Here is a 54,486-nt window from a genome sequence, read left to right as displayed (position 1 = left end):
ACGCCCAGGTGCCCGGCCTCAAGGTCATCGCGCCGTATGACGCCGCCGACGCCAAGGGTCTGATGAAGTCGGCGATCCGCGATCCCAACCCCGTCGTCTTCCTCGAGCATGAGATGATGTACGGGCTGGAGTTCGACGTGCCCGAGGTCGACGACTGGCTGGTGCCGATCGGCAAGGCCAGGGTCCGCCGCGAGGGAACCGACGTGACCATCACCGCCCATAGCCGCATGGTCGGCTTCGCCCTGCAGGCCGCCGAGACGCTGGCCGGGGAGGGGATCAGCTGCGAGGTCGTCGACCTGCGCACCCTGCGTCCGCTCGACCACGAGACCATCGTCGAAAGCGTGAAGAAGACCAGCCGCCTGGTCTCGGCCGAGGAGGGCTGGGGTCCGATGGGCGTCGGCGCCGAGGTCGTGGCCCGGGTCATCGAACACGCGTTTGACTATCTGGATGCGCCGCCGCTGCGGGTGCATCAGGAGGACGTGCCGCTGCCCTACGCCGCCAATCTGGAAGCCCTGTCGCTGCCGGGCGCGGACAAGATCATCGCCGCCGTGAAACGGGTGATGGCATGAGCGAGAACCCCGAGTTCCAGCTGACGACGCCCGACAGCGTCGCGGCCGACGCCGAAGCTGTCGAAATCCTGCGCATGTGGTGGTCGAAGGGCGAGCCGGTCATGTCGATCAAGCCAGCCTTCAACGACCCGCTGCAGTTCGGCCAGATGCTGGCCCATGCGGCCAAACACATGGCCCACGGCTATGCCGTCCGGCACGGCCACAACGAACGTGAGGCCTATCAGCGGATTCTGACGGGGCTGTCCGAGGTCATCAAGGCGGACAACGTCCAGACCATGGCCGAGCCGACCTCCAGGCCCGGGAGCGTGCGATGACCGACATTCTCATGCCGGCGCTGTCGCCCACCATGGAAGAGGGCGTGCTGGCCAAATGGCACGTCAAGGTCGGCGACACGGTCAAGGCCGGCGACGTCATCGCCGAGATCGAAACCGACAAGGCGACCATGGAGGTCGAGGCCGTCGACGAGGGCGAAGTCACTGACATCCTCGTGGCCGAAGGCACGGAAGGCGTGAAGGTCAATACGCCGATCGCCCGTCTGAAGGACGAGGGAGGCGCGGCCGCTCCGGCGCCCAAGGCTGCCTCCGCTCCGGTTGCTGATGCCTCCAAGGTTGAACCGGCCAAGGCCGAGGCCGCCGCCGCGCCCACCGCCGCTCCGAAATCCGCGCCGGCGAGAGCCGACGGCGCCCGCGTCTTCGCCTCGCCGCTGGCGCGCCGAATCGCGACGCAGAACGGCGTCGATCTGAAATCGATCAAGGGCACCGGCCCCCACGGCCGCATCGTCAAACGCGACGTTGAAGGCGCCAGGGGCGGAACGCAGGCTCCGGCCGCGTCGGGCGCTTCGGCTCCGGCCGGCGAGGTCCGCAAGGTCCAGTCCCTGGCCCAGATGGGCATACCGGACGGCAGCTATGACCTGATCCCGCTGGACGGCATGCGCAAGGCCATCGCCCGCCGCCTGACCGACAGCTTCCGCGACGTGCCACATTTCCCGCTGAACATCGACTGCGAGATCGACGGACTGCTGGCCTCGCGCGCCAGGGTCAATGCGATGCTCGAGAAGTCGGGCGTGAAGGTCTCGGTCAACGACTTCGTCATCAAGGCCTCGGCCATGGCGCTGAAGGCGGTGCCGGAAGCCAACGCCAGCTATTCCCCCGAGGGCATCGCCATGCACCATCACGCCGACGTGGCGATGGCGGTGGCCATCGACGGCGGCCTGATCACGCCGATCATCCGCGCCGCCGAAACCAAGTCCCTGTCGCAGATCGCGACAGAGTCCAGGGACCTCGCCAAACGCGCCCGCGACCGCAAGCTGAAGCCTGAGGAATTCCAGGGCGGCACCTTCTCGGTGTCCAACCTGGGCATGTTCGGCATCCAGTCGTTCGCCTCGATCATCAACGAGCCCCAGGGCGCGATCATGAGCGTGGGCGCCGGCGGGCCGCGGGCCGTGGTCAAGGATGGCCAGCTGGCCATCGCCACGGTGATGACGGTCACCCTGACCTGCGATCATCGCGTGGTCGACGGCGCCATCGGCGCCCGGTTCCTGCAGGCCTTCAAGGCGATGATCGAAGATCCCGTGACGATGCTGGCCTAGGCGGAGACAGGGCGTGACCACGGTCTATGACTTCAGCGCCACGGCCATCGACGGCGCCGAGCAGGCGCTGGAGCAATACCGTGGCCAGGCCCTGCTGATCGTCAACACGGCCTCCAAATGCGGCTTCACCGGCCAGTACGCCGGGCTGGAAGAGCTGCATCGTCAGTATGCGGACAAACCGTTCGAGGTGCTGGGTTTCCCCTGCAACCAGTTCGGACAGCAGGAGCCGGGCCGAGCCGCAGAGATCGCCAGCTTCTGCTCCGCGACCTATGGCGTCGATTTTCCGATGTTCGACAAGATCGAGGTCAACGGTCCCAACCGGCATCCGCTCTACGCCTGGCTGACCAGTCAGAGGAAGGGCTTCCTCGGCAGCCGTGACATCAAGTGGAATTTCACCAAATTCCTGACCGACCGCGAGGGCCGGGTGGTCGCGCGCTATGCGCCGCAGGTCGAACCCGAGGCGATCAAGGCCGATATCGACAGGCTGATCTGACAGGACCGCCCTGCGAGACCTCGCCATAGCCCTGGAAGATCGGCCCGACGGCCCCGCCGCCCGCGCGGCGCTGGAAGCCGCAGACCATACGGGTCGTCGCCGAACGCGAGGTGCTGTACAGCGACCATGATCATCAGATGATCCTGGTGGTCGACGACATGGCGCGGGCACGCGCCGTCTCCGAGGCGTGGACTCGCGAGACCGGCCCCGGCTAGGCTCCCGTCCGGGGGGCGGCGTGGCGGAACATCGGGAACCATCAGCAGCCTGTCCGGCGTGCGGCGTCGCTCTTCTCGGCCGCTATTGCCATGGCTGCGGGCAGGACACCGAGGCCCGGCCGCGTCCGCTGCGGGAATGGGCGGCGGAGGCATTCTCCGAATCCAGTCTGGTCGACGGCCGAACCGCGCGCACGCTCGCGGCTCTGGCGACCAGGCCGAACCGTCTGCTCGAAGCTTATCGGGATGGCGCGGGCGGTCGCTACCAATCGCCCACCAAGATCTTCGTGGTGGTCACGGCGCTCTTTTTGCTGATCCTGAATTTCAGCGGCGTCGTGATCTATCAGTATGTCGCCAGGGTGATCGATCCGACGGCGCCCGTCACCGCGCGCGCCGATCCGGACGGGGTCACGGTGCACCTGACGAATGTGGACCAGGGCGAGTGGTGGATGCAACGTCGCGTCGAGCCTCCCGTCGATCCGGCCGTCACGGTCGCGGTCGCGGCGGCGGCGGCGGCGGCGGCCAACGAACGCGACCGTCAGAACCTCCTGTACGAGAACCAGTCAAATCGCGAGCAGGTCGTGATCAGCGAACGCCTCGCTGCCTGGCTTCCGAACGCCATCTGGCTTCTGATGCCCCTGTTCGCGCTGCTTCTGGCCCCTCTGTTCGGGCGGCGTCGCCTGTTGATGGAGCACCTGGTGTTCGCCATGTGGGCTCATTTCATGGCGTTCGGCCTGCTGATCCTTCTCGCCCTGGCCAACAAGGCAGGCGCTGCCTGGCCGGCGTGGCCCGTGATGTTTCCGTATCTGGGATATTTCGTCGCCGCCGCCCGCCACTACTACGGCCTGTCCTGGTGGTCGGCCCTGTGGCGCGGAGGGGCGCACCTGTTGCTGTACGTGTTTCTCGTGCTGACGCCCGCCACCTTCGTCGTGGCCGCCACGGCCCTGGATATGGACGCGCTGGGCGCCTTCCTCCGCGCGGGCTGACATTTGGTTTCGGACCGGGGTCGCCGGGGTGGCGTCGGCGCGCCGGGACACGCTAAGACCCGGGGGACAAGGAGATGTCCGATGGCAGAGTTCGACCTTATCGTGATCGGTTCCGGCCCGGGCGGCTATGTGGCCGCCATCCGCGCCAGCCAGCTGGGCCAGAAGGTCGCCATCGTCGAGCGCGAAAGCCTGGGCGGCATCTGCCTGAACTGGGGCTGCATCCCCACCAAGGCCCTGCTCAAGTCCGGCGAGAAGTACGAGAGCCTGTCGCACCTCAAGGACTACGGCCTGTCCGCCGACAACGCCGGCTTCGACTTCGACGCCATCATCCAGCGTTCACGGGGCGTCGCCGCCACCATGAACAAGGGCGTCGCCTATCTGATGAAGAAGAACAAGATCGAGGTGATCGAGGGCACGGCGAAGCTGGAGAAGGGCCCAAGTGGCGCCTCTGGGGCGCCCAAGGTCGTCATCGCCCTGAAGGCCGGCGGGTCTCGCACGGTGGAGGCGAAGACGGTCATGCTGGCCGTCGGCGCGCGCGCCAGAGCCATTCCGCAGATCGGCCTGGAGGCCGACGGCGACCGCATCTGGGCCTATCGCGAGGCCATGGCGCCGAAGACAATGCCCGCCTCCATCGTCGTCATCGGCTCGGGGGCCATCGGGGTCGAGTTCGGCAGCTTCTACCGCGCCCTGGGCGCCGAGGTGACGGTGGTCGAGGCCGTCGACCGCATCATGCCCGTCGAGGACGAGGAGGTGTCCAAGGCGGCGCAGAAGGCCTTCGAGAAGCGCGGCATGAAGTTCCGCACCGGCTGCAAGGTGACGAAGGTGTCCAGGGGCGGCAAGGGCGTGCAGGTGGCCATCGAGGCCGGCGGCAAGGCTGAAACGCTTGAGGCCGAGGTCTGTATTTCGGCGGTCGGCATCACCGCCAACACGGACGGCATCGGTCTGGAGGCGCTGGGCGTCAACATGGACCGCGGCCACATCACCATCGACAGCCACTGCCAGACGAACGTGAAGGGGCTGTACGCCATCGGCGACTGCGCCGGCGCGCCCTGGCTGGCGCACAAGGCTTCGCACGAGGGCATCCACGCAGCCGAACACATCGCCGGTTACAGGACGCCCAACGTGAACTCGCCGATCGCCGGCTGCACCTATGCCCAGCCGCAGGTGGCCTCGGTCGGGATCACCGAACAGGGCGCGCGCGAGGCGAAACGCGAGGTCAAGGTCGGCCGCTTCCCCTTCCGCGTGAACGGCAAGGCCGTCGCAGCCGGCGAGATCGAGGGCTTCGTCAAGGTGATCTTCGACGCGAAGACCGGCGCCCTGATCGGCGCCCATATGCTCGGCGCCGAGGTGACCGAGATGATCCAGGGCTTCGTCACCGCCATCGCCATGGAGGCGACGGAAGAGGACATCCACGGCATCGTCTATCCCCACCCGACCATGTCCGAGGCCATGCACGAGGCGGCGCTGGACGCCTATGGGCGGGTGCTGCACATCTAGTCCCGCACCTCTCCCTCCCCTTTATGGGGAGGGTGACCGAGCGTAGCGAGGTCGGGTGGGGTCCGATTGCGACATCCCGGAAGCGCCGCCAAGCACTGCCGTACCCCACCCGTCGGCTTCGCCGACACCCTCCCCATGAAGGGGAGGGAGAGCGTCCGGCTCAGCCCCCCAGCACGTCCACGCTCATCCGTTCCAGCAGCGCCCCGCCCTGACCCACGGCGGCCAGCCGGCTGGAGGCGTGGCCCAGCACATTGGCGGCATAGACCTCGTACAGGGTGATCTTGCCTTCCAGCCAGGCCGGGTCGCCCTGGCCGCCGTCCAGCTGGTCGCGGGCGTACAGCGCGCCCTGGGCCAGCATCCAGCCGCCCGTCACGTCGCCCAGCAGCTTCAGATAGGCGTCGGCGGCGGCCAGCACGTCCGCGGCCCCGTCGGCGGCGGCCTTGCGGTCCAGCAGCCAGACCGTCGCGTCCTCCACCGCCTCGACCGCCGCCGCGAAGCGTTCGACCGGCTTGCCCGAGTACAGGCGCGGCAGGTGGGCGAGGGTGACCTTCATGTCGGCGATCAGGTCGCGGGCGGACTGGCCGCCGTCCATCGACAGCTTGCGGCCGACCAGGTCCATGGCCTGGATGCCGTTGGTGCCCTCGTAGATCGGGGCGATGCGGGCGTCGCGATAGTATTGCGCCGCGCCGGTCTCCTCGATGAAACCCATGCCGCCGTGAATCTGAACGCCCATGGAGGCGACCTCGCAGCCGACGTCGGTGGACCAGGCCTTGGCGATCGGAGTGAACAGGTCCTCGCGGCCCTTCCAGCGCCGCCGGTCCTCTTCCGTCGCCGCGTGTTTCGCCAGATCGGCCGCCACGCCCGTGGACAGGCAGATGGCCCGTGCCGCCGCGACCCTGGCCTTCATCACCGACAGGGTGCGGCGCACGTCCGGATGGTCGATGATCGGGGCGTTGGCCTCGCCGGTCCACACCGAACGGCCCTGACGCCGCTCGCGGGCGTAGGCGAGGGCGTGCTGATAGGCCCGTTCGGCGATGCCGACGCCCTCGACGCCGACGGCGAGGCGGGCGGCGTTCATCATGACGAACATATGGGCCAGGCCCTGGTTGGGCTGGCCGACCAGTTCGGCCGTCGCGCCCTCATAGGCCATGACGCAGGTGGGCGAGGCGTGGATGCCCAGCTTGTGCTCGACACCCACGGGCCGGAAGCCGTTGCGGTCGCCCAAGGTCCCGTCGTCCTTGACGAGGAATTTCGAGGCGAGGAACAGGCTGATGCCCTTGGGCCCGGCCGGAGCGTCGGGCAGGCGGGCCAGCACCATGTGGACGATATTGTCCGTGGCGTCATGGTCGCCCCAGGTGATGAATATCTTCTGGCCGTTCAGCGCATAGGTCCCGTCGCCGTTCGGCGTCGCCGTGGCCGTCAGGGCGCCGAGGTCGGAACCCGCCTGCGGCTCGGTCAGGACCATGGCCCCGGTCCATTCGCCGGAGACCAGTTTCGACAGATAGATGTCCTTCTGCGACGGCGTGCCGTGGGCCTCCAGCGCCTCGATCGCCGCCAGCGACAGCATGGGGCACAGGCCGAAGGCCATGTTGGCCGCATGCACGGTCTCATAGGCCGCCAGCTCCAGCGCCTTTGGCAATTGCTGGCCGCCGGCGTGGGCGGGGGCGGACAGGCCGGTCCAGCCGCCCTCGGCGAACTGGCGATAGGCGTCGGCGAAGCCCGGGGCGGCGGTCACCGAACCATTGGCGTATGTCGAGCCCTTCTGGTCGCCGATGCGGTTCAGCGGCGCGAGGACGCCTTCCGAGAACTGGGCCGCGGCCTCCAGCACCGCGCCCAGAACGTCCGTGTCATAGTCGGGGAAGGCGCCGGTGGCGGCGACCTGGTCTATCCCGGCAACGGCCTGCAGGGCGAAGGCGATGTCGCGGACGGGCGCGCGGTAGGTCATGGTGGTGAATCCAGGTTCGAAACGTCCCGCGTTCATGCCGTCTTGCCGCCGGGGCATGCAAGCGGCGGCTTGGCGAAGAGGCCCGGGCGGGTCAGAGTGGCGCATCCGAAGGGAGCTCGTCGTGGCTGAACCGCGCAACCGCTATTCCACCGTCTCATTGACCCTTCACTGGCTGATCGCAGCCCTGGTTGTGACCCAGGTGCTGCTGATCGCCGCGTACGAGTGGACCGAGGGACCGCTGTCACGCGAGTTCGTGCAGAGTCACAAGTCCGTGGGTCTGGGCATCCTCATCCTGACCCTGGGCCGGATCGGCTGGCGGATCGCCAATCCCGCCATTCCGCTGCCGGCTGAGATGCCGCGATGGCAGCAGCGGCTGGCGCGGGCCACCCAAGTCCTCTTCTACGTCTTCCTGATCGCCATGCCGCTGGTCGGGTGGGCGGCGTCCTCGGCGGGCGGACGCGAAATCCACTGGTTCGGCCTGTTCGAATGGCCGCTTCTCCCCATAGGCGGCGGTCGGGAGATGGCGGACCAGCTGATGGACCTGCACGAGGCGGCGGCGAAGGGTCTGTACCTCCTGATCGCCCTGCATGTGATCGGGGCGCTGAAACACCAGTTCGTCGACCGGGACAACGTGCTGCACCGGATGATCCCGTGGATTCCGCGCCGTCCATGAGGCTGCTCGCGATCCTGCTTCTCGCGCTGCTGGCCCCCCTGCTGGCCGGCGCGGCGCCGGGGCCCTGGGGCTTCGAGCGGGACGCATCGAGCATCGAAATGTCCGTCCGGGCCTTTGGTGGATCGCGCACGGGACGATTCGAGGACTGGCGGGGCTCCATCGTTCTGGACCCGGCGCGCCCGGAGAGCGCACGCGCCTCGGTGACGGTTCAGGCGGCGTCCCTGAGGATGTCCCCGGCGGTCGCGACCCGGCGGGCCATCGGGCCGGGGTTCCTCGACGCCGCGCGCTATCCGGTGATCCGCTTCGATCTGAAGTCGCTTCGGCCGATGGGCGGGGACCGGTATACGGCCAACGCCGACATCACGATGAAGGGGCGCACCCGCGCGGTCACCTTCCCGCTGGACTTGCGCATCAACGGTGACCGGGCGCATCTGGCCGGCGCGCTGACGCTGGATCGCGCGGACTTTGGAATAGGAACATCGGGGCCGTGGAACGGGCTGGTCGGACGGCAGGTGACGGTGCGGGTGATGCTTCAGGCGCGTCCCGCCTGAGCGCGTCAGACGCCGACGCCGTGGCGGTCCTGAACGCCGGCGGCCTGGTCATATTGCCGACGGAAACGGTGTACGGCCTGGCCGCCGACGCCGGAAACGCCCGGGCCGTCGCCGCCATTTTCGAGGCCAAGGGTCGTCCCCGGTTCAACCCCCTGATCGCCCATGTCGCCGACGCGGTTCAGGCCGAGGCGGTCGCGGTGTTCGATCGCCGGGCCCGGGCGCTGGCCGAGGCCTTCTGGCCCGGGCCGCTGACGATTGTGGCCCCCATCCGCGACCGGACGAGCGTATGCGATCTCGCCCGGGCGGGGCTGGACAGCGTCGCCGTCCGCGTGCCGGGCCACGCCCGCGCCCGCGCCCTGATCGCGGCTTTCGGGCGGCCGGTGGTGGCGCCGTCGGCCAATCGCTCGGGGCGGCCCAGCCCGACCACCTTCGCCGACGCGGTGGAGGAGACCGGTTTCGCCGCCGGCGCCGCCATCGACGGCGGACCCTGCGCCGTGGGGGTCGAGAGCACGGTCGTCTCGGTGCTGAACGGACATATGGCCCTGCTGCGTCCAGGTTCGGTCACGCGGGACGAGCTGGAGGCTGTCGTCGGGTCGCTCGACCGGGGCGGGGAGGGGCATCGCTCACCCGGCCGGCTGGCGCTCCACTATGCACCCGACGCACCGGTGCGGATCGAGGCGGAAACGGCGAGGGATGGCGAAATCCTGCTGGGATTCGGTCCCGGTGTCGGCGATCCGCGCTGGAGCCTGAGCCCCACCGCCGATCTGCGCGAGGCGGCGGCCAACCTGTTCCGGCGCCTGCGGGAGGCTGACCGGGAAAAACCCACGGGAATCGCGGTCTCCCCGATCCCGGCGGACGGCCTCGGCGAAGCCATCAACGACCGGTTGCGGCGCGCGGCTGGGTTTGTCGGCTAGGCCAGGAAGCGGGCCTTGATGTCGATGCTGGAACGCTCGCCGACATGGTCGATGCAGTGCTCCAGCCATTCCTCCGCAGCCTCGCGGCCGCGGGCCTTCAGGTCGTTGAGGAAGGTCCATTCGGTATTGAATTTCGAGCTCAACGACAGGGCACCCAGCCACGGGCCCGGTTCGATGGCGTGCAGCATCAGGCTGCGATAGCGGTCCTCGCCGGTCCGCTTCAACCGCCCGTCCTCGATCATGTCCTGGACGAAGGCGACGGCCCTCAGTTCGGCGACGAGGGGCGCGTTGAAGACGATTTCGTTCAGCCGGTCCATGATGTCCCCGGCCACGCGCGGCGCCTCCTCGCGCACGAACGGGTTCAGGGGCAGCAGCAGGATGTCGTCGGGGGTGTCGGCGTAGAACAGTGGCCACAAGGCCGGATTGGCCAGATAGCCGCCGTCCCAGTAGGGCTCGCCGTCGATCTCGACCGCCTGAAAGAGGTGCGGCAGGCAGGCCGAGGCCAGCAGGACCTGGTCGGTGATCTCGGGGTTCTCGAACAGTCGGGCCCGACCCTGTTTCACCGCCGTAGCGGCGACGAACAGCTTGATCGGAGAGGCGCGCACGGCCTCGAAATCGATCGCATTATCCAGAACGCGTTTGAGAGGATTCAGGTTGAATGGATTGAATTGATACGGACTCATCGACATGGCTGCGGTCTCGGCCGACCGCCACAGGCTGCTGTCCTTCAACCAGCCCGGCGTCATGGCGGCGCTCCAGATCGAGGAGTCGCCGAACACGTTGCGTCCGCCCGACCGGTTCACCTCGCGCCACAGAAGGTCGAGCTGACTTCGGCCGCCTTCGGCCCCGCCGGTATGCAGGCCGCTGATCAGGGCCGCAGCATTCATGGCGCCGGCGGATGAGGCGGTCACCGCGCGGATGTCGAGCCGGTCGTCCTCCAGAAGACGATCCAGCACGCCCCACTGGAACGCCCCGTGCGAGCCTCCGCCCTGCAGGGCCAGGCTGACGGGATGGCGCTTCGGGGTGGCCGGCTTTCGCTTCAACACCCGATCGCGTCCTTGCCTATTGGGCGGTCCAGCCGCCGTCGATGGAGAAGCTGGCCCCGTTGGCCGAAGCCCCGAGGTCCGACGCCAGATACAGCATCATGCCGGTCAGTTCGTCGGTGGTGACGAACCGCTTGGTCGGCTGCGAGCCCAGGATCACGTCCTTGAGCACCGCCTCTTTCGACATGCCGCGCGTCCGGGCCTGATCGGCGATCTGCTTTTCCACGATCGGCGTCTCGACGAACCCGGGGCAGATGGCGTTGCAGGTGATGTTATCCTGGGCGACCTCGAGCGCCACGGTCTTGGTGAAGCCGAGGACGCCGTGCTTGGCGGCGACATAGGCCGACTTGAACGGGCTGGCGACCAGGCCATGGGCCGAGGCGATGTTGATGATCCGGCCTCGCCCCTGCGCCTTCATGATCGGGATCGCCGCGCGGGTGGCGTAGAAGGTCGAGGACAGGTTGATGGCGATGATCTGTTCCCATTTGTCGGCCGGGAATTTCTCCACCGCCTCGACGTGCTGGACGCCGGCGTTGTTGATCAGGATGTCGAGCCGGCCAAGCTGATGCTTGCCGTAGGCCACCATGTCGGCGACCTCGTCGCCGCGCAGCATATTGGCGGCGTGATAGCGGACCCGAACGCCGCAACTGGCCTCCAGCTCGGCCCGGGTGCGCTCGATTTCGGAGGGGTCGCCCAGACCGTTCAGGACCACGTCTCCGCCGCGCGAGGCGATGGCGCGGGCGAAGGCCAGGCCGATGCCGGACGTCGAACCCGAGATCACCGCCACCTGACCTTTCAGGTCGCCGATGTCGCGGAAGGGTTCGCGCGTCGCCTCGGAGCCGTCACCGCGTTTGGGCCATTGGAACATGAGTGTCTCGTCCGTCCGTCAGTCTCGTCAGCCTAGCCGTTCGCGGTTGCGAAGGCGACAGTCGGGTTTAATTTCCCGATCTGGTGAATATCCACTCTGTGTCGTTCGAGGCCGCCTTGTCAAAGCGGTAACCGTCGCGATCGAACCCCTTGAGGTCCTGGGCCCGCTCGATCCGCTCGTCGATGGCGAAACGCGCCATGCCGCCCCGCGCCTTCTTGGCGAAGAAGGAGATGATGCGGCTCTCCCCGTCCCGCGACTCGCGGAAGTGCGGCGTCACGACCGGCAGTTTCAGCGCCCTGGCGTCGACCGCGCCGAAATACTCCTGGCTGGCCAGGTTGATCAGGGTCGGATCCGCCTGTCCCTCGGCGTCGGCGTTCAGCTGTTTCGAAAGCCGGTCGCCCCAGAAGTCGTACAGGCTGGAACCCCGCCGCGTCTTCAGCCGGGTCCCCATCTCAAGGCGATAGGGCTGGATACGGTCCAGAGGCCGCAACAGGCCGTAGAAGCCCGACAGGATGCGCAGGTGATCCTGCGCCCAGGCCAGGGACTGCCGATCCAGCTCCCGCGCCTTCAGACCTTCGTAGACGTCGCCGGCGAAGGCGAAGGCGGCCTGGACCCCGTCGGTCGAGGCGGCGTCGAAGGCCTGGAAGCGCTCGCGGTTCAGGCGGGCCAGGTCATCGGAAATGCTCATCAACCGGCGCAGCTCGGCCACCGTCCGCGCCCGCGCCGTCCGGGACAGGTTGGCGGTGTCGTCCTGAAAGCGCCGCTCCGAGGCGGGCGCGTCGGCATGGGCTTCAGTGAAATCCAGCCGCTTGGCCGGGGACAGGACGATCAGCAAGGGAACAGGCTCCGGCGGCGGCGCCCTGCAGATAGGCCGGTTCGATGACGAATTGAACCGGAACCCCTCCGGACTGCTCAGCGGTCCTGTGAATAGAGGGCGGCCAGAACCCGCGGCAGCTGTTCGGGCAGGTCTTCGGCGATCAGGCCGGGACCGAAGGCCCGCGCGGCCTCGGCATGGATCCAGACGGCCGCCCGCGCGGCGTCGAAACTGTCCATCCGCTGCGCCATCAGGCCGCCGATCATGCCCGCCAGCACGTCGCCGGTCCCCGCCGTCGCCAGCCATGGGACGCCGTTGCCGTTGACCGCCAGCCGCCCGTCCGGCGCGGCGATGATCGTGGCCGGGCCCTTGAGGACGATCACTGCGCCGGCGCGCTTCGCCGCCTCGCGCGCCGCGGCCTCCCGGCCCTTGTCGAGCAAACCGGGGAACAGGCGTTTGAACTCGCCCTCGTGCGGGGTCAGCACGTCGTCGCGGTCCAGAACGGCGAACAAATCGTCGGGCCAGCTTTCGAATACAGTCAGGCCGTCGGCGTCGACGACCAGCGCCGCGCCTGTCCCGGCCAATGCGCGCACATTGGCCCGGGTCGCATCGTTCACTCCGGCGGCGGGGCCGATGACGACGGCGTCCATTCCTTCCACCGCTTCGGCCAAAGCCTCGGCCGAACCGAAAGGCGTCAGCATGACGGCCTCGATGGCGGGCGCGATGACGGCGGTCGCATCGGGCGGACAGAGGATGCGCACCACGCCCGCGCCGATCCGCAGCCCGGCCCGCGCCGCCAGACGCGCCGCGCCGGTCTGGCTGGCCTTGCCCGAGACGACGCCCAGCCGTCCGCGCGCGTGCTTGTGCGCGTCCCCGGCCGGCCAGGGCAGGGCGGCGCGCCAGTCCGACATGGGCGCCCCGGTCATCGCGCCGGTCCTCCGTTCACGGATGGCGACCAGGAGCGAAAAACGCTTGCCTTATTGTGCAATGCAATGTCCCTTTACCTCCCGTGCGCGCGGCATGATAACGCCCGCCTGGGATCGCCAATGAAAAAGATCGAAGCCGTCATCAAGCCGTTCAAGCTGGATGAAGTGAAGGAAGCGCTGCAAGACGCGGGCGTGCAAGGCATGACCGTGCTGGAGGCCAAGGGATATGGCCGCCAGAAGGGCCATTCCGAGCTGTATCGCGGCGCCGAATACGTCATCGACTTCCTGCCCAAGATCAAGATCGAGGTGGTGGTGTCCGACGACATGGTCAACTCCGTCGTGGACGCGATCCAGGCGGCGGCCCGCACCGGCAAGATCGGCGACGGCAAGATTTTCGTCACCGACGTTCTCGACGTCATCCGCATTCGCACAGGCGAGACGGGCGCCCAGGCCGTCTGACCTTTCCGCCGGCCGTCCTTCGGGGCGGCCGCTTCTTTTAACCTCCCCGAGCCACAGGACGTCGAACACCATGAGCGCCAGCAAGATCCTAAAGGAGATCAAGGAGAAGGACGTCAAATACGTCGACCTCCGGTTCACCGACACCAAGGGGCGGATGCAGCACGTCACCTTCGACATCGACCTGGTGGACGAGGAATTCCTGGAAGAGGGGACGATGTTCGACGGCTCCTCGATCGCCGGCTGGAAGGCGATCAATGAGTCCGACATGCTGCTGAAGCCGGATCTGGCCACGTCCTGGATCGATCCCTTCTACCAGCAGACCACCCTGTTCCTGTTCTGCGACGTGCTGAACCCCGACACGGGCGAGCCGTACAATCGCGACAGCCGCTCGATGGCCAAGAAGGCGCTGGCCTATGTCCAGTCCTCGGGCGTGGGCGACACCGTTTTCTTCGGTCCGGAAGCCGAGTTCTTCATCTTCGACGACGTGCGCTGGTCCACCCAGCCGCACGACACCGGCTACGCCTATGACTCGATCGAGCTGCCCGCCAACACCGGCGCCGAATATTCTGAAGGCAACATGGGCCACCGCCCGACGCACAAGGGCGGTTATTTCCCGGTCAATCCGACCGACAGCGCCCAGGACCTGCGGGGCGAGATGCTGGGCGTCATGCGCGACCTGGGCATGCAGCCCGAGAAGCATCACCACGAGGTCGCCCCGGCCCAGCACGAACTGGGCCTCAAGTTCAGCGACCTGCTGACCATGGCCGACCGCCTGCAGCTCTACAAATACGTCATCCACAATGTGGCGGCGGCCTACGGCAAGTCGGCGACCTTCATGGCCAAGCCGACGTTTGGCGACAACGGCTCGGGCATGCATGTGCACCAGTCGATCTGGCGCGACGGCAAGCCGCTGTTCGCCGGCGACAAATACGCGGGCCTGTCGGACATGTGCCTCTGGTACATCGGCGGCATCATCAAACACGCCAAGGCCATCAACGCCTTCGCCAACTCGACCACCAACTCCTACAAGCGTCTGGTCCCGGGCTACGAAGCCCCGGTGAAACTGGCCTATTCGTCGCGCAACCGTTCGGCCTCGATCCGCATTCCGTTCGTCAATTCGCCCAAGGCCAAGCGGATCGAAGCCCGTTTCCCCGATCCGATGGGCAACCCCTATCTGACCTTCGTCGCCCTGCTGATGGCCGGTCTGGATGGCATCGAGAACCGGATCGATCCGGGCGCGCCCGCCGACAAGAACCTTTACGACCTGCCGCCGGAAGAGCGGGGCAACATCCCCGAGGTCTGCGGCAGCCTGAAGGAAGCCCTCGACAATCTCGACAAGGACCGCGCCTTCCTCAAGAAGGGCGGCGTCATGGATGACGACTTCATCGACAGCTACATCGAGCTGAAGATGGAAGAAGTGATGCGTCTGCAACTGCACCCGCACCCCGTCGAATTCGACATGTACTACAGCTGCTGATCCACGGCCGAGGCCGGACGATCAAAGGGCGCCGGAGGCAACTCCGGCGCCCTTCTTCGTTGGTTCGGGCGGAAGTCAGTTGCGGCGGGTCGTCTCGACCTCGATGCCGTTCTCACCGGCGCGAACGGTCGTGCTGTCCGCGGGGCGGTCGTCACGGCGTTCGATGACGACGGTGGGCGGGCTGGCGGGCACGGGTACGGCGACCTCACGGGTCTCGATGATGGTGCGGGTCTCAGGCGCGGGCGCGGGCGCGGCCGGTGCGGGTTCCTGTTGCGTGCAGGCCGCGGCGGCCACGGTCAGGGTGGCGAGGGCGGCGAAACGGAAGGCTGTCATGGACCGGTCTCCTGATGGTCGGTCCAGTCCAAACACCGGCGCTTCACGCCGGTTCCGGTCAAGCTGGCCGTCAGTGCAGGCTGACGGCCACGGGTTCCCAGGTCTGGACAGGCTGGATCGCCGCCGGGAAACGGATGCGCACCCCGCAGCCCGTGGCGCCCCGCGTGATCAGAAGCTCGCCGCCCAACTGCTCGGACACCGCCTCGAACAGGGGAATGTCCCGCGGCGGCATGACATCGCGGTCGCCCGTGGCCACCATGTTCAGCGTCCGCTGATCGCCTTCGTCCGCGAGGACGACGGCGAGTCCGGTGGCCGAAGGGCAGGCCTTGAGCGTGGTCAGATACTCCAGCAACACCAGACCCAGCGCCGTCGCATGCTCCAGCGGCACGTCCAGGTCGGCGCCGGCGATCCTCACCTTTTCCGCCGCCAGGCCGCCGCGCGAGGCCGAGGCCTTGACCAGCTTGCGGGCAAAGGCGGCGAAGGGAATCCGCCTGTCGGGATTGCCGGTGAACTCGCGGTGGGCGCGGGAGATCAGCAGGGTGCGCGACGCGGCGTTGGTCAGCACGCGCGAAACCAGCGGATCGGCTTCCTCGCGCGCCCGAAGCTGCAGGATGGCCGAGATCAGCTGGAGATGATCAGTCGTTCGCTGGGCGTGCTCGTGGAACAGTTCGGCCTGACCGGCGGCCAGGGCCTCGACGCGCGCGTGTGTGGCGGCCAGCAGGGTGAACCGGGCCCGGATCGTGCTCAGGATATGGATCAGCAGCACCGATGACAGCAGGAAGAAGGTCAGCGCCACCAGACCGCGTCCATCCACATTCCAGTGCAATGGAACGGGTCCAAGGAAGGCATAGACGATCGCCGTCGACAGGCCCGTGGCCATCAGGGCGGGGCGGGCTCCCAGCCAGTAGGCCGCCAGGATCACCGCCGGATAGAAGCAGGTGTAGCCGTAGCCGTTGCCCATGGCCGACGACAGCGTCAGTCGGACGGCCAGCGCCAGCATGACCAGGATGCCCGCGGCCCAGTAGCGGGCGCCGGGAATCGCCTGCAGACGCGCCAGCAAGACGGCGGGCCGTGGCGTCAACGAAAAGACCGATGCATTCATGACGTCATTTCAGCGCCGGTGCTCAGGCCGCGGCGTCCGCGGTCTTGCGGCGCATCTCGATCAGACGCACGCACCAGATGGAGATTTCATACAGCAGAACCAGCGGCACGGCGAGCATCAGCTGGCTGATGGGGTCGGGCGGGGTCACGATGGCGGCGACCACGACGACGGCGACGATGGCGTAGCGACGGCCCTCGGTCATGAGCTTCGAATTGACGATGCCGGCCATTCCCAGCAGGGTCATGATCACGGGCAGCTGGAAGCACAGGCCGAACGCCAGGATCAGCGCCGTGGCCAGGCTCATGTATTCGGACACCTTGGGCAGCAGGGCGGCCGTGACGCCCTCGGCCACAATGCCCTGATTGAGCGAGAACAGCATCACGATGGGCAGCATGACGTAATAGACCAGCGCGGCGCCGGCGATGAACAGGACCGGAGCCGCGACGAGGAACGGCAGGAAGGCGCCTCGCTCGTTGCGATACAGGCCGGGCGCCACGAATCGGTAAAGCTGAAAGGCGAGTATCGGGAAGGAGGCGACGACAGCGCCCAGCCCGGCCAGTTTCATCTTCACGAACAGGATTTCCAGCGGCGCCGTGTAAATCAGCTGCGCGGCCTGATGCTGGCCGTCGGCCAGGGGCTTCAGCCCGATCATGGTCGAGATCAGGTCCAGCATCGACACGTTGTGACCGTCGGCGGCCTGCAAGGCGCTGGCCACCACATAAGGTTTGACCAGGAAGACGTAGAGCGGGCTCGCGAAATAGAAGCAGACCAGGAAGGCGATGACGAAGGCGACGACGCAGATCAGCAGCCGGCCGCGCAGCTCGATCAGGTGGTCCATCAGCGGCGCGCGTGACGCCTCGATCTCGTCGTCGTCGCGGTCAACGGCGCTCATGACGTCGGCGCCTTCTTGCGCGAGGCCCGCGGCTTGGTGGCCGGCGCCGCGGTCGCGGACCTGGCCGCTGCGGGTTTGGTCGCAGGTTTGGCGGGCGCCCGTCGGGCAGGAGACGCCTTCGCCTTCGCGGGAGCCGGATCCGGCGCGGGGACCGGCGGCTCGAGCGGCGCCATGACCGGCGGGCTGTCGGGCCATTCGTCGGGGGCGGTCAGCATCGGCGGGTCCAGCGGCCTGTTCAGGTCGTCGCGAATTTCGCGGAACGCCGCATCGGCATCGGCGCCGAGGGCGCGGATGCCCTGACCGGTGCGCAGCGCCTCGACCTCCTTGCGCAGATCGTCCAGTTCGGACTGGCGCGCCATCTCGTCGAAGCTGGAGCGGAACTCATTGGCCATGCCGCGCGCCTTGGCGACGATCTTGCCCAGCTTGCGCAGAAGCAGCGGCAGGCGCTCGGGCCCCACCACCAGCAGGGCCACGACCGCGATCACCAGATATTCGCCGCCCCCGATTCCGGGACCCAGGCCACCCATGCGTCAGGTCTCCGCCGTCTACAGCGGCCCTAGGACTTCAGGTCTTCTTTTTCGGCGTCGGTGCGGGGCAGGGCGCCCGCGCGCTCGTCACGCGGCTTGTCGTCGTCGCTGTCCTTCAGGCCGTCCTTGAAGGCTTTCACGCCCTTGGCGGCGTCGCCCATCATGGCCGACAGCTTGCCGCGCCCGCCGAACAGCAGAAGCACGATGATGGCGACGATGGCCCAGTGCCAGATGCTGAATGAACCCACGGACTACTCTCCTCAGTCAGGCCGGGCCGGCCCGGTCGAAATCTCTCGCCGCATATAGGCCGTTCAGTGGCGCGACGCCAAGCGAACCTGTTAGGACGCGCCCATGAGCCACGTCATCATCCACACCGACGGCGCCTGCAAGGGCAATCCGGGCCCCGGCGGCTGGGGCGCCGTTCTTCAGACCGGCGGCGGTCACGAGAAGGAGTTGTGGGGCGGCGAGCCGCTGACGACCAACAACCGCATGGAGCTGATGGCGGCGATTCGCGCCCTCGAGGCCCTGTCCCGGCCCTGCCGCGTCGATCTGCATACCGACAGCAAATACGTCATGACCGGCATCACCGAATGGATCCGCGGCTGGAAGGCGCGCGGCTGGAAAACCGCCGACAGGAAGCCGGTCAAGAACGAGGATCTGTGGCGGCGGCTCGACGAGGCCCGCGCCCGGCACGACGTCAAATGGCATTGGGTCAAGGGCCACGCCGGGCATGAGCTGAACGAGCGAGCCGACGGCCTGGCGAATCGCGGGATCACGGACTTGCCGCGTTAGGCCAGACGGACTCTCAGCTTCGATCCGTCGACACGGTCCACGATCACGCTTTCGCCGATCAACGGTCCCGCGCCGTCGATTTCGGCCACCCATTCGGCGCCCGAGACGAACACCCGGCCGCGGCCGTCCACGAAGGGCTGGACGACCTGCGCCCGCTGGCCGACGAGACGGTTGTCGCGGGCGTTGATATCGGGGCTGTCGCTGGGGTTCACGCGCTGGATCAGGCGGCGTGACAGCAGGGTCATCGCCACGGTCAGGGCCGCGAACAGGGCGACCTCGCCCAGGAAACTCAACGGCAGGCCCAGGGCGGTGACCACGGCCACCATGCCCGCCGATACCGCCGGCCACAGCAGCCATTCGGTCGAGAAGGCGGCCTCGACCGCCAGCAGGATCACGCCCAGAGCCAGCCAGATCCAGAACGGCTGGGCGGCGTGCAGGTCGATCAGGGCGTCCATGGCCTACTCCGATCCGGGGACCGACCCGCGCGGGGGCCGCGGCGGGCGGGGCGGCGAGGACGGAGCGGCGCGCGGAGGAGCCGGCGGCGCATCACGCCGCACGTCGCTGCGGCCTTGCTGCTGTTCCCTGGCCAGACCGACCAGTTCGCCCAGGCCGGCGATGGTGCCGACCAGGCCGGACATCTCGGCCGGGACGATGACCGTCTTGGCGGTCGGATTGCGGGCCAGTTCGGCGAAGGCCTCGACGTATTTCTGGGCGACGAAGTAGTTGATGGCGTTGACGTCGCCGGCCGCGATGGCCTGGGACACCATGGCCGTCGCCTTGGCCTCGGCCTCGGCCTCGCGCTCGCGGGCCTCGGCGTCGCGGAAGGCGGCCTCGCGGCGGCCCTCGGCCTCGAGGATGGCGGCCTGTTTGGCCCCCTCGGCGCGGGCGATGGCGGCCTGTTTCTCGCCGTCGGCCTCGGTGATGACGGCGCGGCGCTCGCGCTCGGCCTTCATCTGGCGGGCCATGGCGTTGGTGATGTCGGCCGGCGGGGTCAGGTCCTTGATCTCGATGCGGTTGACCTTGACGCCCCACGGCTCGGTCGCCGCGTCGATCACGGTCAGCAGCCGGGAGTTGATCGAGTCACGCTGGAACAGAACCTCGTCCAGCTCCATGGAGCCGACCACGGTGCGCAGATTGGTCGAGCATAGCTGGGTGATGGCGTAGGGCAGGTTCTCGATCCGGTAGGCGGCGGCCGAGGCCTCCATCACCTGGATGAAGACGATGGCGTCGACCTTCACCATGGCGTTGTCCTTGGTGATGACCTCCTGCTGGGGCACGTCCAGAACCTGCTCCATCATGTTCATGCGCCGCCCGACGCGCTCGACGAACGGCGTCAGGATGCTGATGCCGGGCGCCAGGGTGCGGGTGTATTTTCCGAACCGTTCGACAGTGAATTCGCGCCCTTGCGGGACGATCTTGACGACGCTGAACAGCAGAACGAAGGCCAGCGCGACCAGAGCAATGGTGAAGAGAACAGACGCGTCCATGAAGCCTCCCAATCCCGCTCAGGTTAGCACCCTGTGGCCCGGACGCCACAGAAACCGGACAGCGCGAAGATGACAACCGCGTAATGAAAAGGGCGGCTCCCCGATGGGAACCGCCCTCCGGCCGGCATTTGCGTGCGGACTGTTACTCGTTGATGGTCAGTTCCTCGCCGTCCAGCTCGCAGAAATTGACCTCCGCGACCTGCACGGAATCGCCGTCCGAGAAATCGGCGCGGATATCGTAGACGCATTCGGGCAGGCCATCGTCGATCGAGATGTCCATGCTCTCGCCGGAGCCCAGCACGTCGGCGCCGAAGATGTCCTCTTCCCACTCGTCGGTCGACGGCAGGGAGATGAACAGGGCCGTCAGCACATGTTCGGTGTTGTTGGTCAGGGTGAAGTCGATCGACTCTGTCTGGGCCATGGCGGCCGGCGCGAGCAGAACCGAGGCGGCGAGCGCCGCCACGAGATTACGAAAACGCATGATGAAATTCCCCATCCGGCCCACTGCCGGAACCGGGGTATGTCATGCAGACACTGGTCCGTCGCGTCCCAAATCGTGGGACGCCGCGGCCAGGGCGATGATCCGCCGCGTCTCGGGCCAGTCGACCAGGGCGGCGACCTGGTCCAGCGCCACGAACCGCGCCTCCATCGCGTCGTCGCCCGCGACCGGTTCGCCCGATATCCAGCGGGCGGCGTAGTCGATCAGGACGTAGTGGCGACCGGCTTCGGGGAAGACGCCGTCGACCACGTCGATCAGGCCGGTGATCCTGGCCTTTACCCCCGTCTCTTCGCGCAGTTCGCGCAACGCCGCGTCGATGGCCCGCTCGCCGGGCTCGATCCGGCCACCGGGCAGGCTCCATTCGCCCTTCCGCGGCGGCGTTCCGCGCCGGATCAGCAGGACTTCCCCGCCGCGCAGACAGACGACGCCGACGGCGGGAACGGGCGAGGGAAGGGCGGTCGTCATCGCGACAGCGTGGCTTGGCCCTTTCGCCGCGTCCACGACTTTGAGACAAGGGCGCATGACCCCGCCCTCCGCCGCCGCCCTCGAAGCCCTGAAATCCGCGGCCGGCCCGGGCGGCTGGACCGACGATCCCGCCGAGATCGCGCCCTGGCTGACCGAATGGCGCAACCGCTGGCACGGTCATACGCCGCTGATGCTGACCCCGCGGTCGACGGAGGAGACGGCCCGGCTGGTGGCGATCTGCGCAGAACATCGCGTCGCCATCACCCCCCAGGGCGGCGACACCGGCCTCGTCGGCGGCCAGATCCCCTATGGCGAGGTGCTGCTGTCGACGCGCAGGCTGCGCGCGATCCGCGACGTCACCCCGCTGGACGACGCCATGACGGTCGAGGCCGGGGTGACCTTGCTGGAGGCCCAGCAGGCCGCCGCCGCCGCCGATCGGCTGTTCCCGCTCAGCCTCGCGGCCGAGGGCACGGCCACCATCGGCGGCGTGGTGTCGACCAACGCCGGCGGCACCGCCGTCATCCGCTACGGCGTCATGCGCGACCTGGTGCTGGGGCTCGAAGCCGTCCTGCCCGACGGCCGCATCTTCCACGGCCTCAAGCGGCTGCGGAAGGACAACACCGGCTATGACCTCAAACAGCTTCTGATCGGCGCCGAAGGCACCCTCGGCGTCGTCACCGCAGCGACGCTGAAGCTGTTTCCGGTCATGCGCAGCCGGGCCACCGCCATGGTCGGTCTCGACAGCCCCGCCGCCGCCATCGACCTGCTGGCACGGGCCAAGTCCGAGACCGGCGGCGGCGTCGAGGCCTTCGAGCTGATGAAGCGGATCGGCATGGGCTTCGTCCTCGCCAACATCCCCGATACGCGCGAGCCGCTGGACAGCACGCCACCTTGGTACATCCTGATCGAACTCGTTTCGGGCGAGCCCGGCGGGGCCGATTCCGCCATGGAGCGGCTGCTGACCCATGCCTTCGAGACCGGTCTGATCACCGACGCCTCCATCGCCCAGAACGACGCCCAGCGCGCCGCCTTCTGGAAGGTGCGCGAGGAGCAGTCCGCGGCCCAGAAGCCCGAGGGCGGCGGCTGGAAGCACGACGTCTCCGTCCCCGTTTCCCGCATCGCCGACTTCCTCGAGGAGGCCACCGCCGCCGTCGAACGCTTCCATCCCGGGGCCCGGGTCAGCGCCTTCGGCCACGTCGGCGACGGTAATATGCATTACGACGTTCTGTGCCCGCCGGGGGGCGATCTGAAGGCCTTCCTCGCCCGCTGGGCCGAGGGTTCAGAGGTCGTGCACGACATCGTCGCCCGCTATGACGGTTCCATCTCGGCGGAGCATGGCCTCGGCCGCCTGAAGACGGACGAGGCCCGCCGCTACAAGTCGCCGCTCGAAATCGCCGCGATGAAGAGCATCCGCGAAGCCCTCGATCCGCAGCGGATCATGAATCCGGCTGTGCTGTTCTAGGTGAAGCCCGACGCTAGCCGGGCATGCGCTCGAAGGTCCTGAGCTCGGGATCCACCGTGTCCCATGGCAAGGCGCGAACGCCATAGGTGACCATCTGCGGCTTGAACTGACCCGGGTCGTCCAGGCTGGCCGCGTGGATCGTGAACAGGTCCGGCATGGCCGCGAAGGTCAGATAGACGGGCGTTCCGCAGGTCGGGCAGAAGGCGTGGATCTTGTCCGCGCCGCTGTCGCCCGCCACCCGCCAGGTCTTCGCTCCGCCGGTGACGGTCACGTCCTCCCGGCGGGGGAAGGTCAGGTAGGACCCATGCCCCGTGCCGCTTCGCTTCTGGCAATCACGGCACTGGCAGTGGTTTTCGGCCAGGGGTTCGGCGCTGATTTCGTAGCGGACAGCGCCGCATGCGCAGCCGCCGGCATAGGATTTGGTCATGGGGGTTCCTTTTGGAGGGCGGGGGTTCGGTTTGAGGAAGGCGGAACCTTCCGTCGCCGGGCCCCACTCCCGATTTCAGAGGGGGTTGAACGAACGGTTCAGCGCGATGACCTCGGCATGGCGGTCAGCGCCGGCGACAGGCTTGTCGCCGAAGAGGCGGCCATATTCCTCATGCCAGACGGTGTCGCGAATCATCTCCGCCTTGCCTCTGATCGCGGCCCTGATCCCTTCCTGCGTCTTCGCCTCGCCATAGTCGCAGCAATAGGCCGGCGTTAGAGGCTGCTGCCGCCAGGACTCCTCCAGCGAGCCTCCATCGACGGGATCAAACCCCGTCTGGCTCACCAGTCCCATGACGATCTGCTTGCCCCGGGCGTCGTCGCCCGCGACCGGGATGGCCAGCCGGTCTGGCGAACCTTCCGGCTTTCCCAGGTCTGCGAGCGAGTGGGAAAGGATGCTGTTGAACGCCTTGAAGATCGGGCGGCCCAGCTGCCTTGAGACCCAGACGCTTTCCGTCAGGCCCGCGTCGATTTCCGGGATGCGGCGGTCACGCACATCGGGATAGTAGTTGCCCGTATCGATGATCACGACATCGTCCGCCGCCCGATCGAACAGATCGTGCGGCAGGGTCGTCACGGCCGGGAAGGGAATGGACAGCAGCACGACCTCGGCCCCTTCCACCGCGCCACGGATGTCGGCGGCCACAGCCCCGATTTCATCCGCGAACTTCGTCACGGATTTCGGGCCGCGCGAATTCGCGACACGCAACGTGTGGCCGTGGCTGCTCCATTTGGCGGCGAGTGCGCCCCCTATCGCGCCCACGCCGATAATGCCGATTTTCAGGGGTACGCCTGGACGGGTCCGCACTGGCTCAGGCCGCTTTCGGCTTTGCGAAGACGTCGAGGCCGCGGCCTGTCTCCAGCAGGGACTTCAGACTGGAGAGGACCAGCGGCCAGCCCTTGCTGACGCCGATCGCCATGCCGCTGCCGACGATCAGGTCGTCGTGGGAAACGGTCAGCCGGACCATGTCCTCATAGGGCTCGATCTCGAACGTCACCCGGCTGTAGGCCTCGGGGTCGGCGGCCTCCGAGGCGTTCGCCCACGTCACAATCAGGCGTTCCGGAGGCGAGGACTCGACCACTTCGCCGACGATGTTGACGCTCCGTTCGTCGTTGGCGCGGACATGTTCCCACTTCGAGCCGGGCTTCCAGTCCGAGACGTTGTCGTGACCCCAGTAGCGCCGCGTGATGTCGGGCCGGGTGATGGCCTCGAACACCTTTTCCGGCGTCGAGACGATGAAGGTCACATAAACGAAGCGGGTGGTCTGGCGGGTCATTTCTCTTCTCCTTCGAGTTCTGTTTTCAGGTCATGCAGCAGGCTGAGCCGCTGGATTTCGAACTTCCGCACCCACCGCTCGTAGACTTCGTGGATCGGCACGGGGTTGATGAAGTGCAGCTTTTCCCGGCCGCGCCTGACGGTGCTGACCAGATGGGCCTCCTCGAGAATCCCGAGGTGCTGCGTGGCGGATTGCCGGGCCATGTCCAGGTTTTCGCAGAGCTCGCCGAGCGTCTGGCCGTTCTTCTCGCAAAGCCGGTCCAGCAGTTTTCTGCGGGTCGGATCGGCCAGCGCCTTGAAAACCTTGTCAGCGTGCATCGGCCTCACTCGGGTGTGCGGTGATATATGCAGGCAAATACCTGCATGTCAAATCATGGGTCCGTGCCCGTTCTGGGTAGGGCGGACGGCTTGCCCCTCCGGCAGGCCCGGCCTATCGCTTCGGCCTTGATTCACGGCTTCGGAGCCCTTCATGACACTCGCCCTGCTGTTTCCGGGACAAGGCAGCCAGTCCGTCGGCATGGGAGCCGCCCTGGCCGACGCCTTCGCCTCGGCCCGCGCTGTTTTCGCCGAGGTCGACGAGGCCCTGGGCCAGAACCTCAGCCAGCTGATGCGCGAAGGGCCCGAGGACCAGCTGACCCTGACCGAAAACGCCCAACCCGCCCTGATGGCCGTTTCGGTCGCGGCGGCGCGGGTCCTGAGAACCGAGTTCGGCTTCGATCTGACGAAGGCGACCTGGGTCGCCGGCCATTCGCTGGGCGAATATTCGGCCCTGTGCGCCGTCGGCGCCCTCTCGCTGGCGGATACGGCGCGGCTGCTGAAACTGCGCGGCCAGGCCATGCAGCGCGCCGTGCCCGTGGGCCGCGGCGCCATGGCCTCCCTGATCGGTCCGAAGACGGATCTCGCCCTGGCGGAAGAGGCCGCCAGGGCCGGCTCCGAGGTCGGCGTCTGTGTCGTCGCCAATGACAACAACAACGGCAATGTCGTCATCTCGGGCGACAAGGCCGCCGTGGACCGCGCCATCGAAAAGGCGAAGGAACTGGGCGCCCGCGCCATACCGCTGAACGTCTCGGCCCCCTTCCACTGCCCGCTGATGCAGTCCGCCGCCGATGAGATGGCCACGGCCCTGGCCACGGCGACCATCGTCCCGCCCTCGGTCGCCGTGGTCGCCAACATCACCGCCCGCCCGGAGACCGACCCCGAGGTCATCCGCCGCCTGCTGGTCGAACAGGTCACCGGCCGCGTCCGCTGGCGCGAGAGCATGGAGTGGATGGCCGGGGAGGGGGGCGTGACCCGCTTCGCCGAGATCGGCGCGGGCAAGGTTCTGACCGGCATGGCCAAACGGATCGCCCCCGACGCGGAGAGCGGCGCGTTGAATACGCCGGAAGAGCTGGAAGCGTTCGCGAAGAGTTTTTGACTTCCCTTCTCCCCTTGCGGGAGAAGGTGTCAGGCGCAGCCTGACGGATGAGGGGTCGCACCGGCGGAACCGGTGCGGCGTCTCCAACTTCAACTCGAGAGGTCCGCGCGACCCCTCATCCGGCCCTCCGGGCCACCTTCTCCCGCAAGGGGAGAAGGAGAGGAGATTCAGATGTTCAATCTCACCGGCAAGACCGCCCTCGTCACCGGCGCGACGGGCGGCATCGGCGGGGCCATCGCCCGCGCCCTGCATGCCCAGGGCGCGACCGTCGTGCTGTCGGGCACCCGCGAGGCCGTGCTCCAGGATCTCGCGAAAGAACTGGGCGAGCGCGCCTTCGCCGCCGCCGCCAACCTGTCCGACCCCGAATCCGTCGACGGCCTTGTCGCCCGCGCCGAAGAAGCCGCCGGAGCGCCGCTCGACATCCTCGTCGCCAACGCCGGAATCACGAAAGACGGCCTGCTGATGCGGATGAAGGACGAGGACTTCCAGTCCGTCCTGACCGTCAACCTCGAGAGCTATTTCCGCCTGTCGCGCGCCGCCATGAAGGGGATGATGAAGCGCCGCTCGGGCCGGATCATCGGCGTCACCTCGGTGGTCGGCGTCACCGGCAACCCCGGCCAGACCAACTACGCCGCCTCCAAGGCCGGCATGATCGGCTTCTCCAAGTCGCTGGCGCAGGAAGTCGGTTCGCGAGGCATCACCGTGAACTGCATCGCCCCCGGCTTCATCGCCTCGCCCATGACCGATGTGCTGAACGACGCCCAGCGCGAGACCATCCTGAAGAACATTCCGGCCGGCCGCCTCGGAACCGGCGACGAGATCGCCGCCGCCGCGGTCTACCTGTCCTCGGACGAAGCCGCCTACGTCACGGGCCAGACCCTGCACGTAAACGGCGGCATGGCGATGATCTAGGCCGTGTCGGCTTCCTTCTCCCCTTGGGGGAGAAGGTGGCCCGGAGGGCCGGATGAGGGGTAAGGTCGCCCCGGACCGGCCGCCAGCCCGTCGGTCTCCAACATCCCCCTCATCCGAGCGGCTGCGCCGCCCACCTTCTCCCCCAGGGGGAGAAGGAGACCGGAAGACCTCATGAAAATCCTGCGCATCCTCGCCACCATCCTCAGCGGCCCGATGCTGCTGATCGGGATCATCTGGGTGCTGCAGGGGCTGAACGTCTTGCCGGGCAGCTTCATGACCGGCCAGATCATCTGGGCGGTCTACGGAGCGCCGCTGGCTCTCGCGGGCGGCGCGCTGGTCTGGTGGGTCAACCGGGGGCGTTGATGGCGAGGCGCGGCCGACATTCACGCCGCTCGAGGCCGCGACCCCTGTTTTCCGCCCGCGCCCCTGTGCTAAAGCCTCGGCAACCGACGCGCCTGAGTCTTCGTTGAAGGCTTGCGCCGTCGCCGCTGTCGTCATACGGCAGTGATCGAGACAACAGCCGCTCCGGCGGCCCCAAAAGCAGAGACCCCCATGTCCGACACCCTGGAACGCGTCCGCAAGATCGTCATCGACCACCTGGACGCCGATCCGGAAAAGGTCGTTGAAAAAGCCAGCTTCATCGACGATCTGGGCGCCGACTCGCTCGACAACGTCGAACTGGTCATGGCCTTCGAGGAAGAATTCGACATCGAAATCCCGGACGACGCCGCCGAACACATCCAGACGGTCGGCGACGCCGTGAAGTTCATCGACGAGAAGCTGGCGGGCTGATCGCCTCCACTTCAAAACGGCTTTGATGGCCGCCGTGGCGCGCCCCTAGCGGGGCCGCCCGGCGGCCATTACTGTTTGCGGTCAGGATTCTGTAGCGAGGAGCGCTCATGCGCCGTGTCGTCGTCACCGGCCTCGGTCTTCTCACTCCCCTCGGCTGGGGCGTCGAGCACAACTGGAAGGGCATCGTCGAGGGGCGTTCGGGCATCGGTCCGATCACCAGCTTCGACACCGAAGGCTACGGCTGCACCATCGCGGGCGAAATCCCGTCCGTGGACGGCCGGGGCGGGGGCGTTCCCGGCGAACCCGGCGTCTTCGACCACGAAAAGGTCATGTCGCCCAAGGATCGCAAGCGGGTCGACGACTTCATCGTCTACGCCATCGCCGCGGCCGACGAGGCCCTGGCCGATTCCGGCTGGAAGCCCGAGACCGAGGAACAGCGCGAGCGCACCGGCGTCATGGTCGGTTCGGGCATCGGCGGCCTCGGCCCCATCGCCGACACCGCCATCATCCTCAAGGAACAGGGTCCGCGCCGGGTCAGCCCCTTCTTCATCCCCTCCGCCCTGATCAACCTGACCTCGGGCCAGATCTCGATCCGGCACGGCCTCAAGGGCCCGAATCACTCGGTCGTCACCGCCTGCGCCACCGGCGCCCACGCCATCGGCGACGCGGCGCGGATGATCATGCTGGACGACGCCGACGTCATGGTGGCGGGCGGGGCCGAAAGCTCCATCGTCCCCATCGGCATCGCCGGCTTCCTCGCCTGCAAGGCCCTGTGCACCGCCTATAATGATGCGCCCGAAAAGGCCTCGCGGCCGTGGGACAGGGATCACTCCGGCTTCGTCATGGGCGAGGGCGCGGGCATCGTGGTGCTGGAAGAGTACGAACACGCGAAGGCGCGCGGCGCGACCATCTACGCCGAGGTCATCGGCTACGGCATGAGCGGCGATGCGTATCACATCACCGCCCCGGCCGAGGACGGCAACGGCGGCTATCGCGCAATGCAGATGGCGGTGAAACGGGCCGGCATCGACGTCTCCGACATCGACTACGTCAACGCCCACGGCACCTCGACCATGGCCGACTGGATCGAGGCCGGCGCGATCGAAAAGCTGATGGGGGACCACGCCCCGAACGTGGCCCTGTCCTCGACCAAGTCCATGACCGGCCACCTGCTGGGGGCGGCGGGCGCCATCGAGGCCATCTTCTGCATCCTGGCCATCCGCGACCAGATCGCGCCGCCGACCATCAACCTCGACAACCCCGAGCGCGAGACCGCGATGAACATGGTGCGGGACAGGGGCGAGCCGATGGAGATCGACGTCGCCATGTCGAACAGCTTCGGCTTCGGCGGCACCAACGCCACCGTCATCTTCCGAAAGGTCGCCTAGGTGGGGATCGAGCGCGGTTCGGGCCGGAAGACGGCGTTCCTGGCCGCCACGGCCACGGTAAGCCTGTTCATCATCGCCGCCCTGGTCGCGGCCTGGAGCGTCTTCTACGCGCCCGGCCCGTCGGCGCAGGCGGGTCAGACCACCATCGTCACCCTGCCCAGCGGCGCCGGCGTCTCGGCCATCGCGGCGACGCTGAAATCGGCGGGCGTGATCCGCTCGACCGACATGTTCAAGGCCGCCGCCACACTGACCGGCGCGGACCGCAAGCTGCGGGCCGGCGAATATGAGGTGCCGAGCAAGGCCTCGCTGCGTTCCGTCATCGTCCTGCTGGTCGAGGGTCGGGTGGTCCGCCACTACGTCACCCTGCCGGAGGGCTGGTCCTCGGCCCAGGCCGTCGACATCCTGAACAATCAGCCGATCCTGATCGGAACCGTCGACGGCACGCCGGAGGAAGGCTCCCTGTGGCCCGACACCTACGAGGTCAGCCGCGGCGAGACGCGCGATTCGGTCGTCGCCCGCATGCGTCGCGCCCGCGACGAGAACCTGGCCCGCCTGTGGGCCGCCCGCAGCCCGGCGACCGTCGCCCGCACGCCCGAAGAAGCGATGGTGCTGGCCTCGATCGTCGAAAAGGAAACCGGCCTCGCGGCCGAGCGCCCGCGCGTCGCCGCCGTCTTCACCAACCGCCTTCGCGCCGGCATGCGGCTGGAGAGCGATCCGACCATCGTCTACGGCATCACCCGGGGCCGTCCGCTGGGACGGGGCATCCGCCGCTCCGAGCTGGACCGGCCGACCGCCTGGAACACCTACCAGATCGACGGCCTGCCGCCGACGCCGATCGCCAACCCGGGCCGCGACGCTGTCGCCGCCGTCCTGAATCCGCCGCGCAGCGAGGAGCTGTTCTTCGTCGCCGACGGTACCGGGGGCCACGTCTTCGCCCGCACCTATGACGAACACCTGGCCAATGTCGCGCGCTGGCGCGAGATCGAGCGCCGCAAGGCCGGTCTGCCGCCCGAGGCTCCGCCGCCGGCCGTGCCCGGCACGGTTCCCGGCGTCCCGAATGCGTCGCCTGACGCCGCCTCGGGCGCCGCAGCCCCTCCCGGCGTGACGGTCCCGCCCGGAGCGCGGGTCATCAGCATACCGCCGGCTACGACGGCGCCGGCGCGTTGAGCCGGATCTCCGGCATGACCGGCTTCGGCCGGGTGGACGGTTCCGAGGGCGACTGGACCTGGTCGGTCGAGGCCCGCTCGGTCAACGGCCGCAATCTGGAAGTCCGTTTCCGGGGCCCGCCCGGCTTCGACACCCTGGAGCGTCATGCAAAGACCTCCGCCCAGGCCCGGCTGAGCCGCGGTCAGGTCACGCTTGGAATCCAGACCAGACGCGAACTCGGCGCCGCTTCGCTGAAGGTCAACCAGGACATCCTCGCCCGCTACCTGTCCCTCGCCAACGAACTGGCGGAGGAGGGGGCGACCCCGCCCTCGGCCGATGGCCTGCTGTCGCTGCGCGGCGTGCTGGAAGCGCCCGAGGAGGCCGACGACGCCGAGGCCCGCGCCGCCGTCGAGGCCGCCATGGCCGCCACGATCGATCAGGCTCTGGACGCCCTGAAGCTGTCCCGCGACCGCGAGGGCGGCCAACTGCTCCCGGTCATTGCCGACTTCATCGCCCGCATCGACGCCCTGACCGCCCAGGCGGAGACCGAAGCCGCCGCCCAGACCGAGGCGATCCGCGATCGGTTCACCCGCCGCATGACCGAACTGGCGCCCGATGCACCCGGCCTGCAGGACCGCATCTTCCTCGAGGCCGCCGCGCTCGCGACCAAGGCTGACGTGCGCGAGGAGCTTGACCGGCTGGCGGCGCACGTCGCCTCGGCCCGGACCCTGTTGCAGCAACCCCCCGCCGGGCGGAAACTCGACTTCCTGATGCAGGAATTCATGAGGGAGGCGAACACCCTCTGCTCGAAATCGGCTACGACCGCGCTCACCGGACTCGGCCTCGAGCTCAAGGCCGTGATCGAACAGTTGCGCGAACAGGTCCAGAATGTCGAATGAACGCACGCCCCGCCGCGGCGTCCTGCTGATCGTCGCCAGCCCCTCGGGCGCCGGCAAGACCAGCCTGTGCCGCCGCCTGATGGCCGACCACGGCGGTCTGGAGCTGTCGGTCTCCATGACCACCCGCGCCATCCGTCCGGGCGAGGTCGCCGACCGCGACTACCATTTCGTCGATGACGCCGAATTCCAGCGCATGATCGAGGCCGACGCCTTCCTCGAATGGGCCGATGTCCACGGCAGCCGCTACGGCAGCCCGCGCGCGCCCATCGACCGCGCCCTGGCCGAGGGCCGCGACGTCCTGTTCGACATCGACTGGCAGGGCGCCCGCGACATCGCCGCCAAATGCCCGGAGGACGCCGTTCGCGTCTTCATCCTGCCGCCCAGCCTCGAGGAGCTGCGCCGCCGCCTGGTGACCCGTTCGCAGGACGCCGAGGACGTGATCGAGCGCCGCATCGCCAACGCCAAGGGCGAGATCGAGCACTGCGGCGAGTTCGACTATGTCTTCGTCAACGACGACTTCGACCGCTCATACGCCGAACTGGCCCACATCTACCACGCCGAGCGCTCCTGCCGGTTCCGCAACATCTGGGTCGACGGCTACAAGGCCGCCCTCCTGAACGAGGCGGTCTAGAACCCTCTCTTTCGGCCCGTCTCTGACCCGGTAAGACGCGACAATGGAAAAGGCCGCTCCGGCGAGGAGCGGCCTTTTCGTGTGTCAGGAGGGCAGGAAAACTCTACGCCTTCTCGATCGCCTTCTCGATCGCCGTCGCGATCTGCTCCGCCGAATGCCCCGTCAGATCCTTCGAAATCTCGCCGACGACCCGCGATGCGGTCTCCTTGTGCCAGCCCTTGCGCAGCTGACCCATGGTCTTGGGCGCGGCGATGACCAGCAGGTGCTCAACCTTGTGGTTGAGCACCATCCTGTTCAGCACATCGGCCACGCCCATGGCGAAGCCGTCCTCGGCCTGGGTGTCATTGTCGGGATTGGCGTCGCTGGAAATCCGGCCCGCGGCGCCCGAGGCGCGATCGGCGATCGCCGGCGTCGGCTTCGGAGACAGGACGACGCCCTGATGCCCCGTGTTCTCGTACAGCGCCAGCTTCTCGCCATCGACGACGGCCACGAGGGCGCCTGGGGAAAGTAACATCTGGAGTCTCCGATCATGGGGGGGCCGGCTGAACGTCTCGCGGGCGAGGCGGTTGCCGACGACGCCGGGACCATACTCAGGGTCCCCGCCGGCGCCTTGATTGAAATCAATCCAGCGAAGGCCGCGCCGCACCGCCGGCCCACCTCAGCGGACGCAGGGTCCGGAAGGCGCCTATGGCCGCTTGCGCCGCATCATCGTCACCCCGCCATCGTCCGGCGCCGCCGGCTGCGGCTGACCCGCCACGGCCCGCGCCAGACGCAGGAAGCCGGCCAGGTCGATGACCTCGGCCCGATCCTCGGGACTCAGGCCCGCCGCTTCGCACAGCGCCGCCCCGCCCAGTGTTTTCAGACTGGAGCGCAGCATCTTGCGCCTCTGGCCGAAGGCGGCGGCCGTTACCCGCTCCAGCGCCTTCAGCAACTCCCGGTCCGGCCGGTCGGCGCGCGGGACCAGATGCACCACGGCCGAGGCCACCTTGGGCGGCGGGGTGAAGGCGGCCGCCGGCAGATGCATCACCAGCTTGGCCTCGCACACCGCCTGGCTGATCACCGCCAGCCGGCCATAGGCGTCGTCGCCGGGCGCGGCCGTGATCCGCTCGGCCACCTCCTTCTGGAACATCAGGGTCATGGCGTGCGGGCTCCACGGCCCGGTCAGCCATTTGATCAGCAGCGGCGTGCCGACGTTGTAAGGCAGGTTGGACACCACGTGCGCCGGCCCCTCGACCAGATCGGCCTCGCGCACCCCCAGGGCGTCGGCCTCGACCACGGTCAGCCGTCCGGAGCCCCCGAATTCCGGCGTGTCCAGTTCCGCCAGCAGAGGCAGAAAGCGCGGATCCTTCTCGATCAGCACCACCCGGCCCGCATCGCTTTCCAGCAGCGCGCGCGTCAGGCCGCCGGGGCCGGGCCCGACCTCGATCACGGCCCGCCCCTCGAATGGACCCGCCAGCCGCACGATCTTGCGCGTCACATTCAGGTCCAGCAGGAAATGCTGCCCGAAGCTCTTCTTCGCCGACAGCCCGTGGGCGTCGAGGGATTCGCGGAGGGTGGGGAGGTCGGTCGGGTTCAATTTTGTTCCGTTCATCCCGGCGAAAGCCGGGACCCAGTTCTTTCGAGGCGCACCATGGCCGGGATTGGGGGCGGGTCCAACCACCTGGCGCCGAAACGCCCAAAACACCGGGTCCCGGCTTTCGCCGGGATGAACGGAGGTCAGGAGGCCCGCGCCGCCGCCATCTGTCCCGCCAGCCGCACCGCCGCGATCAGGCTGTCGGCCCGGGCCACGCCCTTGCCGGCGATGTCGAAGCCGGTGCCGTGGTCGGGCGAGGTGCGGATGACCGGCAGGCCCAGGGTCGTGTTGACCCCGCCCCAGAAGTCCAGCGTCTTGACCGGGATCAGCGCTTGGTCGTGGTACAGGCACAGGACAGCATCGTAGGCTGCGCGCGCGTCGTCGTGGAACAGGGTGTCGGCGGGCAGGGGGTTGGTGATCGTGATCCCCTCGGCGCGCAGGATTTCGACCGCCGGGGCCAGGACCTGGATTTCCTCCAGGCCGATGGCGCCGCCCTCGCCTGCGTGCGGGTTCAGCGCCGCCAGCGCCAGCCGGGGCGCGGCGATGCCGAAGTCGCGCTTCATCGCCTCATGAACCACCCGCGCCGTGCGGCAGACGCGCTCGATCGTGACCAGTTCGGGGACCTCGGCCAGCGGCGCGTGGATGGTGACCAGGCAGGCGCGCAGATCCTTCGCCGTCAGCATCATCACCGGCCCGCGCGTGCCGGCGAAGGGGGTGTCGGCGGTCAATTCGGCGATGAACTCCGTGTGACCGGGGAAGCGGAAACCGGCGGCGTACAGCGGGGCCTTGGCGATCGGGGCCGTGACCACGCCCGAGGCCTCGCCGGACATGGCCAGGTTCACGGCCTGCTCGATCCAGTCGGCGACGACGCCGGCGTTGGCGGCGTCGGGCTGTCCGGGCGCCACGGCGGCGGGCAGGGGGATATCCAGAACGGGGATGGCGCGCCCGAACACGGCTGCGGCCTCGGATACCGAAAGGACGGTCTGCACCGGCTGGCCCTGAGCGCGCATCAGGGCGGCGTCGCCGACGACGACGAAGACCGGACCTTCGGCCTTCAGCGCCGCCCAGGCGCTGGCGATGATCTCGGGCCCCACGCCCGCCGGTTCGCCCATCGACAGGGCCAGCGGCGCGGGCCCCGTCATCACTTCATCTCGATGAGGGCGTCCTCGCGCAGGTCGCGCATATAGCGCTTGCCCAGGGTGGCGAGGTTCTGGCGGAACAGCTGGGCTTCGACTTCGCGGGCGTCGGGCGCCTCGGTCCCGCCCGCACGGCGTCCGCAGACGCCCAGCAGATGGACGCCCAGCGGCGTGCGGACCGGGGTGCTGACCGAACCGACCTCGGCCGAGCGGGCGACCTGCTGGAACTGCGGCGCCAGGTTCTGCACGTCGGCCTCGCCCAGATCGGAGCCCAACAGGCCCTGTTCGGACGTCGCGCGCTGCAGCATGGTCTCGCAGGTCAGCTGGGGACGCAGGGCCTCCAGCCGGGCCGTGGCGGCGGCCACGTCCGCATCGCTGGCGGTTTCCGGAAGTTCGATCATGACCTGCTTGATCTGGACCAGGCTGGCCGAGGCGCCGTCGCGCTTGTCGCGCATATAAACAATGTAGACGCCGCCATCGACCGGGATGGGCCGCGACAACTGGCCGACTTCGAGCTGTTCCAGCGCCTGTTGCAGGGCCGGCTGCATGGCGCCTTCCACGACCCAGCCGGCGTCGCCGCCGCGGGTGGCCGAGGGGGCGGCCGAGAACTGCTGGGCGACGGCCTGGAAGGGCGCGCCCTGGACCATCTGCTGCACCAGCTGTGTGGCGCCGTTCAGCGCGGCCTGCTGGCCGCCCACACGGCTGGCCTCGATGTAGATTTCGCCGATCAGATACTGTTTCTTGGACGCCGCCTCGGAGGCCTGGCGCAGGGCGGCGTCGACCGCCGACCTGCTGACCCGCGCGCGGCTCTGGAAGCGTCCGCCGACCAGCTGTGACCAGCCCATCTGGGTCCGCAGCTGCTCACGAAGGGTCGAGGGGCGGATTCCGCCCTGGGCCAGAAACTCGAGATACGTCGCCGGGGCGGCGCCCACTTCCTGAGCCATGGCGGCCAGTTCCTGGTCGACTTCCGCGTCGGTGATCACCAGGTCCTCGTATTTGGTCAGTTCCTGGGCCTGCAGCCGCTCATCGACCAGCAGGTTCAGCGCCTGCTGCTGGATGGCAGGGATATTCTCCGGCGTCGGCTGGACCTGGGTCATGGCGATCAGCAGCAGCATGCGCTGACGCAGGTCGAAGCCCGTGATGACGCTGTCATTGACCGTCGCCAGGATGCCGTCGGACATCTGGAACGCCGGCGCCGCCGGAGCCGCCGGCGGGGCTGCCTCGGCAGCAGGATTCAGGGTGCCAGCGGCGGCCGGAGCCTGTACCGGCGCGGTCTGCGCCACGGCTGAACCAGCCAGGAGGGCGGCCATCGCCACGCCCGTCATATAACGCGTCAAACCCATGTCAGTCGTATTCCTCAAGCGGCGTTGGCCCGGATCCGATCCGGATAGTCTTTCCGCGCGCCCCCGGGCCACGCGGCGTCCAGCACCTGTCGCTGCGTCAATACCCTGTACCGCCGAAAGTGGCGAGGTTTAGGCGCACATAGAGGCCCTCGGACGGCCCCGTCGGGCGGACGCGGGTGTTGTCGCGCCGCCAGCCCAGCTCGAACCGGAAACAATCGTCATCGAACAACAGTCCGATCTCCGAGCGGGTGATCAGGTCGCGCTCCAGGTCGGCGATGCCGGCGACGGTCACGCCCCAGTTGCCATAGACGAACTGCTGACCCGAAAGCTGGAGGAATTCATAGTTGCGGTTCAACGGGCCCGCGAGCGGGTTTGACCGGTCGATGATGTAGCTGACCGTCGCCAGATTCCGCCGGCCCCACCGACCATCGACGGCGGTTTCGGCGCGGCGAATCTCGCCCGAGGAGTCGATCGTCGCATGGCCCCAGCCGCGAATCCGGTCTGACGGCGAGAAACTGCCCTGCACGACCCAGTCGGACGTATCGGAGGCCAGACCCGACGGATCGTACAACTGCGCCGGCGCGTCGGGCACGGGAACCTGGAAACCGGGTTCGTCGTCGTCGCGCAGGCTGCGGCCGATGAACAGACTGGCTTGCCGGCCCTGGTCCCAGCGCAGGGTGGCCCGCATGCCCGCCGTGAATCGCAGACCGCCTTCCAGCAGGTCGTACCCGGGGAATCGGTCGGTCCGGAACAGCGAGCTCTCGTCCAGCTCCAGCGTCTGGCTGTCCTCGTTCGGGATGCGGGGGTCCAGATCGGGATCGGTCGACACGGACATCTGGGCCATCGGCTCCAGGATCAGGTCGGCGCTGTCGCTCATGCGACGGATCAGGGGATAGCTGACGTCGAGACCGGCGGTGGCGCGTCCGCGGGTGATGGTTTCGTCATCCAGCCCCAGACCCGGAGGCAGGTCGCCGACCGAATAGGCGTCGGCGCGCACGTCGATGAACGGCTCCCAACGCACGCCGGCGCGGGAGGTCAGGGCCCGGCGCCATTCCGCCTGGCCGGAAACACGGCGACTGTCCACGCCCGGCAGGGCTGACAGTGAGCCAGTCGGTACGATTTCCGGCCGGAGAACCGGGCTGCCGACATAGGCGTCGCGGTACAGCGCCACCGCCGTGCCGCGCAGCCGCAGGCGTCCGCCCAGGACCGGACCGTTCGGCTCCCACCGCGCCTCGATGAGGGGGGCGACGAACGGCAGGCTGTCATCGCTCTCGAAGATGTTCAGACCCGGGGCGTCGACGTTCGGGACCGCGACACGAAGGCTCTGCATGTCGAAGGCGGCGATCGAGAAGTATGACCGGTCGGTCTGCCGCTCCGCATAGGCCTGGCTGATCAGGCGGCGGCGGTCGCCATAGTACAGGCCGTTTTCCTGATACGGATCGCGGATGTCGTAGCGGTCGAACAGCGTCTTGTCGGATACGCGTTCAGCGGTAAAACCCCCGCGCCATGGGCCGTCCGGATCGAACCGGCCATACGCCAGCAAATAGCTGCGATGCTCGGCGGCGATCGGGATGTCAGGGAGGTTGTCGGGGTCGGGCCCGTCGAAATCCCCGAAATTCTCTTCATGGGTATAGCCTGCGCGGGCCACGACGGAGCCGTTCGCGAATCGCCGCCGCCATTGCAGGTTCAGCAGGGGGGCGACGTCGGTGTTGAGTTGGGGGCTGATCAGCCAGTCTTCCGATGGCGAAACCACGTGCAGATAAGGAACCTCCAGGCTCAGGCCCCGGCCTTCGTCATAGCTGGGGATCGGCACCAGGAAGCCTGAGGCGCGCTCCACCGTGGGATCCGGGTGGGCGAAAAAGGGCAGGTAGAAGACCGGCACGCCGCCGACGCGGAACAAGGCGTTGCGGTACAGGACCGCGCGCAATTCCTCGTTCTGGACCACCTTCTCCGCCTGGATGGAGATGCTGGGTTCCTTGGGGTTTCCTTCCGCGTCGCAGATCGGGCACGGCGTGAAGATCGCGTAGTTCAGTTCGTTGACCTGCTCGCTGCGGCGCACGGCCGTGGCGGCCATCAGGCTGGCGCCGTTGGCGAAGCGCGTGGCGAAATCGACGGCGACGCCGGCCTTGAGATCGGAATCGAGTTCCAGATGGCTGGCGAAGACGACCGTCCCGCCCGGGTCGGTGAACTCCACCCGGCGGTTGGCGGTGGCAACTCCGGACTCCAGATCATAGCTGACTTCGCCGGCCCTCAGTGTCGCGCCCCGGAAGCGCGCCAGCACGCGGCTTTCGCCCACGCCGCTCGCGATGATGAGGTCGCCTTCACGGGATGCCGCGTCGGCTTCGATGTAGACTGCGTTGGGCGTCAGCCCGTCCGGACCCGCAGGAGCGGACGCCGTGGGAACCGTCTGGGCGCTGGCGCCGTGGCCCGAAGCGGCCAGGGCGACGGCGGCCGCGCCGGCCAGGAGCCGGAGTCGCAAGGCTGCCGTATCGGGCGCGCGGCGGTCACGCTGCATGCAAAAATCACTCTGGTGGCGGAGGGGACGGCGAGGGTTCGCTTAGCCGTCTTCGGTATAGAACAGCAAGGTGAAGGCGGCGAGCGCCGTAAGCAAAGGCGGCAGCCAGGCGGCCAGCCAGGGCGGGATCACCTCGGCCGAACCGAACGCCGACGCCGCCTGGTTGATGAAGAAGAAGCCGAATCCCAGAACCACCGCCGCGACGCTCATCCTGGCGAGATCGCCCAGCCGCATGAGTCGAAGCGAAAAGGCCGCGGCAAGGATCGACATGGCCGCGAACATCAGCGGCGTGGCCAACAGCTGCTGCAGCCGCAGTCGGTAGGCGGTGGACGAGAAACCCGCGTCCTCGACGCGCGCGATCTGGGCGGGAAGCGACCAGAACGAGGTGGACTGGGGCCGGGCGAACCGCTCGAACGCCTCATCGTCCGCCAGGCTCGAAGGAAGATCGAGCGTGGCGTACCGCACAGCGCGCTGGCCGATCTGGGCCCCCACGGCGTCGACCAGACGCCAGCGACCGGCGGCCAGGGTCGCGGAGGCGGCGTCGATCCGCTCCGAGAAGGTGCGCATTCCGGCGGCGTCATTGGTGTAGATGAAGAAGCTCACGCCCAGCAGGCGGGCGTTCGCGCGGTCCTGTCGCTCCCCGCGAATGACCATCTGCCGTGTGTCGTCGCCCTCGCGGATCCAGATCGCCTGTTCGGCCGCCCCCGCTGCCGCAGATCCGGACAGCCGCGACCGCTCGCGCTGGAACAGCCCGTCCGCCGACGCCGCCAGTGGACCCAGGACGCCGACCGTCAGCACCCCGAACATCAGGGCCGCGCCCGCCGCCGGTAGAACAAACCGCCACGCCGAGACTCCGGCCGCCCGCATCGCGATCAGCTCGCTGCGCCGGTTCAGGCCCACGAACGCCGCCAGGGTCCCGAACAGGAAGACGAACGGCAGCAGCTGGATGATCACCTGCGGCGACTTCAGCAGCATCAGGCCCAAAATCCGGGCGCCCGACAGATCGACGTCGGATCCGACCCCGCGGGAAATCTCCACGAAGTCGATCAGCATGATCAGGGCGCCGATGACGCCCAGCGCGATAGCCAGCGACCGGGCCTGCTGCACAAGGACATAACGTTCGATGCGGCCCAGGCGCAGCCACGGAACGGGCAGGGCGATCCGGCTCACGCGAACCTCGCCTTCAGCTGGTCGAGCATGGGCCACGCGCGGCTGCGTCGCGGCTTCAGGGCGCGGAACAGCAGCCTCAGGGCGATGACGGTGGCGATGATGGGCAGCAGATACTGGAATACGTTCAGCCAGCCGTTCCAGACGCTGGCGGACACCAGGCCGTAGCCGGCCACGCGCGCGATCAGGAAGGCGCCGGCCGCCTTGGCGATTCGCAGGCTGTAACCCGTGCGGCTGAACTGGCCGCCCATGATCGCGGTCAGGGCCATCGCCATGGCCATCAGGGCGTACAGCGGCGCCGAAAGGCGCGAATGGCCCTCGGCCATCAGCTCGCCGGCGGACCCAACGCTTTTGAGATCCTGGGGCGACGGATCGAACAACTGGGGCAGATAGAGGTCCGACGGCTTGTAGCGAATCTGGTCGGTGATGTCGGAATAGGGAGAGAGATCAACGACCGTGCGCCCGAACGACAGGTATTCCAGCACGCCGCGCGACGAATAGCTCTGCCGCGATCCGTTCACCAGCGTCAGGACCGGCAAGCCGTCCACCCGGCCGAAACGCGCCTCGGCCGCGTCCCAGGTGGTGACCTTGTCGCCCTCGTCGACATAGACGAACAGGTTCTTGAGCAGGCCGTTCTGTTCGATCTGCTGGACATAGACGGTCAGGCCGTTGGGTCCCTGGACGAAGCGGCCTTCCTCGATCAGCACGGCGGCCAGGTCGGTGCGGATGGCGAAGGCCTCGGCGCGGGCCTGACGCTGGCCCCAGGGCATGAGCACCGTCGTGATCAGCAGAGTCGCGAGCGCCGCGATGGCCGCCAGCCGGATCGCCGGCCGGATCGCCTGCCAGCGCGTCACGCCGGAGGCGAAGATGGCGGTCAGTTCCTGCTCGCGCTGCAGCCGGGTCAGGGCGATCAGGGCCCCGACGAACATCCCGATCGGCACAATAACAGCGAGAAGTTGCGGCACCGCCAGCAGGGTCAGCTTGATCATCACCCAGACGCTCTGGCCCCGTTCGACGATGACCTCGAGCTGATCCAGACTCTGGCTGAGAATGCCGATTCCGGTCAGTGCGGCGCACGCGCCGACGACGGGACGCGCGATCTGCCGGAAAAGATAGCCTTGGATCAGGGACATGTTCGGGAGAAATCGCCCGTTGCAGGCGGCGGCGAGGGAGAGCATCTAATACACACCCGACCGCGCCGGCGAAACCGCGCGCGCTCATCCCCATCGACACCAGACCGGACGCGTAATGTCCGGCGGGAGCAGTAAATGAAGATCGAATTCGTCGCGTCCGCGAGCCCCTCCGAGATTCTCGCCGTCCTCGTCAACGAGGGTCGGGCCTTCGTCGGGACGGGCAGCCAGCTCGATGTCGCGACGTCCGGGGCTCTCACCCGCGCCATGACCGCCAGCCGCTTCACCGGCGGATCGAACAGCACCCTTGTCGTCGCCGCACCCGCGGGCGTGGATGCTGGCGTCATTGTGCTGACCGGCGCTGGCGATCCGGCCAAATTTGACGATCTGGCGCTGGAAGCCGCCGCCGGCGCCGCCTATCATGCGGTCAAGATGTCCGGCGCGGCGGTCCTGACCATCGACGTCTCACACCTGTCGGCGGCCCGGGCCGCGCGCGCGGCCTTCGCCGCCCGTCTGGCCGGCTACCGCTTCCTCAAATACCGCACCACGCTCAAGCCCGAGAAGACGCCGTCGGTCGAGACGATCCGCATCGTCGCCGCCGATCCCAAGGCCGCGCAAGCTGCCTACGCCGATCTCGCCGCCGTGGCCGAAGCCGTGGAATTCTCGCGCGATCTCGTCAGCGAACCCGCCAACATCCTGTACCCGGAAGAGTTCGCCAAACGCGTCAAAGGCCTCGAAAAGCTGGGCCTCGAGGTCGAGGTTCTCGGTGAGAAAGAGCTGGAAAAGCTCGGCTTCCGCACCCTGCTGGCCGTCGGCATGGGCAGCGTGCGCGAGAGCAAGGTCGCCATCATGAAATGGAACGGCGGCAGGAAGGGCGATCTGCCCATCGCCTTCGTCGGCAAGGGCGTCTGCTTCGACACCGGCGGCATCTCGATCAAGCCGGCCGACGGCATGGAAGACATGAAGTGGGACATGGGCGGCGCCGCCGCGGTCAGCGGCCTCATGCACGCGCTGGCCGGCCGAAAGGCGAAGGTCAATGCGATCGGCGTCATCGGCCTCGTGGAGAACATGCCCGACGGCGCGGCCCAGCGTCCGGGCGATGTGGTCATGTCCCTGTCCGGCCAGTCGGTCGAGGTGCTGAACACCGACGCCGAGGGCCGCCTCGTCCTGGCCGACTGCCTCTGGTACACCCAGGAGCGTTTCAAGCCGAAATTCATGCTCGATCTGGCCACCCTGACGGGCGCCATGATCGTGGCCCTGGGTCTGGAATACGCCGGCGTCTTCTCGAACTCGGACGAACTGGCCAACAACTTCCTGGCCGCTGGTCCCAAGGTCGGCGAGAACGCCTGGCGGATGCCGATCCCGGCGGCCTATGAGCGCCACATCGACACGCCCATCGCCGACGTCAAGAACACCGGCAACGGCCGCGCCGGCGGCTCGATCACAGCCGCCCTGTTCCTGCAGCGGTTCACCAACGGCACGCCGTGGGCGCACATCGACATCGCGCCGACCGCCTGGATCAAGGACAGCAAGAATCCGACCGTGCCGGACGGCGCCGTGGGCTGGGGCGTGCGCACCCTCGACCGGATGGTGGCCGACTCCTACGAGTCCTGATCCGCTGCGAGAGGTAGAACCGGGTGTCTGACGCCGAGCCGGAAATCTGGTTCTACCATCTCGAGCGCTCGACGCTGGACCAGGTCCTGCCCGGCCTGCTGGAGAAGACGCGCGAGCGGGGCTGGAGGGCCCTTGTCCGGGCGTCGGATCCGGGCCTGCTCGACGACATCGACGAGAGGCTGTGGACGTACCGCGACGACAGTTTCCTGGCCCACGGCCGGGCGACGGAGGCCGAGGCGGCGCGTCAGCCCATCCTGCTGACGGAATCAGCCGAGAACCCGAACGCGGCTCAGGCGCTGTTCATCGTGGACAGTGCTGAACTGGGCGACACGAAAGGCTTCGACCGATGCTTCATCATCTTCGACGGACGGAACGACGAGGCGCTTTCAGGCGCGCGGGTCCGGTGGAAGGCGCTGAAGGATCAGGGTGCGAACCTGGCCTACTGGAAACAGTCGCCCGAAGGACGCTGGGAAAAGGCGGCCTGATCGCTCTCCTGGCCCTGACCGCTTGTTCGACGCCCGCGTCTGACGGCGCCGCTCCACGAACGGTGGAGGAGGCGCAGATGAACCAGCCGATCGGCTCCCAACCCACCTATCCGACGGTCGACATGTGCCGCGCGGGCGAGTTGCAGTGGCTGGTCGGGAAACCGAAGACCGAAATCCCCGTTCCCGTGGATGTCGTGAACCGCCGGGTCGCCTGCACCACCTGCCCGGTGACGGAAGACTATGCGCCTGGACGCCTGAACATCTTCTTCAATGAGCAGACGCAGATCGTCGAACAGGTCCGCTGCGGCTGACACCCCAAGGAGCCACGCCCATGAAGACCCTGATCCTCGCTCTTGCAGCGACAGGCCTGCTGGCAGCCTGCGCGCCCGCCCCGGTCGACAACGGCGCCTCGACGCCGACTCCCGGGAATAATGCCGGCTCCTCCCCGGTTCCCCCGCCCGACGGCCTGACCCGGTGCCGGGCGGACGAGTACCAGCGCTACGTTGGCCGCAACCGTTCCGAACTGCCGCCCAAACCCGCCAACGAGAACTGGCGCGTGACCTGCACTACCTGCCCGGTGACGATGGATTACAGCGGCTCTCGTTTGAACATCTTCTACGACGAACGCACCGGGATCATCCGGGAAGTGAAATGCGGATGAATGCCCTTCTGGCTATCGCCGGCCTTATGCTGGCGGCGTGCGCGCCGGTCGAGGCACCGGATGCAACCCCGGTTCCCCAGCGCTGCGACGCCGCCGCGTCGCAGTCGTTGATCGGCTCCCACGTCGGGGCTGTGGATTTTCAGGCCGGCGCGAACGTCCGCGTCGTCTGCACGACATGCCCGACGACAAAGGATCTGCAGCTCGACCGGCTGAACATCCGCTTCAACCAGGCGTCCGGTATCATCGAACGCGTCGACTGCGGCTGAACCGGCCTTGGCGTCCACCGGCTTTCGCGGCAGGGTGGCTGTCCGGGCAGCGGGAGACGGGTTCATGCGCAAAATCCTTATGGCGGGCGTCGCCCTTGCGGCGACGCTGATCGGACCCGCGGCCGTCGCCGATGCGACCGCGGACAGCGCAGTACGCACCCTGCTTGAACGACCCCAGGTGTGCGGACCGGCCGCCTCGGCCGACTCCGGCTCGCCGGTCGCCGACATGGTCATGGTCGACGGTTTCGGCACGGGTGGCTTCACCATCGATACGGCCAGTCCCGAAGCCCAGGCCTGGTTCAACCACGGCGTCCGCCTGCGCTGGGCTTTCGAGCACAAGGAATCCGTGCGCGCCTTCCGCAAGGCGCGGCTGCTGGACCCGACGTGCGGGATGTGCGCCTGGGGCGAGGCGTGGGCGCTGGGCCCCAACCTGAACGGCGGCGGCAATGACGACGAAAGCCTCGCCGCCGCGCGGAAAGCCGCGCGAGAGGCCCGCCGTCTGGCCCGGCGGGCGACCCCGATGCAGCGCCAGATGATCGACGCCCTGGTGCAGCGTTATTCGGGCCAGAAATCCTCCCGCGACCGCCGCTTCGCCCAGTCGATGGACCGGATTTCGCGCAACAACCCCGCGGACATCACCGTGGCCGCCATCACTGCCGACGCCTGGATGCTCAAGGCCGACAAATGGTGGGATGACGAGGGGAAGGCCGCCGATCCCGGCATCACCCGCGCCATGACCATCCTCGAACAAACCCTGGCGCGTTCGCCTGACGATCCCGGCGCCATCCACCTCTATATACATCTGACGGAATGGTCGGACGACCCGCACAAGGCCATCCCCTATGGCGAACGGCTTGCGGCCCTGGCCCCGGGCGCCAGCCATCTGGTGCACATGCCGTCGCACACCTTCTACCGGGTGGGCCGGTACCGGGACGCCATGATGTCCAACGTCAACGCCGTGGCGCTGGACCGGCGCTACGACAGTCTGGCTCGCCCGCCCGGTGGCGTGCCCGGCATGCCGCTGCACGGCCACAACATCCATTTCGGCATGGGCGGCGCCCTGATGGCCGGTGGCGGCGAGGAGGGTCTGAAGCTGGCCGACTGGTTCCTGGCCACCTTCCCCGACATCCCGGCGACCAATGTCTGGCGCCAGGCCATGGCCAACAACGCCTACGCCATTTACGGTCGCTTCGGTTCGGCCGAAAGGATCGCGGCCCTGACCGAGCCGGCTGAAAGCCATCCGATGCTGCGGGTCAGCTGGCGCTTCGCCCGCGGCGAGGCGGCGGCGAGGGCAGGGGACGCATCCGCCGTACGGGCCGAGGCCGAGGCCATCGCCGCCCTGCGCGCGGCGCCGGACTTCGCCGCCGGTCCGCAAGGCAAGCTTCGCAATGACTTCACCGAGGTCTCGCAGCGCGTGCTCGAAGGCCGCGCCGCCATGATCGAGGGCAATGCGGACGCCGCCGTCGCCGCCTTCACCCGCGCCGCCCAAATTCAGGGCCAGGATTCCGAGGGCGGCGACCCGCCGATTCTCTGGTACCCGACCCGGCGCAGCCTTGCCGCGGCCTTGCTGCTCAAGGGCGACGCGGTCGGCGCCAAGGCGAAGATCGTCGAACTGCTCGAGGACTGGCCCGGCGATCCCTACAGCTATTTCGTCCTCGCCGGGGCCGAGACCGCACTGGGCGACACGAACGCCGCCGCCGAGGCCCGGCGCAAGTCCGCAATCGAGTGGATCGGCGGGACCATGGACCTGAAACTGGCCTAGGCTCTCTGCGACGGCGCGGCGACGGCCATGTTGTCGATCAGCCGCGTCCGACCCAGCCAGGCCGCCGCCAGAATGCGGGCGGGGGCGTCCACGACGCCGTCACGGAACGGGGCAAGGTCGTCGGCGCGACGGATCGCGACATAGTCGATCCGCTGGAACCCGGCCTTCAGCAGGGCAGCGTGAGCGTCGCGCTCGATCGCCGCCAGCGGGCGGCGCGCGGTGGCCTGCGCGCCAGCCTCGGCCAGCACGCCGTTCAGCCGCCGCGCGGTCTGCAGTTCGATGTCGTTGAGGTAGGCATTGCGCGAAGACAGGGCCAGGCCATGGCCGTCGCGCTCGGTCGGCGAACCGACGATCTCGGTCGGGATGTCGAGATCGCGCGCCATGCGCCGCACGACCATCAGCTGCTGATAGTCCTTCTCTCCGAACACCGCGACCCCGGCCTGGACCTGATTCAGCAGCTTGGCCACCACCACGGCGACCCCGCCGAAGAATTGCGGCCGGAAGTCGGTCTCAAGCCCCGCGGATGGCCCGCCCACGCTCACGGCCGTGACGAAGCCTTCCGGATACATCTCCTCGACCGTGGGCGCGAACAGCAGATGACAGCCCGCGCCGGCCAGCATTTCTGCGTCCTGCGCCTCGCGCCGGGGGTAGGTCCCGAGGTCCTCGTGCGCCGCGAACTGGGTCGGATTGACGAAGACGCTGGCGACCACGCGGTCCGTTCGCCGTCCCGCTTCCCGCACCAGGCTGAGGTGTCCTTCGTGCAACGCTCCCATGGTCGGAACGAAGCCGACCGTGAACCCCAGACGTTTCCACGCGCTGACTTCTTCGCGCAGCGCTTCCACGGTGCGGGCGACGGGAAGGTGAGCGGTCTCGGTCATGATGAACGGATTAACCCTTCGCCTTAAGCGTGCTTGTGAACCGCGCGGCAAAAGCTGCCGTGCGAGGGTTGGCTTATGACGCCGAGCCTCCTGATCCGTCCAGTGCTTGTCCTGTTCGCCGCCTCGGGCCTGACCGCCTGCGGCATGGTGGAAAGTGATCCGCATCGGTTCGAGACCCTGGCGGAATCCGTCGCCGCCATCCCTCTTGACGGCGGCCCGCGCGTTCAGCCGGCGTCCACGTCTCATCGCACCGTGACCAATGCCGGCCTCCGTCCCGCCATCCGCGTCGAAGTGCTGGACCCGCACGCCCTGTGGGATGCCCGCGACGCCGAGGTGAATCGCATGGTCGCGCGCGCCGCGCCTCGGGTTGTCGCCGCCGCCGCACCCGCCGTGGCCGACGCGGTGGTGCAGCAGGTCTCGACCCGGATAGACAACGCCGCCTCCCGCGCCGGCCTGCGTCCAGCGATCCTGGTCCGTCCCGCGGTGGCACCCGCCGCCGGGCGTGCGTTGGTGCAACTGGGCGCCTATTCCAGCGAAGCCTCGGCTCGCGCCGCCTGGAGCCGCCTCAAGGGCGGAGAGGCTGCCTGGGCGCTGGACGGCCTGTCGCCCGTCTATGAGGCTGTCGAGGTCGGGGGGCGTCAGCTGACCCGGCTGAAGGTTCGCGCGCCCGCCGCCGGCGCCCGAGCCGTCTGCGCCGCCGCGGGCGTCGATGATCCCTGGTGCCGTCGCTCGGCCTAGACCGCGCATCCACAGCCGTTCCATTCGGCCGCGTTGACGCCGGACCCGCCCGCCGCGATTCTGCCCGTTCTGGCCCCGTGTCTGAGTCGGCGGCCCCACACAGGTATGAGTCCCCCATGGCTGACCCCACGGTCATCGTCGTCGGCAACGAAAAGGGCGGGGCGGGCAAGTCCACGCTCGCCATCCACATCGTCACGGCCCTGCTGCACGCCGGCAAGCGCGTGGCCATCATCGACCTGGACCTGCGCCAGCGGTCGATGGCCAAATTCTTCGCCAACCGCGCCGCCTGGATGGCCGGCAACGCCCGGTCCCTGCCGATGCCGATCGAACCCGACATGGGCGACGGCAAGGCTTTGGCCCGGGCCGGCGAGGCCGAGCAGCTGGCCCGGTTCGAGACGGCCTTCGCCGAGGCGAAGGCGTCTGCCGACGTCATCCTGATCGACACGCCTGGCGGCGACACCCTGCTGTCGCGCACCGCACATGGCCTTGCCGACCAGATTGTCACTCCGATGAACGATAGTTTCGTCGATTTCGATCTGCTGGGTTCCGTCGATCCGGTCACCCTCGATCTGCTCAAGCCCTCGATCTATTCCGAAAGCGTCTGGGAGGCCCGCAAGCAGCGCGCCATCACCCAGGGCCGCCATGCCCAGATCGACTGGATCGTCGTCACCAACCGCCTCGCCGTCGCCGCCGCCCGCAACCGCCAGCGACTTGAGGAGCGGATGGAAAAGCTGGCCCGCCGCGTCGGCTTCCGCATGGGGCCCGGCCTGCGCGACCGCGTCATCTATCGCGAACTGTTCCCGTTCGGCCTGACCGTGGCCGACCTGTCCAACGACGTGCGCCCGGTGGCGGTGTCGCTGGCCCATGTCGCCGCCCGCCAGGAGATGCGCAATCTGATGCAGTCGCTCGGCCTGGACGGCGGCGCGCTGGACGCTCCGCTCGACGCGGCGGCATGACGTCTTGAGCCTGATCTGGCTGGCTCTGGCCGCGATCGCCGTCTGGGCCCTGGTACGGCTGGGCCGTCAGAGCGAGGGACGAGGCCGCGGTCAGTGGCGCGTCGCCGCCACCCTGTTCAGCGCGGTGATGCTGGCCGGCGGGGTCCTGCTGGCCTTCCGCGGCGCCTGGCTGCCGGCCGTCGGTCTGATTGGCGCGAGCCTGTGGCTGACGGTGGCCTCGCGGCAGCGGTTGGTCCCGCCGCGCAGCGACGCGCTCAGTGACAGGGACGCGCGCGCCATCCTCGGCGTTTCGGCCGACGCCACGGTTCAGGACATCAACGCCGCCTGGAAACGCCTGATGGCCCGCGCCCATCCTGATCAGGGCGGCACCGAAGGTCTGGCGTCACGCCTGAACGCGGCGAGGGACAGACTGCTGAAGCGGTGAAGCGCAGTTCTCCCTCCCCCGAAGTGGGAGGGACGATCGCGCAGCGATCCGGGTGGGGAATTTTCGCCTCGGCGCCGATGGCGGGAGTTTCGCACTGCCCCACCCGGGCTCCGCTTCGCTTCGCCGTCCCTCCCCATGAAGGGGAGGGAGAACGAATGATCAGGCCGCCGGTTTGGCGACCTTTTTCGCGGCGGGTTTCTTAGCGGCCGCCTTCTTGGCCGGAGCCTTTTTCGCAGCCGGCTTCTTCGCCGCCGCCTTCTTCGCCGGGGCCTTCTTGCCCTTCGACGGCGCCGCCAGAGCCCGCGCCGCCAGCAGCGGCAGGGCCTCTTCCAGCGTCAGGTCTTCCGGCGCCGTGCCCTTGGGCAGGGTGGCGTTGATCTTGCCCGACTTCACATAGGGCCCGAAGCGGCCCGCCATGACGTGGATCGGTTCGCCCGTCTCCGGGTGGGCGCCCAGATCCTTCAGCGGAGCCGTGGCCCCGCCGCGGCCCGCGAACTTGCCGGCCCGCTTCTCGGCCAGCAGCACGACCGCGCGGTTCAGACCAACCTCGAACACTTCGTCGATGTCGGCGACATTGGCGTAGGTCCCGGCGTGCAGCACGAACGGGCCATAGCGCCCCAGGCCGGCCGTGATCGGCTTGCCATCCTCCGGATGCATCCCGACCTCGCGCGGCAGGGCCAACAGGCGCAGGGCCTGTTCCAGGCTCAGCGATGCGGGCGACCAGCCCTTGGGCAGGGACGAGCGTTTCGGCTTCTCCTCACCCGGCGGCGTGGTTTCCACATAGGGACCGAAGCGGCCGATCTTCAGCGACACGGGCTGGCCTGTGACCGGGTCGACGCCCAGCTCCCGGTCGCCGCCGTCCGCACCGCCGTCCGCCGCATCGGGCGTCGCCACGGGGCGGGTGAATTTGCAGTCAGGATAGCGCGAACAGCCGATGAAGGCCCCGAACCGGCTGGTCTTCAGGCTCAGCTGGCCCTGTTTGCACAGCGGGCATTCGCGCGGATCGGAGCCGTCCTCCTTCTGAGGGAAGATGTGCGGCCCAAGCGACTCGTTCAGCGCGTCCAGGATCGCCGTTGTGCGCAGTTCGCCGGCGGCCTGGGTCGCGACATGGAAGTCTGACCAGAACTCCCGCAGCAACACCTTCCAGTTCAGATTGCCTGCCGACACCTCGTCCAGCCGCGTCTCGAGCGCGGCGGTGAAGTCATATTCGACCCATTTGGAGAAGAACTGCTCCAGGAAGGCTGTGACCAGCCGTCCCTTGTCCTCGGGATAGAAGCGGTTCTTGTCGGTGCGGACATATTCGCGGTCGCGCAGCGTCGTCAGGATCGAGGCGTAGGTCGAGGGACGGCCGATGCCCAGCTCTTCCAGCTTCTTGACCAGGGTCGCTTCGGAATAGCGCGGGGGCGGCTCGGTGAAATGCTGTTCGGTGCGGATCGCCTCGACCCTGGCGACCGCGCCTTCCTTCAGCGCGGGCAGGCGGGTGGTTTCGTCCTCGTCGTCGCCGCCGTCCTTGGGCTTGTCGTCGCGGCCCTCTTCGTACACGGCCATGAAACCGTCGAAGGCCACGACCTGGCCGGTGGCGCGCAGGCCCGTCTGGCCCGTCGGCTCCTCGATCTCGACCGTGGTCCGGTCCAGGCGTGCGGACTCCATCTGGCTGGCGATGGTCCGTTTCCAGATCAGTTCGTACAGCTTCTGCAGGTCGCCCTCGAGACGCAGGGTCTCGGGCGCGCGGGCCATGTTGGTCGGCCGGATCGCTTCGTGCGCTTCCTGGGCGTTCTTGGCTTTCGTCTTGTAATAGCGGGGTTGTTCCGGAACATAGGCCGGGCCGAAGCGGTCGCCGATGACCTCGCGCGCCTGGGCGATGCCCTCGGGGCTGACCGACAGGCCGTCGGTCCGCATATAGGTGATCAGGCCGCCCTGGTCGTCGACGCCCTCATACAGTTTCTGCGCCGCCTGCATGGTGCGTTGCGCCGTGAAGCCCAGCTTGCGCGAGGCCTCCTGCTGCAGGGTCGAGGTCATGAACGGCGGGCTCGGCGCGCGCTTGACCGGCTTCTTCTCCACCGAGGCGATGGTGAAGGTCCCGGCGTTGATGGCGTCCCGCGCCGCGGTCGCCATGGTTTCCGAGGTGATGTCCAGCCGCTGCACCCGCTTGCCGGCGTGCTTGACCAGACGCGTGGTGAAGGGCGGACTGTCGGCGTTCAGGTCGGCCTCGACGGACCAGTATTCCTGCGCCTTGAACTTCTCGATCTCCATCTCGCGATCGACGACGATGCGCAGGGCGACCGACTGGACCCGACCGGCCGAACGCGCGCCGGGCAGCTTGCGCCACAGCACCGGCGACAGGGTGAAGCCCACCAGATAGTCCAGCGCGCGGCGGGCCAGATAAGCCTCGACCAGCTCCATGTCGATCTGACGCGGATTGGCCATCGCCTCCAGCACGGCGCTCTTGGTGATGGCGTTGAAGGTGACGCGTTCGACGTGCGTGTCCTTCAGCACCTTCTTCTTGGTCAGGATCTCCAGCACGTGCCAGCTGATGGCCTCGCCCTCGCGGTCGGGGTCGGTGGCCAGGATGACGCGGTCGGACCGTTTGGCGACCTCGGCGATCTCGCTCAGGCGCTTGGAGGCCTTGGCGTCGATCTCCCAGGACATGGCGAAATCGTCGTCGGGCAGCACCGACCCATCCTTCGACGGCAGGTCGCGGACGTGGCCGTAGGACGCCAGGACGGTGAAGTCCGGGCCCAGATATTTGTTGATGGTCTTGGCCTTTGCGGGGCTCTCGACGACGACGAGGTTCATGCGGGGAGGGGGCCTTGGAAGGGCGCGGAAAGGGGGCGGAACGTGGTTGGCGCGAGGCCCGCTGTCAATCGGCGCTGAAAATCGGCAGGCTCAAAGCGACGCCAGACCGCCCGGCAACAGGGTGGCCCGGCCCGCCAGACTCAGCTCCAGCAGGGCCGCGGCGACCGCGCCGATCGGAGCCTTGGCCGCCCGGGCCAGCTCATCGCGGGGTGTCGGCGTCGGGGACAGCAGGTCCGCGACCCTTTCGATCAGCGCCTGGTCGACCTCGTCCGGCGCTCCTCGAAACAGATTGTCGGGTCCCGGCTCCCGCAGGGTGCGCAGGGTCGAGAAGGCGCGTTCCACATCCTCAAGCCCCTCGCACAGGATCGCGCCCTGCCGCAGCAGCTCGTTGGGCCCGCGCGAGCGGGGGTCCAGGGGCGAGCCCGGCACGGCGAAGACATCGCGCCCCTGTTCCGCCGCCAGCCGCGCGGTGATCAGCGAACCGGACCGCAGCTCGGCCTCGACCACGATCACCCCGCGCGACAGGCCCGAGATGATGCGGTTGCGGCGCGGAAAGTCCTTCGCCTGGGCCCGCGCTCCGACCGGGCTTTCGGACACGATGCAGCCCTGTTCGACAATCTGGCGGTACAGGTCGGCGTTGTCCGGCGGATAGACGTCGTCCACTCCGCCGCCCAGCACGGCCACGGTGCCGGTCGGCAGGCCCCCCGCGTGCGCGGCCCCGTCGATGCCGCGGGCCAGACCGGAAACCACGACATGGCCGGCCTCGCCCAGCTGCTGCGCCAGCCCCCGCGCGATCCGCTGGCCGCCCGCCGAGGCGATGCGCGCGCCGACCACCGCGATGCAGGGCCGGCTCATCAAGCTGACGTCGCCGAGGGTCCACAACACGGGCGGCGACGGGTCCGTCGCCGCGAGCGGTTCGGGATAGGCGGCGTCCCCCAGCACGATCAGCTGGGCGCCGATCCGGTCGCCCGCCGCGTATTCCGCTTCAATCTGATCGACAGGCGGCGGGCCGTCGCCCCGACCCCCGGCGCGCCGCACAAGCTCAGGCAGGGCCTCCAGCGCGCGCTCCGCCGTTTCGTACCGGTCCAGAAGCTGGCGGAAGGTGACCGGGCCGACCCGATCGGTGCGCGCCAGCCTCAGCCGCGCGAATCGCTCCGCCTCCGACAGGGGCGGCGGGGGGCTCACCCCTTTTTGGCGCCGATGCGGGGTTCAGCCCCCTTCAGCAGCCGGGCGATGTTCTCATGGTGGCGGATCCAGATCAGGACGGCGGTGAACAGCGCCAGGGCCGCGACCGGCGCCGGGGCCGGCAGGCCCAGGGCGGCCAGCGGCAGCACTGCGTAGATCGGCGCGGCGGCCGCGGCGAGCAGGGCCGCCAGCGACGACATCCGGAACAGGGCCGCCACCAGCAGCCACGTCGCCCCCGCCAGCAGACCCAGCGGCCAGGCCGCGGCCAGCAGCAGGCCGAAGAAGGTCGCCACCCCCTTGCCGCCCCTGAACCCCAGCCAGACGGGGAAAAGATGGCCGAGGAAGGCCGCGCCGCCGGCGATGGCCGCCAGCGCCGGCACGCCGGGGAACAGGGCCTGGGCGACCAGATAGGCGGCGGCTCCCTTGCCGGCGTCCAGAATCAGGGTGGCGAAGGCCAGATCCTTGCGGCCGGTCCTCAGCACATTGGTCGCGCCGATATTGCCCGAGCCGATGCTGCGCACATCCTCGCCCGTCATCAGGCGCGTCAGGATCACCCCGAACGGAACGGAGCCCAGCAGATAGCCGCCGACCGCGACGAGGGCGAGCGTCCCCAGAGCGGGTCCGACAAGATCCTGCAAGTGATTCGCTCCCTCTTAGCGTGCGTCGTGGACGATGCGGCCGCCGACGACCGTAAGCAACACCCGGCCTTGCAGACGGCGTCCGTCGAAGGGGGAGTTCTTGGATTTCGATTTCAGCGCGTTCGCGTCGACCACGATCGGCGCGCCGGGGTCGAACAGGGTCAGGTCCGCGGGTGCGCCGGCCGCCAGAACGCCCGCCTCCAGACCCAGCAGGGTCGCCGGCCCATGCGTCAGCGGCCGCAGGACGTCGAGCAGGTCTAGCCCGTCCTCATGGTGCAGCGACAGGGCGGCCGCCAGCAGGGTCTCCAGCCCGACCGCGCCCGGCGTCGCCTCTGCGAACGGCCGGCGCTTGTCCTCGGCGGGGGCGGGGGCGTGGGCGCTGGTGATGGCGTCGATCAGGCCCTCGCGCACCGCCTCGATCAGCGCCCGCCGGTCGCTCTCCGGGCGCAGCGGCGGGTCCAGCCGGTAGAAGGTGCGATAGTCGCCGATGTCGATCTCGTTGAAGCACAGGTGGTTGATCGACACCGAGGCGGCGACCTCCAGCCCCTTCGCCCGGGCCCGCGCCAGCGTCTCGAGCGCGCCCTCGGTCGAGATCTGGTCGACCAGGAAGCGCGCGCCCGTCTGTTCGACCAGGCCCAGGTCGCGCTCCAGCTGGATGCGTTCGGCGATGGCCGGCGCCGAGGCCAGGCCCAGCCGCGTCGCCAGCTCGCCCGAGGTCGCCACCGCGCCTTCGCTCAGCCATGGCTCGGCCGGACGGCAGGAGATCAGGGCGTTGAAGGCGGCGGCGTAGCTCATCACCCGCTGCAGGGTGCGGGTGTTGGCGATGACGTGATCGACGTCCGTGAAATACAGGGCGCCGGCCTCGTCCATCAGGCCGATCTCGGCCATGCGGACGCCGTCGCGCGCCTTGGTCGCCGCCCCGGCCACGCGGACGTTGACGAGGCCCAGCGCCGCGCCGCGCCGCTGGATGAATTCTATCATCGCCGGATCGTCCAGCGCCGGATCCGTATCGGGCTGAATGACGATGGTGGTCACGCCTCCCGCCGCCGCCGACAGGCTGGCCGACTTCAGTGTCTCCCGGGGTTCGGCCCCCGGTTCGCCGGTCTTGACCCGGATATCGATCAGACCGGGCGACAGGCACAGGCCGCCAGCGTCGATCACAGTCATACCCTCGGGCGCGACCGCGCCGGTCCCGTGGATGACCTCGGTGATGCGGCCGTCCTCGACCAGGACCGAGCCGGCGCCGTCATAGTCTGTCGCGGGGTCCAGCAGCCGCGCATTGACGAGGGCGAACGAAGTCATGCCGCCGCTCCGTCCAGCCGCGCTGACAGGGCCGCCAGCACCGCCATGCGCGCCGCCACGCCCATCTCGACCTGATCCTGGATCAGCGACACCGTCAGGTCGTCGGCCACATCGGAGTCGATCTCCACGCCCCGGTTCATCGGCCCGGGATGCATCACCTTCGCCCCCGGATTGGCCCAGGCCAGCTTCTCGCGGTCCAGACCCCAGAAACGGAAATACTCGCGGGTGGACGGCACCAGCGCCCCCTCCATCCGCTCAAGCTGCAGGCGCAGCATCATCACCACGTCGCAGCCCTTCAGGCCCTCGCGCATGTCGTGGAAGACCTCGCAGCCCCAGCGGTCGGCGTCGCCGGGCACCAGGGTCGGCGGCCCGATCAGCCGCACCCGCGCGCCCATCATCGAC

Annotated in this window: 61 protein-coding genes (2 of these 61 running past the window's edge); 30 read left to right on the top strand and 31 right to left on the bottom strand. The window is 68.4% G+C overall.

Features of this window, described 5'->3' with window-relative positions:
• The 6 genes from PSV23_RS06130 to lpdA form a co-directional block, all read left to right on the top strand.
• A protein-coding gene (locus tag PSV23_RS06130; RefSeq protein ID WP_300466942.1) for a pyruvate dehydrogenase complex E1 component subunit beta crosses the window boundary here: on the top strand, window positions 1-569 show its final stretch. 823 nt of this gene lie to the left of the window's left edge; only the last 569 of its 1,392 coding nucleotides appear in the window; the start codon falls outside the window, past its left edge; its stop codon occupies window positions 567-569.
• Window positions 566-883 (top strand): DUF5076 domain-containing protein, encoded by a 318-nt coding sequence (locus tag PSV23_RS06125; RefSeq protein ID WP_300466940.1) that lies wholly within the window; start codon window positions 566-568, stop codon window positions 881-883. The genes PSV23_RS06130 and PSV23_RS06125 overlap by 4 nt, the downstream gene beginning before the upstream one ends.
• Complete coding sequence (locus tag PSV23_RS06120; RefSeq protein ID WP_300466938.1) at window positions 880-2,157, top strand: pyruvate dehydrogenase complex dihydrolipoamide acetyltransferase; 1,278 nt, start codon at window positions 880-882, stop codon at window positions 2,155-2,157. The genes PSV23_RS06125 and PSV23_RS06120 overlap by 4 nt, the downstream gene beginning before the upstream one ends.
• Before the next feature lie 13 nt (window positions 2,158-2,170).
• A complete protein-coding gene (locus tag PSV23_RS06115) occupies window positions 2,171-2,650 on the top strand; it encodes a glutathione peroxidase (protein ID WP_300466936.1) in 480 nt (159 codons plus the stop codon).
• A 235-nt stretch (window positions 2,651-2,885) separates the two neighbouring features.
• Complete coding sequence (locus PSV23_RS06110; RefSeq protein ID WP_300466934.1) at window positions 2,886-3,848, top strand: DUF3667 domain-containing protein; 963 nt, start codon at window positions 2,886-2,888, stop codon at window positions 3,846-3,848.
• An 81-nt stretch (window positions 3,849-3,929) separates the two neighbouring features.
• Window positions 3,930-5,345: a dihydrolipoyl dehydrogenase gene (gene lpdA, locus PSV23_RS06105; RefSeq protein WP_300466932.1), complete on the top strand. Its 1,416-nt coding sequence runs from the start codon at window positions 3,930-3,932 to the stop codon at window positions 5,343-5,345.
• A 160-nt stretch (window positions 5,346-5,505) separates the two neighbouring features.
• Here lpdA and PSV23_RS06100 read toward each other — a convergent pair whose 3' ends face one another.
• On the bottom strand, window positions 5,506-7,290 hold the full coding sequence (locus tag PSV23_RS06100) for an acyl-CoA dehydrogenase (RefSeq protein WP_300466930.1): 1,785 nt from the start codon (window positions 7,288-7,290) through the stop codon (window positions 5,506-5,508).
• A 121-nt stretch (window positions 7,291-7,411) separates the two neighbouring features.
• Between PSV23_RS06100 and PSV23_RS06095 the strand changes: the two genes are divergently transcribed.
• From PSV23_RS06095 to PSV23_RS06085, 3 genes are read left to right on the top strand one after another with little or no spacing between them, the layout of a single operon-like run.
• Window positions 7,412-7,963 carry a cytochrome b gene (locus tag PSV23_RS06095; protein WP_300466928.1) on the top strand — a complete coding sequence of 184 codons (552 nt, stop codon included), beginning with the start codon at window positions 7,412-7,414 and terminating at the stop codon, window positions 7,961-7,963.
• On the top strand, window positions 7,960-8,514 hold the full coding sequence (locus PSV23_RS06090; protein ID WP_300466926.1) for a YceI family protein: 555 nt from the start codon (window positions 7,960-7,962) through the stop codon (window positions 8,512-8,514). The genes PSV23_RS06095 and PSV23_RS06090 overlap by 4 nt, the downstream gene beginning before the upstream one ends.
• 20 nt (window positions 8,515-8,534) lie before the next feature.
• Entirely contained in the window at window positions 8,535-9,428 is an 894-nt protein-coding gene (locus tag PSV23_RS06085; protein ID WP_300466924.1) for an L-threonylcarbamoyladenylate synthase, read from the top strand.
• Here PSV23_RS06085 and PSV23_RS06080 read toward each other — a convergent pair.
• The 4 genes from PSV23_RS06080 to PSV23_RS06065 all read right to left on the bottom strand — a co-directional run bounded on the left by PSV23_RS06080 (window position 9,425) and on the right by PSV23_RS06065 (window position 13,079).
• Complete coding sequence (locus PSV23_RS06080; protein ID WP_300466922.1) at window positions 9,425-10,474, bottom strand: patatin-like phospholipase family protein; 1,050 nt, start codon at window positions 10,472-10,474, stop codon at window positions 9,425-9,427. The genes PSV23_RS06085 and PSV23_RS06080 overlap by 4 nt on opposite strands.
• Before the next feature lie 16 nt (window positions 10,475-10,490).
• Window positions 10,491-11,339, bottom strand: coding sequence for a 3-hydroxybutyrate dehydrogenase (locus PSV23_RS06075; protein WP_300466920.1), 849 nt, complete (start codon window positions 11,337-11,339; stop codon window positions 10,491-10,493).
• 67 nt (window positions 11,340-11,406) lie between these two features.
• Window positions 11,407-12,174, bottom strand: coding sequence for a peroxide stress protein YaaA (gene yaaA, locus PSV23_RS06070; RefSeq protein ID WP_300466918.1), 768 nt, complete (start codon window positions 12,172-12,174; stop codon window positions 11,407-11,409).
• Between the two features lie 77 nt (window positions 12,175-12,251).
• Window positions 12,252-13,079 (bottom strand): NAD(P)H-hydrate dehydratase, encoded by an 828-nt coding sequence (locus tag PSV23_RS06065; protein ID WP_300466916.1) that lies wholly within the window; start codon window positions 13,077-13,079, stop codon window positions 12,252-12,254.
• A gap of 120 nt (window positions 13,080-13,199) precedes the next feature.
• Here PSV23_RS06065 and PSV23_RS06060 point away from each other — a divergent pair, with 120 nt between their 5' ends.
• Window positions 13,200-13,538 (top strand): P-II family nitrogen regulator, encoded by a 339-nt coding sequence (locus PSV23_RS06060; protein ID WP_300466914.1) that lies wholly within the window; start codon window positions 13,200-13,202, stop codon window positions 13,536-13,538.
• A 70-nt stretch (window positions 13,539-13,608) separates the two neighbouring features.
• Complete coding sequence (glnA, locus tag PSV23_RS06055) at window positions 13,609-15,015, top strand: type I glutamate--ammonia ligase (RefSeq protein WP_300466912.1); 1,407 nt, start codon at window positions 13,609-13,611, stop codon at window positions 15,013-15,015.
• Between the two features lie 75 nt (window positions 15,016-15,090).
• Here glnA and PSV23_RS06050 read toward each other — a convergent pair whose 3' ends face one another.
• The 5 genes from PSV23_RS06050 to PSV23_RS06030 form a co-directional block, all read right to left on the bottom strand.
• Window positions 15,091-15,348, bottom strand: a complete 258-nt coding sequence (locus PSV23_RS06050; RefSeq protein WP_300466910.1) for a hypothetical protein — start codon at window positions 15,346-15,348, stop codon at window positions 15,091-15,093.
• Between the two features lie 70 nt (window positions 15,349-15,418).
• Window positions 15,419-16,450 (bottom strand): histidine kinase dimerization/phosphoacceptor domain -containing protein, encoded by a 1,032-nt coding sequence (locus PSV23_RS06045; RefSeq protein WP_300466908.1) that lies wholly within the window; start codon window positions 16,448-16,450, stop codon window positions 15,419-15,421.
• Window positions 16,451-16,472: 22 nt separating this feature from the next.
• On the bottom strand, window positions 16,473-17,342 hold the full coding sequence (gene tatC / locus PSV23_RS06040; protein WP_300466906.1) for a twin-arginine translocase subunit TatC: 870 nt from the start codon (window positions 17,340-17,342) through the stop codon (window positions 16,473-16,475).
• Entirely contained in the window at window positions 17,339-17,869 is a 531-nt protein-coding gene (gene tatB / locus PSV23_RS06035) for a Sec-independent protein translocase protein TatB (RefSeq protein ID WP_370461006.1), read from the bottom strand. Before tatB ends, tatC begins: the two co-directional genes overlap by 4 nt.
• Window positions 17,870-17,898: 29 nt before the next feature.
• On the bottom strand, window positions 17,899-18,117 hold the full coding sequence (locus PSV23_RS06030) for a twin-arginine translocase TatA/TatE family subunit (protein ID WP_300466904.1): 219 nt from the start codon (window positions 18,115-18,117) through the stop codon (window positions 17,899-17,901).
• A gap of 103 nt (window positions 18,118-18,220) precedes the next feature.
• Here PSV23_RS06030 and rnhA point away from each other — a divergent pair, with 103 nt between their 5' ends.
• Entirely contained in the window at window positions 18,221-18,661 is a 441-nt protein-coding gene (gene rnhA / locus PSV23_RS06025; protein ID WP_300466902.1) for a ribonuclease HI, read from the top strand.
• On the opposite strand, the gene PSV23_RS06020 is transcribed toward rnhA, so the two are convergent.
• The 4 genes from PSV23_RS06020 to PSV23_RS06005 form a co-directional block, all read right to left on the bottom strand.
• The gene (locus PSV23_RS06020) at window positions 18,658-19,116 is read right to left on the bottom strand and encodes an NfeD family protein (RefSeq protein ID WP_300466900.1); all 459 of its coding nucleotides are present in this window, start codon (window positions 19,114-19,116) and stop codon (window positions 18,658-18,660) included. The genes rnhA and PSV23_RS06020 overlap by 4 nt on opposite strands.
• 3 nt (window positions 19,117-19,119) lie before the next feature.
• Window positions 19,120-20,148 (bottom strand): SPFH domain-containing protein, encoded by a 1,029-nt coding sequence (locus PSV23_RS06015; RefSeq protein WP_300466898.1) that lies wholly within the window; start codon window positions 20,146-20,148, stop codon window positions 19,120-19,122.
• A 142-nt stretch (window positions 20,149-20,290) separates the two neighbouring features.
• On the bottom strand, window positions 20,291-20,629 hold the full coding sequence (locus PSV23_RS06010; RefSeq protein WP_300466896.1) for a hypothetical protein: 339 nt from the start codon (window positions 20,627-20,629) through the stop codon (window positions 20,291-20,293).
• A 42-nt stretch (window positions 20,630-20,671) separates the two neighbouring features.
• Window positions 20,672-21,112: an NUDIX hydrolase gene (locus PSV23_RS06005; RefSeq protein WP_300466894.1), complete on the bottom strand. Its 441-nt coding sequence runs from the start codon at window positions 21,110-21,112 to the stop codon at window positions 20,672-20,674.
• Between the two features lie 55 nt (window positions 21,113-21,167).
• On the opposite strand from PSV23_RS06005, the gene PSV23_RS06000 reads away from it, so the two are divergent.
• Complete coding sequence (locus PSV23_RS06000; protein ID WP_300466891.1) at window positions 21,168-22,574, top strand: FAD-binding oxidoreductase; 1,407 nt, start codon at window positions 21,168-21,170, stop codon at window positions 22,572-22,574.
• A 13-nt stretch (window positions 22,575-22,587) separates the two neighbouring features.
• Here the strand turns inward: PSV23_RS06000 and PSV23_RS05995 are convergent, their stop codons facing one another.
• The 4 genes from PSV23_RS05995 to PSV23_RS05980 all read right to left on the bottom strand — a co-directional run bounded on the left by PSV23_RS05995 (window position 22,588) and on the right by PSV23_RS05980 (window position 24,651).
• Entirely contained in the window at window positions 22,588-23,001 is a 414-nt protein-coding gene (locus tag PSV23_RS05995) for a GFA family protein (protein ID WP_300466889.1), read from the bottom strand.
• A 75-nt stretch (window positions 23,002-23,076) separates the two neighbouring features.
• Window positions 23,077-23,865, bottom strand: a complete 789-nt coding sequence (locus tag PSV23_RS05990) for an NADPH-dependent F420 reductase (protein ID WP_300466887.1) — start codon at window positions 23,863-23,865, stop codon at window positions 23,077-23,079.
• Window positions 23,866-23,869: 4 nt separating this feature from the next.
• Window positions 23,870-24,334 (bottom strand): SRPBCC family protein, encoded by a 465-nt coding sequence (locus tag PSV23_RS05985; protein ID WP_300466884.1) that lies wholly within the window; start codon window positions 24,332-24,334, stop codon window positions 23,870-23,872.
• Entirely contained in the window at window positions 24,331-24,651 is a 321-nt protein-coding gene (locus PSV23_RS05980) for a metalloregulator ArsR/SmtB family transcription factor (protein WP_300466882.1), read from the bottom strand. The genes PSV23_RS05985 and PSV23_RS05980 overlap by 4 nt, the downstream gene beginning before the upstream one ends.
• Window positions 24,652-24,802: 151 nt before the next feature.
• Between PSV23_RS05980 and fabD the strand changes: the two genes are divergently transcribed.
• From fabD to gmk, 8 genes are all read left to right on the top strand, one after another.
• Entirely contained in the window at window positions 24,803-25,747 is a 945-nt protein-coding gene (fabD, locus tag PSV23_RS05975; RefSeq protein ID WP_300466880.1) for an ACP S-malonyltransferase, read from the top strand.
• A gap of 171 nt (window positions 25,748-25,918) precedes the next feature.
• A complete protein-coding gene (gene fabG / locus PSV23_RS05970; protein WP_300466878.1) occupies window positions 25,919-26,659 on the top strand; it encodes a 3-oxoacyl-[acyl-carrier-protein] reductase in 741 nt (246 codons plus the stop codon).
• 171 nt (window positions 26,660-26,830) lie between these two features.
• Window positions 26,831-27,022: a hypothetical protein gene (locus PSV23_RS05965; protein WP_300466876.1), complete on the top strand. Its 192-nt coding sequence runs from the start codon at window positions 26,831-26,833 to the stop codon at window positions 27,020-27,022.
• Between the two features lie 189 nt (window positions 27,023-27,211).
• Window positions 27,212-27,451: an acyl carrier protein gene (locus PSV23_RS05960; protein WP_055830235.1), complete on the top strand. Its 240-nt coding sequence runs from the start codon at window positions 27,212-27,214 to the stop codon at window positions 27,449-27,451.
• A gap of 107 nt (window positions 27,452-27,558) precedes the next feature.
• Entirely contained in the window at window positions 27,559-28,839 is a 1,281-nt protein-coding gene (gene fabF / locus PSV23_RS05955) for a beta-ketoacyl-ACP synthase II (protein WP_300466873.1), read from the top strand.
• Window positions 28,840-30,006, top strand: coding sequence for an endolytic transglycosylase MltG (gene mltG / locus PSV23_RS05950; RefSeq protein ID WP_366524222.1), 1,167 nt, complete (start codon window positions 28,840-28,842; stop codon window positions 30,004-30,006).
• Between the two features lie 14 nt (window positions 30,007-30,020).
• Entirely contained in the window at window positions 30,021-30,884 is an 864-nt protein-coding gene (locus tag PSV23_RS05945) for a YicC/YloC family endoribonuclease (RefSeq protein WP_300466871.1), read from the top strand.
• A complete protein-coding gene (gene gmk / locus PSV23_RS05940) occupies window positions 30,874-31,515 on the top strand; it encodes a guanylate kinase (protein WP_300466869.1) in 642 nt (213 codons plus the stop codon). The genes PSV23_RS05945 and gmk overlap by 11 nt, the downstream gene beginning before the upstream one ends.
• 103 nt (window positions 31,516-31,618) lie before the next feature.
• Here the strand turns inward: gmk and PSV23_RS05935 are convergent, their stop codons facing one another.
• The 7 genes from PSV23_RS05935 to PSV23_RS05905 form a co-directional block, all read right to left on the bottom strand.
• A complete protein-coding gene (locus PSV23_RS05935; RefSeq protein WP_300466867.1) occupies window positions 31,619-32,029 on the bottom strand; it encodes a host attachment family protein in 411 nt (136 codons plus the stop codon).
• A 171-nt stretch (window positions 32,030-32,200) separates the two neighbouring features.
• Window positions 32,201-33,106, bottom strand: a complete 906-nt coding sequence (rsmA, locus tag PSV23_RS05930) for a 16S rRNA (adenine(1518)-N(6)/adenine(1519)-N(6))-dimethyltransferase RsmA (RefSeq protein WP_300466865.1) — start codon at window positions 33,104-33,106, stop codon at window positions 32,201-32,203.
• A gap of 125 nt (window positions 33,107-33,231) precedes the next feature.
• Window positions 33,232-34,230 (bottom strand): 4-hydroxythreonine-4-phosphate dehydrogenase PdxA, encoded by a 999-nt coding sequence (gene pdxA, locus PSV23_RS05925; RefSeq protein ID WP_300466863.1) that lies wholly within the window; start codon window positions 34,228-34,230, stop codon window positions 33,232-33,234.
• The gene (locus PSV23_RS05920) at window positions 34,230-35,567 is read right to left on the bottom strand and encodes a peptidylprolyl isomerase (RefSeq protein ID WP_300466861.1); all 1,338 of its coding nucleotides are present in this window, start codon (window positions 35,565-35,567) and stop codon (window positions 34,230-34,232) included. Before PSV23_RS05920 ends, pdxA begins: the two co-directional genes overlap by 1 nt.
• A 97-nt stretch (window positions 35,568-35,664) precedes the next feature.
• The gene (locus PSV23_RS05915; protein ID WP_300466859.1) at window positions 35,665-38,082 is read right to left on the bottom strand and encodes an LPS-assembly protein LptD; all 2,418 of its coding nucleotides are present in this window, start codon (window positions 38,080-38,082) and stop codon (window positions 35,665-35,667) included.
• Window positions 38,083-38,124: 42 nt separating this feature from the next.
• Window positions 38,125-39,252, bottom strand: coding sequence for an LPS export ABC transporter permease LptG (lptG, locus tag PSV23_RS05910; protein WP_300466857.1), 1,128 nt, complete (start codon window positions 39,250-39,252; stop codon window positions 38,125-38,127).
• Window positions 39,249-40,382 carry an LptF/LptG family permease gene (locus tag PSV23_RS05905; protein WP_300466855.1) on the bottom strand — a complete coding sequence of 378 codons (1,134 nt, stop codon included), beginning with the start codon at window positions 40,380-40,382 and terminating at the stop codon, window positions 39,249-39,251. Before PSV23_RS05905 ends, lptG begins: the two co-directional genes overlap by 4 nt.
• Before the next feature lie 135 nt (window positions 40,383-40,517).
• On the opposite strand from PSV23_RS05905, the gene PSV23_RS05900 reads away from it, so the two are divergent.
• From PSV23_RS05900 to PSV23_RS05875, 6 genes are all read left to right on the top strand, one after another.
• On the top strand, window positions 40,518-41,993 hold the full coding sequence (locus PSV23_RS05900; protein WP_300466853.1) for a leucyl aminopeptidase: 1,476 nt from the start codon (window positions 40,518-40,520) through the stop codon (window positions 41,991-41,993).
• A gap of 23 nt (window positions 41,994-42,016) precedes the next feature.
• Window positions 42,017-42,478, top strand: a complete 462-nt coding sequence (locus PSV23_RS05895; protein WP_300466850.1) for a DNA polymerase III subunit chi — start codon at window positions 42,017-42,019, stop codon at window positions 42,476-42,478.
• Window positions 42,479-42,555: 77 nt separating this feature from the next.
• On the top strand, window positions 42,556-42,789 hold the full coding sequence (locus PSV23_RS05890) for a hypothetical protein (RefSeq protein WP_366524221.1): 234 nt from the start codon (window positions 42,556-42,558) through the stop codon (window positions 42,787-42,789).
• Window positions 42,790-42,809: 20 nt separating this feature from the next.
• On the top strand, window positions 42,810-43,139 hold the full coding sequence (locus PSV23_RS05885; RefSeq protein ID WP_300466848.1) for a hemolysin: 330 nt from the start codon (window positions 42,810-42,812) through the stop codon (window positions 43,137-43,139).
• Complete coding sequence (locus tag PSV23_RS05880; RefSeq protein WP_300466846.1) at window positions 43,136-43,405, top strand: hypothetical protein; 270 nt, start codon at window positions 43,136-43,138, stop codon at window positions 43,403-43,405. The genes PSV23_RS05885 and PSV23_RS05880 overlap by 4 nt, the downstream gene beginning before the upstream one ends.
• Before the next feature lie 64 nt (window positions 43,406-43,469).
• A complete protein-coding gene (locus PSV23_RS05875) occupies window positions 43,470-45,167 on the top strand; it encodes a hypothetical protein (protein WP_300466844.1) in 1,698 nt (565 codons plus the stop codon).
• Here the strand turns inward: PSV23_RS05875 and panC are convergent.
• Entirely contained in the window at window positions 45,164-46,045 is an 882-nt protein-coding gene (gene panC, locus PSV23_RS05870; RefSeq protein WP_300466842.1) for a pantoate--beta-alanine ligase, read from the bottom strand. The genes PSV23_RS05875 and panC overlap by 4 nt on opposite strands.
• Before the next feature lie 75 nt (window positions 46,046-46,120).
• On the opposite strand from panC, the gene PSV23_RS05865 reads away from it, so the two are divergent.
• The 3 genes from PSV23_RS05865 to PSV23_RS05855 all read left to right on the top strand — a co-directional run bounded on the left by PSV23_RS05865 (window position 46,121) and on the right by PSV23_RS05855 (window position 48,163).
• A complete protein-coding gene (locus tag PSV23_RS05865) occupies window positions 46,121-46,783 on the top strand; it encodes an SPOR domain-containing protein (protein WP_300466840.1) in 663 nt (220 codons plus the stop codon).
• 116 nt (window positions 46,784-46,899) lie between these two features.
• Window positions 46,900-47,739, top strand: a complete 840-nt coding sequence (locus PSV23_RS05860; RefSeq protein WP_300466838.1) for a division plane positioning ATPase MipZ — start codon at window positions 46,900-46,902, stop codon at window positions 47,737-47,739.
• Window positions 47,740-47,743: 4 nt separating this feature from the next.
• The gene (locus tag PSV23_RS05855) at window positions 47,744-48,163 is read left to right on the top strand and encodes a molecular chaperone DnaJ (protein WP_300466836.1); all 420 of its coding nucleotides are present in this window, start codon (window positions 47,744-47,746) and stop codon (window positions 48,161-48,163) included.
• A 159-nt stretch (window positions 48,164-48,322) separates the two neighbouring features.
• On the opposite strand, the gene topA is transcribed toward PSV23_RS05855, so the two are convergent.
• The 5 genes from topA to PSV23_RS05830 all read right to left on the bottom strand — a co-directional run.
• Complete coding sequence (topA, locus tag PSV23_RS05850; protein ID WP_300466834.1) at window positions 48,323-50,959, bottom strand: type I DNA topoisomerase; 2,637 nt, start codon at window positions 50,957-50,959, stop codon at window positions 48,323-48,325.
• 90 nt (window positions 50,960-51,049) lie between these two features.
• Window positions 51,050-52,144: a DNA-processing protein DprA gene (gene dprA / locus PSV23_RS05845; protein ID WP_300466832.1), complete on the bottom strand. Its 1,095-nt coding sequence runs from the start codon at window positions 52,142-52,144 to the stop codon at window positions 51,050-51,052.
• Window positions 52,141-52,782: a glycerol-3-phosphate 1-O-acyltransferase PlsY gene (plsY, locus tag PSV23_RS05840; protein WP_300466830.1), complete on the bottom strand. Its 642-nt coding sequence runs from the start codon at window positions 52,780-52,782 to the stop codon at window positions 52,141-52,143. The genes dprA and plsY overlap by 4 nt, the downstream gene beginning before the upstream one ends.
• Window positions 52,783-52,797: 15 nt before the next feature.
• The gene (pyrC, locus tag PSV23_RS05835; RefSeq protein ID WP_300466828.1) at window positions 52,798-54,084 is read right to left on the bottom strand and encodes a dihydroorotase; all 1,287 of its coding nucleotides are present in this window, start codon (window positions 54,082-54,084) and stop codon (window positions 52,798-52,800) included.
• Window positions 54,081-54,486: the 3' end of an aspartate carbamoyltransferase catalytic subunit gene (locus tag PSV23_RS05830; RefSeq protein WP_300466826.1), read on the bottom strand. It continues 578 nt past the right edge of the window; the window shows 406 of its 984 coding nt (coding positions 579-984); its start codon lies off the right edge, out of view; its stop codon occupies window positions 54,081-54,083. The genes pyrC and PSV23_RS05830 overlap by 4 nt, the downstream gene beginning before the upstream one ends.

The organism is Brevundimonas sp., assembly GCF_029946145.1.
Taxonomy (GTDB): Bacteria; Pseudomonadota; Alphaproteobacteria; order Caulobacterales; family Caulobacteraceae; genus Brevundimonas.
This window is presented reverse-complemented; position numbering and strand designations above follow the sequence as displayed.

Coding starts and splice junctions, on each gene's coding strand:
- PSV23_RS05860 (WP_300466838.1), top strand. CDS start 46,900: ATGGCTGACCCCACGGTCATCGTCGTCGGCAACGAAAAGGGCGGGGCG.
- PSV23_RS05985 (WP_300466884.1), bottom strand. CDS start 24,334: ATGACCCGCCAGACCACCCGCTTCGTTTATGTGACCTTCATCGTCTCG.
- tatB (WP_370461006.1), bottom strand. CDS start 17,869: ATGGGTGGCCTGGGTCCCGGAATCGGGGGCGGCGAATATCTGGTGATC.
- PSV23_RS06020 (WP_300466900.1), bottom strand. CDS start 19,116: ATGGACGCCCTGATCGACCTGCACGCCGCCCAGCCGTTCTGGATCTGG.
- PSV23_RS05960 (WP_055830235.1), top strand. CDS start 27,212: ATGTCCGACACCCTGGAACGCGTCCGCAAGATCGTCATCGACCACCTG.
- PSV23_RS05995 (WP_300466889.1), bottom strand. CDS start 23,001: ATGACCAAATCCTATGCCGGCGGCTGCGCATGCGGCGCTGTCCGCTAC.
- topA (WP_300466834.1), bottom strand. CDS start 50,959: ATGAACCTCGTCGTCGTCGAGAGCCCCGCAAAGGCCAAGACCATCAAC.
- PSV23_RS06015 (WP_300466898.1), bottom strand. CDS start 20,148: ATGGACGCGTCTGTTCTCTTCACCATTGCTCTGGTCGCGCTGGCCTTC.
- PSV23_RS05900 (WP_300466853.1), top strand. CDS start 40,518: ATGAAGATCGAATTCGTCGCGTCCGCGAGCCCCTCCGAGATTCTCGCC.
- PSV23_RS05875 (WP_300466844.1), top strand. CDS start 43,470: ATGCGCAAAATCCTTATGGCGGGCGTCGCCCTTGCGGCGACGCTGATC.
- PSV23_RS05980 (WP_300466882.1), bottom strand. CDS start 24,651: ATGCACGCTGACAAGGTTTTCAAGGCGCTGGCCGATCCGACCCGCAGA.
- PSV23_RS06075 (WP_300466920.1), bottom strand. CDS start 11,339: ATGTTCCAATGGCCCAAACGCGGTGACGGCTCCGAGGCGACGCGCGAA.
- PSV23_RS06050 (WP_300466910.1), bottom strand. CDS start 15,348: ATGACAGCCTTCCGTTTCGCCGCCCTCGCCACCCTGACCGTGGCCGCC.
- PSV23_RS06000 (WP_300466891.1), top strand. CDS start 21,168: ATGACCCCGCCCTCCGCCGCCGCCCTCGAAGCCCTGAAATCCGCGGCC.
- PSV23_RS06100 (WP_300466930.1), bottom strand. CDS start 7,290: ATGACCTACCGCGCGCCCGTCCGCGACATCGCCTTCGCCCTGCAGGCC.
- panC (WP_300466842.1), bottom strand. CDS start 46,045: ATGACCGAGACCGCTCACCTTCCCGTCGCCCGCACCGTGGAAGCGCTG.
- gmk (WP_300466869.1), top strand. CDS start 30,874: ATGTCGAATGAACGCACGCCCCGCCGCGGCGTCCTGCTGATCGTCGCC.
- PSV23_RS06005 (WP_300466894.1), bottom strand. CDS start 21,112: ATGACGACCGCCCTTCCCTCGCCCGTTCCCGCCGTCGGCGTCGTCTGT.
- pdxA (WP_300466863.1), bottom strand. CDS start 34,230: ATGACGGGGCCCGCGCCGCTGGCCCTGTCGATGGGCGAACCGGCGGGC.
- PSV23_RS06060 (WP_300466914.1), top strand. CDS start 13,200: ATGAAAAAGATCGAAGCCGTCATCAAGCCGTTCAAGCTGGATGAAGTG.
- PSV23_RS05915 (WP_300466859.1), bottom strand. CDS start 38,082: ATGCAGCGTGACCGCCGCGCGCCCGATACGGCAGCCTTGCGACTCCGG.
- PSV23_RS05885 (WP_300466848.1), top strand. CDS start 42,810: ATGAAGACCCTGATCCTCGCTCTTGCAGCGACAGGCCTGCTGGCAGCC.
- PSV23_RS06120 (WP_300466938.1), top strand. CDS start 880: ATGACCGACATTCTCATGCCGGCGCTGTCGCCCACCATGGAAGAGGGC.
- rsmA (WP_300466865.1), bottom strand. CDS start 33,106: ATGAACGGAACAAAATTGAACCCGACCGACCTCCCCACCCTCCGCGAA.
- PSV23_RS05935 (WP_300466867.1), bottom strand. CDS start 32,029: ATGTTACTTTCCCCAGGCGCCCTCGTGGCCGTCGTCGATGGCGAGAAG.
- pyrC (WP_300466828.1), bottom strand. CDS start 54,084: ATGACTTCGTTCGCCCTCGTCAATGCGCGGCTGCTGGACCCCGCGACA.
- fabF (WP_300466873.1), top strand. CDS start 27,559: ATGCGCCGTGTCGTCGTCACCGGCCTCGGTCTTCTCACTCCCCTCGGC.
- PSV23_RS05890 (WP_366524221.1), top strand. CDS start 42,556: ATGAACCAGCCGATCGGCTCCCAACCCACCTATCCGACGGTCGACATG.
- PSV23_RS05880 (WP_300466846.1), top strand. CDS start 43,136: ATGAATGCCCTTCTGGCTATCGCCGGCCTTATGCTGGCGGCGTGCGCG.
- tatC (WP_300466906.1), bottom strand. CDS start 17,342: ATGAGCGCCGTTGACCGCGACGACGACGAGATCGAGGCGTCACGCGCG.
- PSV23_RS06090 (WP_300466926.1), top strand. CDS start 7,960: ATGAGGCTGCTCGCGATCCTGCTTCTCGCGCTGCTGGCCCCCCTGCTG.
- lpdA (WP_300466932.1), top strand. CDS start 3,930: ATGGCAGAGTTCGACCTTATCGTGATCGGTTCCGGCCCGGGCGGCTAT.
- PSV23_RS06045 (WP_300466908.1), bottom strand. CDS start 16,450: ATGAATGCATCGGTCTTTTCGTTGACGCCACGGCCCGCCGTCTTGCTG.
- PSV23_RS05920 (WP_300466861.1), bottom strand. CDS start 35,567: ATGGGTTTGACGCGTTATATGACGGGCGTGGCGATGGCCGCCCTCCTG.
- PSV23_RS05905 (WP_300466855.1), bottom strand. CDS start 40,382: ATGTCCCTGATCCAAGGCTATCTTTTCCGGCAGATCGCGCGTCCCGTC.
- PSV23_RS06010 (WP_300466896.1), bottom strand. CDS start 20,629: ATGCGTTTTCGTAATCTCGTGGCGGCGCTCGCCGCCTCGGTTCTGCTC.
- PSV23_RS06065 (WP_300466916.1), bottom strand. CDS start 13,079: ATGACCGGGGCGCCCATGTCGGACTGGCGCGCCGCCCTGCCCTGGCCG.
- PSV23_RS05965 (WP_300466876.1), top strand. CDS start 26,831: ATGAAAATCCTGCGCATCCTCGCCACCATCCTCAGCGGCCCGATGCTG.
- PSV23_RS05945 (WP_300466871.1), top strand. CDS start 30,021: ATGACCGGCTTCGGCCGGGTGGACGGTTCCGAGGGCGACTGGACCTGG.
- glnA (WP_300466912.1), top strand. CDS start 13,609: ATGAGCGCCAGCAAGATCCTAAAGGAGATCAAGGAGAAGGACGTCAAA.
- PSV23_RS05865 (WP_300466840.1), top strand. CDS start 46,121: ATGACGCCGAGCCTCCTGATCCGTCCAGTGCTTGTCCTGTTCGCCGCC.
- fabD (WP_300466880.1), top strand. CDS start 24,803: ATGACACTCGCCCTGCTGTTTCCGGGACAAGGCAGCCAGTCCGTCGGC.
- fabG (WP_300466878.1), top strand. CDS start 25,919: ATGTTCAATCTCACCGGCAAGACCGCCCTCGTCACCGGCGCGACGGGC.
- rnhA (WP_300466902.1), top strand. CDS start 18,221: ATGAGCCACGTCATCATCCACACCGACGGCGCCTGCAAGGGCAATCCG.
- PSV23_RS06125 (WP_300466940.1), top strand. CDS start 566: ATGAGCGAGAACCCCGAGTTCCAGCTGACGACGCCCGACAGCGTCGCG.